Below are 45,001 nucleotides of genomic sequence, written 5' to 3' on the forward strand. Positions count from 1 at the left end.
ATTTTTTGCCATTGTCCTTCAGTTCAAAAGAACGCTACGAAGGCTTGGCCGGCTTTGCCGCGCGCTTGCTGCTGCTCGCTGGTTTGCGTTTGGCGGTCTTGCGTTGTTTTTTCCACGGGGTGGCCCCGCGCCCGGCGGGGCTTGCCGGGCCGCTGATGGTCAGGCTCAAGCCGGCACAGCGGCTGACTTGCTTGCTCATCCAGGCGGCTTGTTTGGTGACGAATTCCTCAAGGCTCATTTCTCCGCTTTGCACCATGTCCAGAGCCTGTTCCCAGATGGCTGTGGTCCCCGGATCGGCAATGGCGCGCGGCACGGCATCGATCAGGCTGAACGCTGCGGGCGTTGCGGCCAGGGCTTTGCCGTTTTTCACCAGATAACCACGGTCGAGCAGACCCTGGATGATCGAAGCACGGGTCGCTTCGGTGCCGATGCCGGTGGTGTCCTTGAGCTTTTGCTTGAGCAGTGGATCCTCCACCAGTTTGGCGACGTTCTTCATCGCCTTGATCAGATCGCCTTCGGTGAATGGCTTGGGTGGCTGAGTCCAGAGGTCCTTGAACTGCACGCCAGCCACCGCGCAATCAATGCCTTCGGCCAGGTTCGGCAGTGTTTGCGGTGTTGGCGCTTCGCGACCCTTGGCCGGTGCCAGTGCTTCAGGCAGGGCGCGTTTCCAGCCTGGTTCGATGATCTGTTTTCCCACGGCGCGCAAAGCCTCGCCAGCACAATCGAAATCGGCCTGGGTGCGGTCGTATTCGTGATTGGGCAGGAACTGTGCGAGATAGCGTGCGCGGATCAGCGTATAGACCGCACGGTGCTTGCCGGTCAGACGTTCAAGATTTTTCGCCGCGACGGTGGGGATGATGCCGTGGTGAGCGGTGACCTTGGCATCGTTCCAGGCCCGCGAGCGGCGGTGCGGCTCAAGGTGATCGTGCAAGGCGTTCAGGGCCGGATCGGCCTGACGCAGCGCTGCCAGAATCGCCGGTGCCTCGCTGTGCTGGCTGAGCGGCAGGAAGCCGCAATCGCTGCGTGGATAGGTGATGACTTTGTGGGTTTCGTAAAGCGCCTGAGCGATGTCGAGGGTTTCCTGGGCGCCGAGGCCGAGTTTTTTCGAACAGACTTCCTGAAGCGTTCCCAGGTCGAACGGCAGCGGTGCCACTTCGCGCATCCGCTCGGTGCGCAGCTTGATGACCCGGGCCGTGGAGGCGCTGCCTATGGCTGCCGCCGCTTGTTGTGCCAGGACCTGATTCAGGCAGCGGTCCTGATCGTCGCAAATCTCGGATGCCGCCCGCCATTGCGCGGTAAACGCGGTGCCGTTGTGCAGCAGCTGCACGTCGATGGCCCAATAGGCGACAGGTACGAAATCGGCGATGCTGCGGTCGCGGTCCACCACCAAACGCAAGGTCGGCGTCTGTACCCGGCCCACCGGCAACACCCCCTGATAACCGGATTGGCGCCCGAGCAGCGTGAAAAGCCGACTCATGTTCATGCCGATCAGCCAGTCAGCCCGGGATCGTCCCAGGGCCGAGTGATAGAGACTGAACGTGTCGGCCCCCGGTTTGAGCGTGGCAAGGGCCTTGCGGATCGAGGCATCGTCCAGTGCCGACAACCAGAGGCGGCGGATCGGTCCGCGGTAACGGCAATGCTCGACCAGTTCGCGGGCGATCATCTCGCCTTCGCGGTCGGCGTCGGTGGCAATGATCAGTTCGGAGGCTTCGCCGAGCAGGCGCTTGACCGCCTTGTACTGGCTGGCCGTGCGTGGCTTGACGGTCATCTTCCATTTTTCGGGAATGATCGGCAGGTCCGCCAGCACCCAGCGCTTGTAGCGTGCATCGTAGGCATCCGGCGGCGCGGTTTCCAGCAGGTGGCCGATGCACCAGGTCACCGTGACGCCCGTTCCCAGCCAGCAGCCATCACCCCGGCGCCTGGCGCCGAGTACCGCTGCAATGTCTTTGGCCTGGGAAGGTTTTTCACAGAGGTACAGCTGCATAACCACCATCGTCGATCAAGGTACGAGAGGTGCACAGAATGGCGGCTGACGCGCATCGGGGCAATCTTTATCTGTATGCATGTACAGCTTTTTGTGTCGCAGCTGACTGGAGGTCCTTGCCAGGGAAAAACCAAAAGAGTACAAATGTACTCCATGACGACTTTAACTCCCCGCCGTACCGCCATCCTGACTTTTATCCGCGAGCGCATCGCCGAACAGGGTCAATCTCCGAGCCTCGCTGAAATCAGCGAGGCGTTCGGCTTTGCCTCCCGAAGCGTGGCGCGCAAGCATGTGCTGGCGTTGACCGAGGCCGGTTTTATCGAGGTCAATCCTAATCAGGCCCGGGGCATTCGTTTACTCGGGCAACCACCGCGCCCGGAGTTGCTGGACATCCCGGTCCTCGGTCGGGTCGCGGCCGGCGCGCCGATCGGCGCCGATGCCGAGGTGCACAGCCGCTTGTTGCTCGATCCGTCGATTTTTTCGCGGGTGCCGGACTACATGCTCCGGGTCCGGGGCGATTCAATGATCGAGGACGGTATTCTCGACGGCGATCTGGTGGGCGTGCACCGCAATCCCGAGGCGCTCAACGGCCAGATCGTCGTCGCGCGGCTCGACGGTGAGGTCACCATCAAGCGTTTCGAGCGGGTGGGTGACGTTGTGCGCCTGCTGCCGCGTAACCCGGCCTACCAGCCGATCATCGTCGAAGCCGATCAGGACCTGGCCATCGAAGGGGTGTTCTGCGGTCTGGTGAGGCAAGGCTGATGGGCGCCGTCGTTGCGTTGGATACGCTGTTCAATGGCGGCCAGGTCTGGAAGGGCCGGCCTGCGCCACCGACCGTCAGCCCGCAACCCACCGGGCATGCCACGCTGGATGCGACGTTGCCCACCGGTGGCTGGCCGGAAGCGGCGCTGACCGAAATCCTCCTGACCGGGCAGGGTGTCGGCGAGTTGCAACTGGTGTGGCCAGCGCTGGCGCGGTTGGCGGCAGCGGGGGAGCGCATCGTGCTGGTCGCGCCGCCCTTCGTACCGTACCCCCAGGCGTGGCAGAACGCCGGGATCGACCTGCGCCAGTTGTCGATCATCCAGGCCAGCGAGCGCGATGCGCTGTGGGCGGCGGAACAATGCCTGCGCTCGGGCAGTTGCGGCGCCGTGCTGTGCTGGCCGCACAAGGCCGATGATCGCGCATTGCGTCGCTTGCAGGTGGCGGCGGAAACCGGCCAGACCCTGGCGTTTGCCTATCGTCCGCTCAGTGAGGCCATCAACCCGTCACCGGCGGCCCTGCGCATCGCCATCGATGCGCAACCGGCGCAATTGCGGGTGCTCAAGTGCCGGGGCGGTCTGGCCCGCTCGGCGCCGATTGCCTTCGCCGTGGGGCATTGAGGTTGCCATGCGCTGGGTTTGCATTCTCTTCCCGCAATTGGCGCTGGACGCGGTACTGCGTCAGCGTGCCGATCCTGATGAACCTCTGGTTTTGCTGACCGGCCCGGCCCAGCGTCGGGTGTTGCAGGCGGTCAATGGCCCGGCGAGGGCGTTGGGCTTGCGTCCCGGTCAGTCCATGAGCGCCGCCCAGGCTTTGAGCAAAGGTTTTGCCACGGCCGAATACGACGCCGCCGACATCGAACACTGGCAACAGTTTCTCGCCGCCTGGGCCTATGGTTTCAGCTCCCAGGTCAGCGTGCATTACCCGCGCACCGTGGTGTTTGAAATCGAGTCCAGCCTCGGGCTGTTCGGTGCCTGGCCGCAACTCGAGGCGCGCTTGCGTCGCGAACTCGGCGAACTGGGTTTTCGTCATCGCATTGTCGCCGCGCCCAACCCGGTGGCGGCGCGGGTGCTGGCCAACGCTTATGACGGTCTTGTGGTGCCTGACGATCAAGCCTTGCAGCATCATCTGGGACAATTGCCGATCGACCGGATCGGGCTGGAGGCATCGGTTGCCACGGCATTGTTACGCATGGGCTTGCGCACCTTGAGTCAAGTGCAGGCGTTACCCCGGCATAGCCTCGCCCGGCGTTTCGAGGCTCAGGTGCTCAAGTATCTGGACGCGCTGCTGGGGTTGCGTCGGCTCGCACTGGCGTTCTACCTGCCGCCGGACCGTTTCGATGTGCGCATCGAGCTCAATTTCGATGTGCAGTCCCATCAGGCCTTGCTGTTTCCATTACGCCGGCTGACCGGCGATCTGGCGGCGTTTCTTTGTGGTCGCGACAGCGGCGTACAGCGTTTTGACCTGCACCTGGAGCACGCGGGGTTGCCGGACACGCTGATCAAGGTCGGTCTGCTCAGCGCCGAGCGTGATCCGGCAATGCTCTTTGAACTGGCTCGGGGGCGACTGGAGCAAGTTCAGGTCGAGGCGCCGGTGCGCGGCTTCCGTCTGCGCGCCGAAGACCTGCCGGCGTTCGTACCCCAGCATCAGGAGCTGTTCGATGATCGTGCGCAGCAATCCTTGCCCTGGGAGCAACTGCGCGAACGCTTGCGCGCACGGCTGGGGGATGACGCGGTGCATGGCCTGCGCTTTCAGGCCGATCATCGACCCGAGTGCGCCTGGCAGGCCAAGGCCGACCATCACTCCTGCACGGGGCTTGCCGTCGTGAAGCGACCGGGTTGGCTGCTGACTGAACCGTTGGCCGTGCACCAAGGCTCGGCACGCATCCTCATGGGGCCGGAACGTATCGAGTCCGGTTGGTGGGACGGCGGCGATGTCCGCCGGGATTATTACCTGATCGAAACCCGCGCCGGCCAACAGGGCTGGGCCTACCGGGCGGTGGGTGAGGACGGCCCGTTGTGGTTGCAGGGCTGGTTCGCATGAATGTCGAATATGCCGAGCTGCACTGCCTGTCGAATTTCAGCTTCCAGCGCGGCGCGTCCAGTGCCCTCGAACTGTTTCAGCGAGCAAAAAAACAGGGCTACCAGGCGCTGGCGATCACTGATGAGTGCACCTTGTCGGGCATCGTTCGCGCCTGGCAGGCAGCGAAATCCGTGGAGCTGCCGCTGATCATCGGCAGTGAAGTGCGCATCGAAAACGGCCCGAAATTGGTGCTGCTGGTGGAGAATCTGGAGGGTTATCAGGCGTTGTGCCGATTGATCACCCGCGCTCGGCGTCGTACGCAGAAAGGCCAGTATCAAGTACTGCGCGAAGATTTCAGCGAACCGTTGCCGGGGCTATTGGCGTTGTGGGTACCGGACGCGGTCGACGCTTTTGAGCAAGGGCACTGGCTGAAACAGGTCTTCACCGAACGCCTGTGGCTGGCGGTGCAATTGCATCGTGGCCAGGACGATGCACGACGCCTGAGCGAACTGTCAGCCCTGGCCCGGGAGTTGGGAGTTCCAGCGGTGGCCAGCGGCGATGTACACATGCACGCGCGCGGCCGGCGGGCCTTGCAGGACACCATGACCGCGATCCGTCATCATCTGCCCGTAGCCGATGCCGGGTTGCGGCTGCACCCCAACGGCGAGCGGCACCTGCGCGGTCTCGATGTCCTGCAGGCGCTTTACCCGCCAGCCTTGCTGGAACAAACGCTGGTTATCGCCCGGCGCTGCACCTTCGACCTCGGTCAATTGCGTTATCAATATCCCCGAGAACTGGTGCCTGAAGGGCATAGCGCCACGTCCTGGCTGAGCGAGTTGACCGAGCGCGGTATCCGCGAGCGATGGCCGCAAGGCGCCAGCGACAAGGTGCGCGGGCTGATCGACAAGGAGCTCGGGCTGATCGCCGAGCTGGGTTACGAAAGTTATTTCCTTACGGTTCAGGACATCGTCGCCTTCGCCCGACGCGAGAAAATCCTGTGTCAGGGTCGAGGTTCGGCGGCCAACTCGGCGGTGTGTTTCGCCTTGGGCATCACCGAGATCGACCCCGACCGGATGAACATGCTGTTTGAGCGTTTTCTCTCCAAGGAGCGCAACGAGCCGCCGGATATCGATGTGGACTTCGAGCACGAACGCCGCGAGGAAGTCCTGCAGTACGTGTTCAAGCGCTATGGCCGGGGTCGTGCAGCGTTGACCGCTGTGGTCAGCACTTACCATGCGGCCGGCGCGGTGCGTGATGTGGCCAAGGCGTTGGGTTTGCCACCGGACCAGATCAATGCCCTGGCCGATTGTTGTGGCCACTGGAGTGATGAAACACCCCCCGTCGAACGCTTGCGTGAAGGCGGTTTCGATCCAGAAAGCCCGGTATTGCGCCGGGTGTTGAGCCTGACGCAGCAGTTGATCGGTTTCCCTCGACACCTGTCCCAGCACCCCGGTGGTTTTGTCATTTCCGAGCAGCCTTTGGACCATCTTGTACCGGTGGAAAACGCGGCCATGGCCGAGCGCACTATCATTCAGTGGGACAAGGACGACCTTGATGCCGTCGGCCTGCTCAAAGTCGATATCCTGGCCTTGGGCATGCTCAGCGCGATTCGTCGTTGTTTCGATTTGCTGCGTCGTCATCGCAACCGCGATTTGAGCCTGGCAACCGTGCCTTCTGAAGACTCGCAAACCTACGACATGATTGGTCGGGCCGACACCATCGGTGTGTTCCAGATCGAATCCCGGGCACAGATGTCGATGCTGCCCAGGCTCAAGCCCCGCAAGTTCTATGACCTGGTGATCGAAGTCGCCATTGTCCGTCCGGGGCCGATTCAGGGTGGCATGGTGCACCCGTACCTGCGTCGTCGAAACAAGGAAGAACTCGAAAGCTACCCCTCCGAAGAGTTGCGGGAAGTGTTGAAACGCACCCTCGGTGTGCCGCTGTTTCAGGAACAGGTGATGCAGATCGCAATCGTCGCCGCCGACTACAGCCCTGGCGAGGCCGATCAGTTGCGTCGTTCCATGGCAGCCTGGAAGCGCCACGGCGGGCTCGAGCCGCACCAGGAGCGGTTGGCTGCGGGCATGAAGAAAAAGGGCTATACCGCCGAATTCGCCGCGCAGATTTTCGAGCAGATCAAGGGCTTTGGCAGCTACGGTTTTCCCGAGTCCCACGCTGCCAGTTTCGCCTTGTTGACGTACGCCAGTTGCTGGTTGAAATGCCACGAACCGGCCGCCTTCGCCTGCGCGCTGATTAACAGTTGGCCGATGGGTTTCTACAGTCCGGACCAGATTCTGCAGGATGCGCGCCGCCATCATTTGCAGATTCGTCCGGTGGACGTGCGCGCCAGCGATTGGGATTGCAGCCTGGAGCCGGTCACCGGGGCGCAACCGGCGATTCGCATGGGCTTGCGCATGATCAAGGGCTTTCGTGAGGACGACGCCCGGCGCATTGAAACGGCCCGTCTGAACGGTGCATTTGTCGACATCGCCGACCTCGGGGAACGGGCGCGACTCGATGCCCGTGCCCAAGAGCAACTGGCCGATGCCGGTGCGTTGCGCGGGTTGGCCGGGGATCGGCACCGGGCGCGCTGGGAAGTGGCAGGCGTGCAAAAGCAGCTCGGCTTGTTCGCCGGGCTACCGAGCCAGGAGGAAGGTGCGGTGTCGCTGCCCAAACCCACGGTCGGCGAAGACCTGCTCGCCGATTACAACAGCCTGGGCACCACCCTCGGGCCGCATCCGCTGGCGCTGTTGCGCAGTGAATTGAAAGCCCGGCGCTGTCGCAGCTCAAAAGAGCTGCTTGACGTCGAGCACGGACGACTGGTCAGCGTTGCCGGCCTGGTGACAGGCAGGCAACGTCCAAGCACCGCCAGCGGTGTGACCTTCGTTACGCTGGAGGACGAGTTCGGCAACGTCAACGTGGTGGTCTGGCGCGACCTGGCCGAGCGGCAACGTCAGGTACTGGTCGGTTCGCAGTTGCTCAAGGTCGATGGGCGCTGGGAGAGAGAGGGCGAAGTCCGGCACCTGATTGCCGGGCGCTTGAGTGACTTGAGCCCGCTACTGGAGGGTATCAATGTGCGTAGCCGCGATTTCCACTAACACCGCAATCCCAGTGGGCTGAAGGAGCCTCGCGAGAATCAGCTATACCTCTATGAAACGAATGGCGTGCGACGTGCTCGAAACAAACGGGCGTAGATGACCTGGATTGAGCCAACCGATGCAATTTCTAGAGGATAGCCACGGATGTTCCGGCTGGAGCGGCGAGATGGCCGGGCGCATTCGTGCGTTCGACTGGAGCTGCACCGAACTGGGCGCACTCGACACGTGGCCCAGAAGCCTGAACAGCGCGGTGCAGTTGATGCTCGCGTCCCCCCTGCCAATGGTGATGCTTTGGGGGCCGGCCGGGTACATGATCTACAACGATGCCTACTCGCAGTTTGCCGGAGGGCGGCATCCCTATCTGCTGGGGTCGCCCGTTGAACTGGGCTGGCCGGAAGTCGCCGAGTTCAACCGGCACGTGGTCGATACCTGCCTGGCGGGTGGGACCTTGTCCTACCGCAACAAAGAATTGGTACTGCTGCGTGACGGGGTCCCGGAAGAAGTCTGGATGGACCTCTATTACAGTCCGGTCGCTGATGATACCGGGCACCCGGCCGGCGTCATGGCCATGGTGGTGGAGACCACGGAACGGGTGATTTCCGAAAGCCGTCGACAGGCAGCTGAAGACGCTTATCGTGCCGACAACGAGCGGGTACGCCTGGCGCTGAATGCCGGTGCCTTGCTGGGCTCATTCGTCTGGGACATCAAGGCCAATGTGCTGTCCGGTGATGAGCGTTTCGCCCGCACGTTTTCCTATCCGCCGGGGCAAGATCTGGGGGATCTGCCGCATGAAGTCGCCGAGGCGCGCATTCATGTCGATGACTTCGACTGGGTTCAGGAACAAGTCAGGCATTCGGTTGGAACCGGGGAGCCGTTCAACGCCGAATACCGCATCCTGCGTCCCGATGGCAGTTACCTCTGGGTACTTGCCAGTGGCTGTTGCGAGTTCAACGAGCAGGGCGAAGCGTTTCGTTTTCCGGGGGTATTGATCGACATTCACGAGCGCAAGACCGCCGAAGAGTCCTTGCTCAAGTTCACCCGCAATCTGGAGCAGCGGGTGGCCGATGAGGTCGAGGCACGGATGACGGCGGAAGAGCAGTTACGCCAGTCCCAGAAACTCGAAGCCATCGGCGGCCTCACCGGTGGCGTGGCCCATGACTTCAACAACCTGCTGCAAGTGATCGCCGGCAACCTGCACTTGCTGGCGCGTCACGAGCGCGACAATGCCAACGTGCAACGCCGGGTCGCAGCGTCGATTGCCGCCGTGGAACGTGGCGCAAAGCTGTCCTCGCAACTGCTTGCGTTCGCTCGTCGTCAACCGCTGTCGCCAGCGGTTTTTACCCTGCGGCAGATCTTCGACGGTCTGGCGGAACTGTTGCAGCGTGCACTGGGTGAAACGCTCCAGGTGCACATGAGCGCCCCCGAGGATGCCTGGAATGTCTTTGTCGATCGCAATCAACTGGAGAACGCCATCCTCAATCTGGCGATCAATGCCCGGGATGCCATGCAGGGCGAAGGCACCATCGAACTGAGCGCCGAGAACATCCGCCTCAACCGCGAGTTTTGCGTCGGAAAGGGCATTGGTGCGGGTGATTTTGTGCGGGTGTCCGTGGCCGATACCGGCATCGGCATGCCGCCGCAGGTATTGGCTCAGGCCTTCGAGCCGTTCTTCACCACCAAGGCTGACGGGCAGGGCACGGGGCTGGGGCTGAGCATGGTGTTCGGATTCGTCAAGCAAAGTGGCGGTCATATCGAGATCACCAGCGAAGTCGGGCAGGGGACACAGGTGCAGTTGTATTTCCCTCGCACTCAACGTGTGGCACTGACTGAAACGCCGAAACCTGACGTGCATCAGCGCGGCGGACATGAACGCATTCTGGTGGTCGAGGACAATGACGCGGTGCGCGCTTCGGTGGTTGAGCTACTGCGTGACGAGGGTTATCAGATCCTGACGGCCACCAACGCCGATGTGGCCATGCAAATGTTGCTGGAGGGGGCAGCGGTGGACCTGATTTTCACCGACGTGGTCATGCCCGGCCTGATCAAAAGTTCGGACCTGGCCGCTTGGGCGAGCGTGCAGGTTCCGCCGGTAGCCATACTGTTCACGTCAGGGCATACCCGCGACATCATCTCGCGCAATCACCAGCTCAGCCCCGAGACCCATCTGCTGAATAAACCGTATGGCCCTGAAGCGCTGACCCAAATGGTGCGCACCGTCCTCAACGGCTGACAAAAATTCCGGCGCGAGCAAGCTCGCTCCTACATGGGATTGTGTTGTGCGCCGGTGCAGCACACCCCAGCCATTGGGATAGCTATTTGCTGGGGTGCGCAGCCTGGAGCTTCTTGGCCATCCCCAGATGTTTTTCCAGCGATGGCAGCATTTTCTGTGCAAAACCCTTGAGCTCGGTGGCGCCTTTGGTCTTGTCATCCGTCACGGTATTGGCTTCTTTCTTGAACAGTTCGATGGTGTCTTCGTGGGCTTTGACCTGGTTGTTGGCGTAGGCCTCATCGAAGGATTCATCGCGCATATCGAGAATTTTTTCCTTGGCCTGTTTCACCAGCGTGGTGGTGTCCGGCACCTCGATATCATTCTTTTTCGCGATGGCTGCGAGCTCATCGTTGGCCTTGGAATGATCGGTGATCATCATGTTAGCAAATGTTTTCACGTCGGCAGAGGCGCTTTTTTCCAGCGCCAGGCGGCTGGTTTCGATTTCCGCGATGCTGCCGGCAGCCGCTTTGTCGACAAAATCATTGGAAGTGCCAGCGTAAGCGGTGCCCATGCTGATGCTCAGGGCTACAGCCAAGGCGAGGTGGCGCAGGTTCAATCCGTCCATTGGTCTTCTCCACACAGATTGTCATGGGCGATCAGGTGATCGTTAACGTGTGGAGGCCTGGCGAGCGGCAAAGGTTTTATCGCAATTGCGACAGGACGACGAACGGGCACCGCTGGTCTGACAGGTGGTCGACAGAACCGTCCAACCAAGGCCATTCTGATAGTTGGTGAACGCAATCGATCGCGTTTCACTGCCGATCATCAAACGGAGGTGTTCCATGCCGGTGTCCCATGACCTTTATCAGGATCTGAAATGCTCAAAGGAAGAAATCCAGCAGAAACGCTCCAAGGATCCGTTACTGGATTCGTTAATCAACAAGTATTCCCAGGCGGATGCCGAAGTGGTGAAGGCAGAGGATGCCAAATCCAGCGATGACGCGGTGACAAAGCTCAAGGCGAAGCGCTTGGAGGTCAAGGACAAGATCGTCAGGCAACTCCAGTTGTCATCCTGATCAACCGAAGCGTCACCGAGAATCGGTGACCTGAGCCGGAAGAAAATCCAGATTGAACCCGCCCTTGTAGGCGCGAGATTGCTCGCGATGACTCCAGCCTGTTCAACATCGATGTTGACTGACAGGCCCTCATCGCGAGCAAGCTCGCTCCGACACTTACTGTCAGAACGCCTTGCTCAACGGCAACCGCACCATGTTCCGCGACTTCAGCGAGCCGAAATACAACCAGTCCCCATACTCGCGCACGGTGGTGATCGGCGAATAGTTGTCTGCGCCGCTATCCTGCAGATTGGCGATGACGTTGCCCTCAACGTCCAGGCCCAGGGCGAATCCATGTTTCGCTAGCGGTTTGGGCAGGACGGTCAGGGCCCGAGCGAGCATCTGGCGCACGAATGGATAGGGCGCGGTGGAGTCAAGTACCGCATTGCGCGGTTCATACAGCGCTACCCAGAAACGGTCGTGACCGTTGAACGACAGGTTGTCCGGCAAACCGGGCAAGTTGTCGATGAACAGGTCGTGAGTGCCTGCTTTCGGCCCGCTGAGCCAGTAGCGGCTGATCCGGTAGGCGCCGGTTTCATTGACCAGCACAAACGCATCGTCCGGTCCCATGGCCACGCCATTGGCGAATTCCAGCTTGTCGAGCAACACCGTTGTCTTGCCCGTCTGAAAGTCATAACGCAGCAAACGACCGTCACCGCCATGTTCAAGCACCGCCTCACCATGGTTGCCGTACCCGAAGCGGCTGGAAGCGTCGCTGAAATAGGCGTAATGACCGGGTTTGTCGATGGTCACGTCGTCGGTAAAACCAAACGGCACGCCACCAGCCTCGGTGGTCAGCGCGACCAGCCGACCCTGGGCATCGAGCGATAACAGACCTTTGACCGCATCGGCGATCACCAGCAAACCATTGGGGTGGCGAGCCAGTCCCAATGGCCGACCACCGGTGTCGGCCAGGACTTTAGTGGTCTTGCCATCCAGGCTCGTGCGGATCAGACGGCCATCATGCAGTCCGGTAATCAGTGTGTCGTTCTCCAGCAGCAGGGCTTCCGGCCCATCGATGTCTGTTGCGCCTACGCGTTCCACATCTTTGAGGCGTTGATTGTTGGCGTAGGGGCCATCGGTAAGAGAGGGCGCCGGTTGCGGTGTCCAGGCCACCGGTTTGACCTTGGTCGGCATGAGCAGCAAGAAGGCGCCGATGGCGATAGCCACCAGCAATACGACATGACGTACCTTCACGCGCTGACTCCCGCCGACAGGTGTTGGTGAGCCTTCTCACGCAACGCCAGCATCGAGACCGCCGACTCGTGATTGATTCGACGCTTGAGCAATAACCGGTTGGCCATCCGCATTAACAGGCTGCTGAATTGGTATTCCAGTGTGCGGGTAAACCGTGTGCCGTCACCTTCGGCTCCGCATTCGTAAGTCACCACCAACGATAAGCCATTGTCCCCGCGAGCCCGCGCACTCCAACGCCGTCCGGGCAAATACTCCTGCACCTCCCAGTTCAAGTGGCCATCGCGTCCACCGGCACGAATGTCTTCCTCAAAACGCGCACCGGCATGCAAGGGGCCTTTTGGGCCGTCGATCCGCAGCGACGACGGATGCCATTGCGGCCACAGGGACACGGTGCTGGCATAGGCAAGTACTTCGATGGGACGTCCGGCAATGACGGTCTGGTGCTGCATGCGGGTCATGGGCGTTCTCGTCGGGTTGAGCGGGTCAGGTTCCGGCTCCCAGTAGAGGGTGCCGAACAGGTAGTCCATCAGCGGAAAAACGATGTTGAAATTGCGTTCCTGCATCATTTCACGGCGGTGATGCAGTTCATGCAGGCGACGCATCTGGCGAATCCACGGCAGCCGGGTGATCGGATTGTGCGGCGGCAGATGCTCGCAGGCATGAAACACCTCATAGGCCAGGTAACCGAGGACCAGGCAGCCGCCGACGATTCCGGCGACGTTGTCATTCCATTGCTTGAGCAGCCACCACAGCGGCAGGGTAATGAAAAGGGTGTGCAGCACGATCAGCCACGCCGGGAACAGAATCACCCGCCAGTCGCGAACGTCGTCGTAGGTCATGTGGCCAGGCGCGAAAAAGCTGTGATGGTCACCGGCATGCCGGGCATAAAACATTCGGGCGAAGCTTTTTTTATGATGCCCAAGGTGACGATGGGCCAGGTAGACGCCGAGATTGAACACCAGCAGTGCCACGGGCACCGCTAACCACTCTGCGGGCCGGACCTCATGCACATTGCTCCAGAAAGCGCTGATGGCCACCGTTCCGAACAGCAGGACAAACGCGCCGTGCAGCCAAGGGTTATAGAGCGGATGAACGGCGGAGCGGTAACGGCTGCGGAATGCTTCGGTGGTCTGCCTCACTGCAATCACCTGTCGTTTTTTGTCATCTCCAGCAGATTAGCCGATTCCGGCGTTTTGACAGGTCGAACCTTGAGGACACAACAGCCATGATCCGGTGAGAAACGCAGTCAGGTCAGTGGATCCCAGCGTTGTGACCAGTCTTCGTTGGAGTCGATGACTTCGCGCAACAGATCGAAAGCCCGTTGCAGGGTCGGCGAGTCGCGGTCGCGGGAGTAAACCAGGTAGGTCGGGTAATTGAATTCCGGGGCCTTGGGCACCCGCTCCATGACTCCGCTTTCCAGATAGCTCTGTACGACGCGGGTTCGGAAGTAGCCGCTGCCGCCGTTTTCAAGCAGGTACTGCAGGCCCAGTGGCCCCAGGTTAAAGCTCAATGCAGCCTTGGCTTTTTCCGGCAGGGCGGCGTCGTGCTGACGCCGGAAGTCCGGGCCCCAGTCGATATACACATAGGGATCGGGCCGATCGGCCAAGCGCACTAGAATGAGTTTTTCTTCGAGAACCTGCTCGACCTGCAGGCGCGGCCAGTATTCGGGTTGATACACCAGCGCGGCATCCAGCACCCCCAGTTCCAGTTGGTGCAGCAGGTTTTCGCCGTTACGGATTTCCATGCGCAAGGCATGACTGGGGATTTTTTCTCGAATTTCGCGGGCCCAACCGAGCATCAGCGGATTGCACAAACTGACTTCGCCGCCGATGTGCAGCACATCGTGATAACCCTCGGGCAGCGGCAAGTCCCGTCGCGCGGCTTCCCAGGTTTCCACCAGTTGGTTGGCGTAGACCACGAAGGCTTCACCGTTCGGCGTCAAGCGTGCGCCGGCGCGATTGCGCACGAACAGGGTACTGCCCAGATGGCCTTCAAGCTTTTGCACGCGGGCGGTGATTGCGGTCTGAGTGACATGCAGTTTTTCTGCTGCCGCCGCCAGGCTGCCGTGGCGGACGATTTCCAGAAAGGTGCGGGCGAGGTCGATGTCCATGGGCTGGCCGGTGTTGAAAGAGCGGACATTGTAAGAGCACCACCGAACCTGTGGCGAGCAGGTAAAAACGACGAATCCCGCCACGAGGGGCGGGATTCGCTTGAAGCCAGACGCGCTCCCGACAGTCGGGAGCGGCGTACTTAGCTTGGGAACAGCTCGGACAGTTTCATGGCCAGCATCATGTCGCCTTCAGCGCGCAGCTTGCCGCCCATGAACGCTTGCATGCCGTCGGTCGAACCGTCGACGATGCCTTCCAGGGTTTCGCCGTCCATCACCAGGGTCACCTGGGCGTCCGGGTTTTCGCCTTCCTGCAGTTCGCAGGTACTGTCCTTGACGATCAGCGAGAAGTTCTTGGTGTCGTCGATGCGGAAACCGAAGACCAGGTCCAGACCGGCAGCAGCGGCTGGGTTGAACTTGGCTTTCATTGCTTGTACGGCATCAGCTACGGAGGTCATGGTTCGATCCTTTCTTGGGTAATAAGAGCTGGGTGAATACAGCCAGGGTCACAGTAGTCCGGACTCAGCGAAACGTGATGAGTTCCGGGGTCTTCAACAGCTGCAGGTGTGCATGACTGTTGAAGGAAGCCAGCGACACTTCGCGACCACGGAACTTCAGGTGGTTGAGCGAGGTGTTGACGATTTGCCAGTTCAATTCAAAGGCCTGTTTTGCAGGCATTTGCGTAATGAGGTGGAGCAGGGCAGTGATGGTGCCACCGGACGTGAACACGGCGATTTTCTGGGTGTTGTCGGCTAGCTCGAGAATTCGGTCAAGACCGCCCTGAACCCGCTCGACAAAGCCCAGCCAGCTTTCCAGCCCCGGGGCGTCGTAGTTGCCGGTCAACCAGCGCTCAATGATCAGGGCAAAAATGCGCTGGAACTCACCGCGATTCTGCGGCGCATTGCGCAGGATGTTCAGGGCTTCGGGCTCGTCCGGCAGCATCGCTGGCAACAGGGCGCGGATCACCGCGTCAGCATCGAATTCGTTGAACGCCGCATCCGTCTCCAGGATCGGCACCGGCAGGCCCACGGCAGCGAATTGTTCCAGCGCGCTGTTGGCCGTGTGCTGCTGGCGGCGCAAATCGCCCGCGAGGCAGCGATCGAAGCTGATCCCGAGTTCCGCCAGGTGCTGGCCGAGGATTTCTGCCTGGCGAATACCGGTCGGTGACAGAACGTCGTAGTCGTCTGCACCAAAGGAGGCCTGGCCATGTCGAATCAAATAGATACTGCCCACGTCCGCGTCGTCCCGGTACGTTGAAGGTTTGGCGAGGTTATGAGGATGACGGTGAGCTGTCAATGAAAAAACATACGCTTGTTTGAAATGCCCGTTACAGGCCTGTTGCCAGAGGTTTCACGGCTGGTCGACAGGCTGGTGCATGGGTATGCTGGAGGCATCCCGCGCGTTCGAGTTGCGCATCGTTTAAGGAGTCCCTGTGGAGTTTTTCACCGAGTACGGCATTTTCCTGGCCAAAACCGTGACCCTGGTGATCGCCATTCTGGTGGTCCTCGCCAGTTTTGCGGCCCTGCGCAGCAAGGGGCGACGTAAAACGGCCGGTCAGTTGCAGGTCAGCAAGCTCAATGATTTCTACAAAGGGCTGCGTGAACGCCTTGAGCAAACCTTGCTCGACAAGGATCAACTCAAGGCGTTGCGCAAGACCCAGGCTAAAACCGACAAAAAACAGAAGAAACAACCCGAGGTCAAACCACGGGTGTTCGTGCTGGATTTCAATGGCGACATCAAGGCCTCGGCCACCGAGAGCCTGCGCCATGAGATCACCGCACTGCTGACCCTCGCCACGCCCAAGGACGAAGTGGTCTTGCGCCTGGAAAGTGGCGGCGGGATGGTTCACAGCTACGGCCTGGCGTCCTCGCAACTGGCGCGCATCCGTGACGCCGGCGTGCCGCTGACCGTGTGCATCGATAAAGTCGCCGCGAGCGGCGGCTACATGATGGCGTGCATCGGGCAGAAGATTATCAGCGCACCGTTCGCGATCCTTGGTTCGATCGGCGTGGTGGCGCAGTTGCCTAACGTCAATCGCCTGCTGAAAAAGCACGACATCGACTTCGAAGTCCTCACGGCCGGCGAATACAAACGTACCCTGACGGTGTTTGGCGAAAACACCGAGAAGGGGCGGGAGAAGTTCCAGGAAGACCTGGACATCACCCATCAGTTGTTCAAGAACTTCGTGTCCCGCTATCGCCCGCAACTGGCCATCGACGATGTCGCCACGGGTGAAATCTGGCTCGGTGTCGCGGCACTCGACAAGCAGCTGGTGGATGAACTCAAGACCAGCGACGAGTACCTGGCCGAGCGCGCCAAACAATCCGAGCTTTACCACTTGCACTACGCCGAACGCAAAAGCCTGCCGGAGCGTATCGGCATGGCTGCCAGCGGTTCGGTCGATCGTGTGTTGCTGAGCTGGTGGAGCCGGTTGACCCAGCAACGCTTCTGGTAAGTCGCGTGCCGTAGCCGTTTTGCCGGATACAAAAAGCCCTGAAGCGGATGTCCGATTCAGGGCTTTTTTATGCGCTTTTGCTTAGCGGCGACGGAACAGCGGCAGCGGTTCGTCGGTAGCAGCCTGATAAGTCACCGAGAAGTCCTTCAAACCTTCGAGGGCTTCGTACGGGTCTTTATCCGGGCGAATTGCAAAGGCATCGAAACCGCAGCGATGCAGGTAGAACAGCTGATCGCGCAGTACATCACCAATCGCCCGCAATTCGCCTTTGAAACCGTAACGGTCGCGCAGCAGGCGGGCGTTGGAGTAGTTGCGGCCGTCGGTGAAGGCCGGGAAGTTCAGGGCGATGACCTGGAACTGCGCCACGTCTTCACTGATTTCCTCGGCTTCTTCATCGGCATCCAGCCAGATGCCCAAGCCGCCGTCGCGGGCCAGGAGCATGCGGCTGTGTTCGCGCCACAGCTGCAACGGGACAATGTAGTCGTCGCAGTTGGTGATCTCGTCGATGTTGAAATCCTTCGGCAGCAAGTGCCAGGTTTCGTCGACGACTTCGTTGTTCTTAATGATTCGCTGCATAGACGCGTTCCTTGAAGAGGTCGATGCCAATACGCTGGTAGGTGTCGATGAAACGCTCGTCTTCGGTACGTTGTTCGATGTACACGTCGATGAGTTTTTCGATCACGTCAGGCATGGCTTCCTGGGCAAAGGACGGGCCGAGGATCTTGCCCAGGCTGGCGTCACGGCTGGCGCTGCCGCCGAGGGACACCTGGTAGAACTCTTCGCCTTTCTTGTCCACCCCGAGGATGCCGATGTGGCCGACGTGGTGGTGACCACAGGCGTTCATGCAACCGGAGATGTTCAGGTCCAGCTCACCGATGTCGAACAGGTAATCCAGGTCATCGAAACGACGCTGGATCGATTCGGCGATCGGGATCGACTTGGCGTTCGCCAGGGAGCAGAAGTCACCGCCCGGGCAGCAGATGATGTCGGTCAGCAGGCCGATGTTCGGCGTGGCGAAACCTTGCTCGCGCAACTCGCCCCACAGGGTGAACAGCTTGTCCTGCTCGACGTCGGCCAGAATGATGTTCTGCTCGTGGGACGTGCGCAGCTGACCATAGCTGTAACGGTCGGCCAGATCGGCCACGGCGTCGAGCTGTTTGTCGGTGATGTCGCCCGGTGCAACGCCGGTCGGCTTCAGGGACAGGGTCACGGCGACATAGCCCGGCTTCTTGTGGGCCAGGGTGTTGCGCACGCGCCAGCGGGCGAAGCCCGGGTGCTGTTGGTCGAGCTCGGCCAGGGCGGCGGACTGGTTGTCCAACGCCTTGTAGTCCGGGTCGACGAAGTGTTTGGCGACACGCTGCACTTCGGCTTCGGTCAATGTGGTCTGGCCACCGCGAAGGTGCTCCATTTCCGCGTCGACTTTTTGCGCGAAGACTTCAGGCGTCAGCGCTTTCACCAGGATCTTGATCCGCGCCTTGTACTTGTTGTCACGACGGCCATAGCGGTTGTAGACCCGCAGGATGGCGTCGAGGTAGCTCAACAGGTCTTGCCACGGCAGGAACTCATTGATGAACGCGCCTACCACCGGTGTACGGCCCAGGCCACCGCCGACCAGCACACGGAAGCCCAGTTCGCCAGCGGCGTTGTGCACCGGCTCAAGGCCGATGTCGTGGACTTCAATGGCGGCACGGTCGGAGGTCGACCCGTTGACGGCGATCTTGAACTTGCGCGGCAGGTAAGCGAATTCCGGGTGGAACGTGGTCCACTGGCGGACGATCTCGCACCATGGGCGCGGATCGATCAGCTCGTCGGCGGCGACACCGGCGAACTGGTCGGTGGTGACGTTGCGCAGGCAGTTGCCGCTGGTCTGGATCGCGTGCATCTGCACGGTCGCCAGTTCAGCGAGAATGTCCGGAATGTCTTCCACGGCAGGCCAGTTGAACTGCACGTTCTGCCGGGTACTGATGTGGGCGTAGCCCTTGTCGTAGTCGCGGGCGATCCTGGCCATCATTCGCATCTGGCGCGAAGTCAGTTGGCCATAAGGCACGGCGACCCGCAACATCGGGGCGAAACGCTGGATATAGAGGCCATTTTGCAGGCGCAGCGGGCGGAACTCTTCTTCGCTCAGCTCCCCTGCCAGATAGCGTCGGGTCTGATCACGGAACTGCTTGACGCGGTCCTCGATGATCCGCTGATCGTAATCGTCGTATACGTACATATAAGTCCTGTTCTCAGGCTTGGGTCGCTCGGATACAGCTGCGTTTTTGTGCTTGCCGGAGTCCGATAAAACCTCTGCAATTCTGCGCGCACGGCCGCGCACTCCCTACGGAGCCGGGGCAAGATACCAGTTTGCAGTTATGCGTAAAAGTGATGTTTGAGCATATGTAAAGAACCAAATCGCCTAATGAGAACCGTTGTTGCAAAGACCCTGTTTGTGGCGCGGGCAATCGTCGTCTTTACTGTGATCGAGTCTTTATGCAATCACCGATAAAACCGACAAGAGGCGATGCAATGAGCAACCCAACCAAAGCACAGAAAAGCGATAGCTCGGTCGATGCCTGGGCGATTTTGTTTTTGATCATTCTGGTCGTGGGGACGGCGGTTTTCTGGGTCAGTCACCAGTAGGCGACCCAATCCGGGCCTTGTTCTGACGGTTGTCAGACAAAAACCGGAAAAGGCGGCGTTGTACCGGAGATTCGCTGGCTATAATGCGCGGCGAATTTCCGGGGGTTGCGTCGACACATGTTGAAGGTTCTGAGGGGCGTATTGCTGGCGTTGGGTCTGATCGGGGGACCTTGCGCGCAAGCGGCGTCGGTGTTGTTCCTGAATCCGGGAACCACTCAAGAAGCGTTCTGGGTCAGTTATTCGCAGTTCATGCAAGCCGCGGCCAAAGACCTTGGGATGGATTTGCGCATCCAGTATGCCGACCGCGTTCCTGAAAACATCATCAAGCAGGCCCGTGAAGCGCTCCAGGGACACAACCGTCCCGACTACCTGGTGTTCGTCAACGAGCAATCTGTGGCGCCCGAAGTCCTGCGTCTGGCGCAAGGCAGCGGCGTAAAGCTGTTTCTGGTCAACAACGCCCTGTCAGCAGATCAGGTGAACCTGCTCAGTGCGCAACCGGACAAATACCCTGATTGGGTGGGAAGCCTGGTGCCCAATGACGAGGAGGGCGGCTATCTGATGCTCAAGGAGCTGATCCGCCAACATCCTCCGGTGCCCCCTGGACAGACAATCGAGCTGCTGGCCTTTTCCGGCTTGAAGATCACCCCGTCCGCACAACGGCGAGAAAAGGGCATGCGCCGGGCGCTGGCCGAGCATCCGCAAGTTCGGCTCCGGCAGTTGGTGTACGGCGGCTGGACGCGTCAACGCGCCTATGAGCAGGCCAGGCTGTTGTTCAAACGCTATCCCCACACTTCACTCGTTTGGGCGGCCAATGACGAGATGGCATTTGGCGTCATGCAGGCCTATGTCGAAACCGGGGGCGTTCCCGGTAATGGTGCACTGTTCGGCGCCTTCAATAACTCACCGGCCGCATTGCAGGCGCTGTTGGACAATCGCCTGAGCGTGTTGCTGGGTGGGCATTTCAGCCTCGGTGGCTGGGCGTTGGTGCAGTTGCACGACTATGACGAAGGCGTGGGCATCAGCCAGTACGGTGGTCGGGATCGGCAGATTCCGTTGCTACAATTGATTGATCGCAAGCAAGCCAAGCGATTGCTGGCGATGAGCGTTACGCAGGATTTTGGCGTGGACTTTCACAAACTGTCGGCCAAAGGGCGGCCGACGTCCTGGCGCTACCCCTTCACCCTGCAGACCTTGATGCACTGAGCCGGATCAGACACCTGCCAGGTGCAGCACCAGCTTCACGATGCCGAACAGCGTCAACGCGAACACCGCCGTGAACACTATCCCCAACACCACAAAATGACTGGGTTTGCCGTGGGTGAAATCCCGGGCACGGTTTTTCCCGCTTTGTACCCCGAACGCCGCCGCCACGACGCTGTGCAGCATTTGCCAGAAGGTCGGCGGCTTGTTGTCGGCCGGATCGTCCATAAATTCCTCGCCTGAAAATAGCTCACCCAAGCATAGTCAATCCGGCGGTTCGCGCCTTGGTTCGCCTGCAATTGAAACTGTCGACATCAGTTGTTGCCATCGCGATAACTATGTACCGCAGGGAAACAGTCCTGAACTGGTGTCCTGATGCTCCATTTATCAGGAGCGAGCCCATGTCCACGTCCCCCCCGACTTCGTCGACCGAGGCGAATCAAAAAACACCATTGCATAAAACGTCGGCTGCCGGAAAAAGCAGCATCCACGCTGCGTTTCTTGAGCAAACGTCTCCCGACTGGCTGATCAATGCGACACCCGCAAGGCGGGCAGAGCTGAAAGCAGCCTCCGCTCACCTGCCGCACTGGTATCAGGAGGCGTCGGTTGAACAAAAACAAATTCTGCAGGAAAGCTTCGCTGCCCGCTTCAAGGCACAAACCCGTCTGGATAAAACCATGTCGGCACTGCTTGACGTTGAAATATTCGCTGCCCGGCTGTTGGTGAAAGCGCTGAAGGAGCAGTTCGCAGTTGAGGTCGATGTCAACAAAACGCTGGTATGCCTGAAGCGGCCGCTCGAAATCAGCGTACTTGAAATAGAGGTCGCAACATTCGACGTGTTGAAGCTCTCTTTGCTGCAGGCGGCGCTCCATAACTTCGAGGCGTCGGAGTGCGAGCACGGGGCTTTTCACGAGGAGTCGAGTTTTATCGTAGAAACAACAACTCCGGACACCTTTCAAGTGGTCGATCTCAACATCACGATCAGGCAGTTCCTGTCCCTGTGTCGCACGTTGGATATCGGCGTGCAATATCAGGTCTATGTAAAGGCGTTCTTCCATCCTTCGGATGCCGATAAGGAAGCGACGCTCCGCCAGCAGTTTATTGCCAGTCAGAAGGCAGCACTTTTGTCCGCGGCCGCGGTGGCGTTGTTGAGGGTGGACATCGAACCAAATGATTACGAGATGATCCGTTCGCTCGTCGACGGCGAGATGGACCTTCGACTGGGCGGCAAGCAGGTATGGTTTTGTGATTTAGCCCTGATGAAGCGCAGGATGATTGGCTGCGCAGTGTTCCTTATCTCTGAAAAGTACCGCTACGGCACCGACGTCATTATTTATATTCCTGACGATCCTGTGCACCCGCTCAAGCGTTACCCGTTGAAGCAGATGAAAGCAGAACTCGAACGACGGTTCACTGCCCGGGATGCACAACCGCCCAAAGACGATGGCCCGACAAAATATCAGCGATTTTTCAGCCAGTTCGTAGCGTATTCCGATCGACCGTATTACGTCAGCCAGTTCACCAAAGTGGCTGCAGATTCTCCCACCGATTTCGTGCACTCCACCGGGTTTACGATTCTTCGCAATCTTCCGCCACTCTCGCCCTTCTTGTTCATGAACGAGCTTCCTCCCGAGCGTCAGGTCAAGCGAGTGAGGGTTGAAAATCCCTATCTCGACCCTTCATGCCGGGTGCGCAAAGGTGACGGTTTGTGGTCTCTGAATACGGACTTCTGGACTTACCTCTTCGAACAGCACCGCGATAGGGTTATCGCCGACGCCCGTAGTCAGGCTGTCCCCACCGATGACGTCGATGCCAGAGTGCGGGCAGAAAGACTCAACCACTTGCTGGAAATCGGCATGCTGGGATTGAACCTAGTCTCAATGTTCGTGCCCGTACTCGGTGAGGTCATGATGATGGTGATGGTCGACCAACTCCTGTATGAGACGTTTGAAGGTGTGATCGAGTGGAGTGAAGGGGACCGCACCGCCGCCAAGGCGCATCTGATCGATGTCGCGGAAAACCTCGCATTCATTGCCGTCATGGCCGGTGCCGGTAAAGGACTGGCCAGACTGACTGCCGTGGCGCCGGAGCCTGTGGTCGAGGGGCTGGAGCAAATTCAGGGGGGCGATGGCAAAAAACGTCTATGGAAACCAGACTTGAGTGCCTATGAGCAACAGATTGTGCTCGATGGCAACGCGGGTCCGGATGCATTGGGGCAGTATTCGCTCAACGGTAAAAGCTACATTCGGCAGGCGGGCAAGGTTTATGAAACGAGGTTTGATCCATCGCTGAAAAAGTGGCGTATCAAACATCCGGCCGACACCAGCCTTTGGCAACCGATACTCGAGCACAACGGCCACGGCGCCTGGCGTCATACGCTGGAGCGCCCGCTCGAGTGGGATCGTCTGACACTGTTGCGGCGCATTGGTCACACGACAGAATGCTTTGCCGACAAGCAGTTGCTCAAGATCGCGCAGGCCAATGGCATCGGCGACGATGCCCTGCGCAAGATGCACATGGACCATCTTCCTCCACCTCCCGATTTGATGGATGCATTGAGCTTGCCCGATCCCGATCCGCAGGTGATCGGTTTGGAGCAAGGCCCGGTCGCGATGCTGCGCCGTGTTTGTCCGGGGCTCGGTGAGACCGCTGCAAAGCGGGTGTTGATCGACGCCGATGCCGAAGAGCTCACGCGGTTTCAAACCACCCGACGAGTGCCACTGAGAATGTTGGAAGAGGCGCGCTGGTATGCGCAGCAAGGACGGGTGAGCCGCGCCTTTGTCGATCTGAATCTCGGGGAAATAATCACTGCGGACAGTCAGTCGCTGGCATTGCATTCGCTGGCAAAATTACCGGGCTGGTCCAATGACGTACGACTGGAAATCCGCGAGGGCCACGTCGACGGTCCACTGATCGATGGCATCGGCGGGGAAACAGCTGTAACCCGTAAATATCTGGTGAAAAACGGCCCGGGCTTCCAGGCTTTTGACGAGCGGGGTGAGGCACTCAACAGCGTGCCGCGGGACGGCAACAACTTCTTCGCCTCGATCATGCACGCCTTGCCCGATGAGGCTCGGCAGGCTTTAGGCGTCCCGCATACGTGGCAAAGCGGTGATTTGCAAAAGGCAATGACCGATTGCGCCAGTGAGCACCGCGCGGAGTTGGCACAACGGCTGGAACAGCGAAAGGGCAACCCTCGCAGGTTCAAGCCGCCCGTGCGTGTGAGGGAGCGTGTCATGGGCTACTACGCCAGCGGACGTGGGCAAGGCGTGAATCCTTCACTGGTTTCGCGGGTCCAGGTTATCTATCCAGCGCTCACTGACGCCCAGGCCAATGGATTTATCCTGGAGCAACTGCGGGCAGGAAAAACCGACCCGCAGATTTATGGTCTGCTGCAGGCGCGTTTGCGTGAATGGGAATTGCTGGAGTCGACACTCGACCAATGGGCCGGCGTAGCGTCGCCGGACACTGCCCTGCAATCAATGCTCGGAGGAAGGTCCTATGTCGCGCGAGCCATCAAACAATCCTGGCGCAACTCGCCACTGGCCGACTCACAGTTCATGAACAGTGCCCTCGATCTGACCTGTGATGATCCGCTTCCTGCGCTATCGGCAGATTTTTCCCATGTGCGTCACCTACAAATTCGCGGGCAATGCATCAATGACAGCAATGCCAATGCGCTTTTGCATAGCTTTCCTGGTTTGACGAGCCTGAGAATAACCGCGACCGACTATGAGTTCACCAATGTGCCCGAGGCGCTTGTCAGACTGGAAAATCTCAAAAGCTTGAGTCTGTACTCGGCGTCGCCTTTTGCAGCGGACATGCCGTCGAGGTTGAACGCACTGACCCGACTGGAGGCGTTGAGTGTCAGTGCGCCAATTTGGGGGCCAGAGGCATGGGACTTCAGTCGTTTGCGTCATCTGCGCCAGCTTCATCTCGGGGCTCCCTTGTTAGTGGAATGGCCTGCCGGGATACTTGAGCTGCCAAACCTTGAGCGCCTGAATCTCCGAGAGACCTCAATTCGAGCGCTTCCCGACGCCATCTATGAGGGGCATGAAAAACTGTGGTCGGGATTGTCGCTGGACTGGTCGAAAATCCCTCGCGAACACTTCAAGCCGGCTTACGAGTATGTCAAGAACCACCCGGATCACCTTGTCGATGTCGAGGAAATGGTCAGGGGATATTGCAAGGCGCAAGTCAGACGCCTGGCGCAGGGGATGAATGAGCCGGTCGAGGGTTTGTTCAATCAGTTCGCCGCACAATGGCTGGGAGAACAGGCAAGGTTTCAGGCAGTGGAGGCGTTAAGCGAGGAGTACAGCGTTCTCGACCGAAGTCTCAAGCGCTGGTCCCATCGTCTGTCTAACGACGGAGCACCCATGCCAACCCATGAGGCGGTGGGACGAAGCATGGCTGACATGTCCATCAGGGCCTGCTGGCGCAATGGCACATTTAAACGCTATGGCGCAATGGCCGATGCTTCGAGGCTCGATTTGTCAAATATGGGGCTGAGCGAGCTTCCAGATCTGCCGCAGGGTGTGTTCCCGCATGTAAAAACGCTGGATTTGAGAGGGATGAAAGCGCCTGTGGAGCAAGTCCGCCATTTTGTTCGAGCGTTTAGCGAGGTTGAAAAACTCGACCTCAGTGCTAACCAATTGACGGACCTGCCTATCGTACCGGGCGACTTTGCAAAACTGACGAATCTGGACCTCTCCAGTAACCAGATCGCGGTAGACACAGCCGTGCAACAACGTTTTGATGGCCTTCAAACGCTTGAATATCTGAACTTGCGCAACAACCCGCTGGACGCGTTGGACGTGTCCGCGATGACGCAGCTCAAAGCCCTGAGCCTTGAGAGTACGGGGCTGCTCGACTGGCCGATTGGGGTTCAGGACCTGCCGGAATTGACTTGGCTTGATGTGCGCAGCAGCAAAATATCTTCACTGCCCAGCGCGGGCTTGTCCGATGAAATGTTGCTCAAAACCAATCTGGCGAACGCGCCGCTGGATGCGCAAGCCAGGACAGCCCTGAACTTAGCCCGCCAGCGATTCGAGAATGCCAGGGGATTGCCGCTCGGCACGCTGGAACGCTTCGCTCAAAGGGATGCGCTTCCAGGTTTTCCTCCCGTTTTTCCACCGACAGAAAGCGGGCTCACCATCGCACTGGACCTGTTGCCCCTGCCGCAAATACCTGTCGGTGAAGGCGTCGCGAACCTTGCCAAGCGCCTGCAGCGGATAAAACCGGCACTTGCGCAAGATGAGGCCTTGCAATGGGTCGAGCAGGCGCGTGCAAGTGCGGCCACTGACGCGCAGATCAGCGACCAGATAGGCGAATGGGAGCAGTCGTTCGAAACGCTGACACGACAATTGAATGGCTGGCTGTTTACGCGGGAGATCAATGGCCGGCGCTGGAAGATTTCGTCGGCCAATCGCAGGCTGGCTTCGCTACGAATCCTTGATTGTTGGAGCGAAGGACTGATCGGCGATAGGGGTGTTGTAAACCCTGCGTTGAGTCTCGATGGCTTACAACTGGGCGATCTTCCTGAATTGCCTGCGGTGTTCGCCCATGTACAAACGTTGGATTTGACCGGTGCAAGACTCTCTGCGCAAGGCTCCGACGGGTTTCTGAAGGCCTTTGCCGAACTCAAGGCATTGGCACTCGCTGGCAATGATCTCGAGGCGATGCCTGAAGCGATCAAGAGTATGGCGCGTCTTGAACGGCTTGATCTTTCAGACAATCAATTCGATGCCCCCGAGGTTTTGTACGCTTCGCTCAATCGCCTGGAAAACCTGCAATGGTTGAATCTGGGCTACAACAATCTGGGCCATTTCAATGCTGGCACGCTTGCGCGGTTGGAGACGCTGGATATACGAAACAATCAACTGAGCGAGTGGCCGGAAGGAGTGCTCGATAGCGATCGCCTCAGAGTGCTGAATCTGAGTGGCAATGACATCACGACCATTCCTTCGGCCGCCCTGGACGGTACCCATGAGGTGCTGATATCCGGCACAGACTTGAGCGACAACTACAATTTGTCGCGTGAGAGCCTGGAGGAACTCAGGGATTACTGTGAGACGGGTTCGCACGCTACAGCGTTGGGTTTCTCACGCGCTGAACTCGATGAGATGCTCGAGGTCATTTCCAATGACGGTGCCAGTGAAACTGAAAGCATGCAGTCCGACGAAGACCTTGCCGACTCGCAGCCCGATGTCGAACAACTGTCGCCATGGCTGGCGAATGCCTCGAAAGAGGAGATGGCAACGAGAACCGAGACCTGGAATCGACTGCTGGCGGAGCCGGACAATGCCGCTTTCTTCCACCTGCTTGCAGTCTTGCCGGATACTCGTGAATTCAGAGTGGCGAATGCCGATTTGACCCGAAGGGTGTGGGCCGTCATGGAAGCTGCCGAAAGCAACACCGAGCTTCGCACGACGCTGTTCGCCAATGCCGCCACCCACGGTACTTGTGTCGACGGCCGGATTCTCAGTTTCAGTGTCCTGGAAAGCAAAGTATTCCTGCATAACGCGTTGCTCGATCTTCCTGCCGGGCTGGCGGCAAAGGGCCGGGCATTACTGAAACTGTCCAGGCAGATGTTCCGCTTGGACAGGATCGATCTGAAGGCGATAGAAATCGCCAAGAAAACCCACTTCGATCAGGCACAAGTCCGTCTGGGCTACCGAATCGGCCTGACAAGTGGCTGGAGTGACGGCCTGGAGCTACCGGGACAACCCGGCCACATGACCTATGCCTCGGGTGTTACGCCAAAAGACCTGGCTGACGTTCGTCGTGAAGTCATGGATGCCGAACGATCCGACCTGTTTTTTCAGGACCTTATCCAGCGTGACTATTGGGAGGACTATCTAAAGGAAAAGTATCCGGAGGCGTTAAGGGAATTCGATGAGGTGGAGGAGTCGGAGGAGGGTGACTTCAACCTGGAGGAGGCTCAGCATCGGTATAACGAACGTCAGTTCGCGCGCAGCTTGAGGATGATCGACCTGTCTCGGCAGGAGACCGAAGCGATTGAACATCCCAGTGTGATAGCGCCGCAGCCGGGTCCTTCACACAGCTGATTGCTACTGTCGATAACCTTTGCAGCGCCGGGTTGCCCGACGTTGCAAAGTTGTTTTATCGACTGTCTCAGTTGTCGTAACCGAGGTTCGGCGCCAGCCAACGCTCGGTCACGCTCAATTCCTGACCTTTACGCGATGTGTAGCTCTGCACCTGATCCTTGTCGACCTTGCCCACGGCGAAGTATTGCGCCTGCGGGTGAGCGAAATACCAACCGCTGACCGCCGCTGCCGGGAACATCGCGTAGTGCTCGGTGAGGAACACACCGCTGCGGCCGGCGCGCATTTCCTGGGCTTCAGGATCGAGCAGGGCGAACAGTTGGGCTTTTTCGGTGTGATCCGGGCACGCCGGGTAACCTGGAGCAGGGCGGATACCGGTGTACTGCTCTTTGATCAGCGCCTCGTTATCGAGCGTTTCGTCTTTCGCGTAGCCCCAATGTTCTTTACGCACCTGCTGGTGCAGCCACTCGGCGCACGCCTCGGCCAAGCGGTCGGCCAGGGCCTTGACCATGATCGAGTTGTAATCGTCGCCAGCGTCCTGGTAGGCCTTGGCCACTTCTTCGGCGCCGATGCCGGCGGTGGTGATGAACCCACCGACGTAGTCGGTCACTTCACTGTCCTTCGGTGCGACAAAGTCGGCCAGGGAGAAGTTTGGCTTACCGTCGGTCTTGATGATCTGCTGGCGCAAGTGATGAAGCTTGGCCATTGGCTTGCCGTCGTCGCCGTACAGCTCGATGTCGTCGTCGTGCACCTGATTGGCCGGCCAGAAACCGAACACCGCACGGGCGCTGATCAGTTTCTCGTCGATCAGTTTGGTCAGCATCTCCCGAGCGTCTTTATAGAGTGAAGTTGCGGCTTCACCGACGACTTCGTCTTCGAGGATGCGCGGGAATTTACCGGCCAGGTCCCAGGAGATGAAGAACGGCGTCCAGTCGATGTACTCGGCCAGAACGTTGAGGTCGATGTTGTCCAGCACTCGGGTACCGGTAAAGGTCGGTTTGACCGGCGTGTAGCTGGCCCAATCGAACTGCGGCTTCTTGGCGATGGCCGCGCCGTAGCTCAGGCGTTCGGTGCGGGCGCTGCGGTTGGCGGTGCGCTCGCGGACGTCGATGTATTCCAGGCGGGTTTTCTCGACGAAACCGGCCTTGAGTTCCTTGGACAGCAACTGGGTCGCGACACCCACAGCGCGTGAGGCGTCGGTGACGTAGATCACCGCGTCATTGCTGTACTTGGGTTCGATCTTCACCGCTGTGTGCGCTTTGGAGGTGGTCGCGCCACCGATCATCAACGGCAGGTGGAAGTCCTGGCGCTGCATCTCGCGGGCCACATGCACCATTTCATCCAGCGACGGAGTGATCAGGCCGGACAGGCCGATGATGTCGCACTTCTGCTCTTTGGCCACTTGCAGGATCTTTTCTGCCGGGACCATCACGCCGAGGTCGACGATGTCGTAGCCGTTGCAACCGAGCACCACGCCGACGATGTTCTTGCCGATGTCGTGCACGTCGCCTTTCACCGTGGCCATGAGAATCTTGCCCTTGGCTTCCGGCTTGTCGCCTTTTTCCAGTTCGATGAACGGGATCAGGTGCGCCACGGCCTGTTTCATTACGCGGGCGGATTTCACCACCTGGGGCAGGAACATTTTACCGGCGCCGAACAGGTCGCCGACGATGTTCATGCCGGACATCAGCGGGCCTTCGATCACTTCGATCGGACGGGCGAACGACTGACGGGACTCTTCGGTGTCTTCGACGATGTGCGTGGTGATGCCCTTGACCAGCGCATGTTCCAGACGCTTGTTGACGTTCCAGCTGCGCCACTCTTCGGTCTCGGCTTCCTTGACGCTGCCGTCGCCCTTGTACTTGTCGGCGATGGCGAGGAGGGCGTCGGTGCCTTCCGGCGTGCGGTTGAGGATCACGTCTTCCACGGCGTCGCGCAGTTCCACCGGGATCTGGTCGTAGATCTCCAGCTGACCGGCGTTGACGATGCCCATGGTCAGCCCTGAGCGGATTGCGTACAGCAGGAACACCGAGTGGATCGCTTCACGCACCGGGTTGTTGCCACGGAACGAGAACGACACGTTGGACACGCCACCCGAGGTCAGCGCATACGGCAGCTCGTCGCGGATGTAAGCGCAGGCGTTAATGAAGTCGACGGCGTAGTTGTTGTGTTCTTCGATGCCGGTGGCGACGGCGAAGATGTTCGGGTCGAAGATGATGTCTTCCGGCGGGAAGCCCACGTCGTTGACCAGAATGTCGTAGGAACGTTTGCAGATTTCTTTCTTGCGCGCTTCGGTGTCGGCCTGGCCGGCTTCGTCGAAGGCCATCACCACCACGGCGGCGCCGTAGCGCTTGCACAGTTTGGCGTGGTGAATGAACTGCTCGACGCCTTCTTTCATGCTGATCGAGTTGACGATGCCCTTGCCCTGGATGCACTTGAGGCCGGCTTCAATCACTTCCCACTTGGAGGAGTCGATCATGATCGGTACGCGGGAGATGTCCGGTTCACCGGCAATCAGATTGAGGAAGGTCACCATGGCCTTCTTCGAATCGAGCATCCCTTCGTCCATGTTGATGTCGATCACTTGGGCACCGGCCTCGACCTGTTGCAGGGCGACTTCCAGGGCTTCGGTGTAGTTGTCTTCGCGAATCAGACGGGCGAACTTGGCGGAACCGGTGATGTTGGTCCGCTCGCCGACGTTGACGAACAGCGAGTTGCGATCGATCGTGAACGGCTCCAGGCCCGAGAGGCGGCAAGCCTTCGGGATGTCCGGAATCTGGCGCGGTGCGTAACCGGCCACGGCGTTGGCGATGGCTTCGATGTGGCCCGGCGTGGTGCCGCAGCAGCCGCCGACGATGTTCAGGAAGCCGCTTTGGGCGAACTCTTCGATGACCTTGGCGGTTTGCGACGGCAGTTCGTCGTACTCACCGAACTCGTTCGGCAGGCCGGCGTTGGGGTGCGCGGAAACGTGGGTGTTGGCCTTGTTCGACAGTTCTTCGAGGTACGGGCGCAGTTCGCTGGCGCCGAGGGCGCAGTTCAGGCCGACCGAGATCGGCTTGGCGTGGGCCACGGAGTTCCAGAACGCTTCGGTGGTCTGGCCCGACAGCGTGCGGCCCGAGGCATCGGTGATGGTGCCGGAAATCATGATCGGCAACTCGATGCCCAATTCTTCGAACACGCCTTGCACGGCGAAGATCGCTGCCTTGGCGTTCAGGGTATCGAAGATGGTTTCGATCAGGATCAGGTCGGCGCCGCCCTCGATCAGGCCTTTGGTGGACTCGGTGTAGTTTTCCACCAGCTCATCGAAGGTCACGTTGCGATAGCCGGGGTTGTTCACGTCCGGGGACAGCGAGCAGGTACGGCTGGTCGGGCCAAGCACGCCGGCGACGAAGCGTGGTTTATCCGGGGTTTCGAGGGTCTTGGCGTCGGCCACTTTGCGGGCCAGGCGTGCGCCTTCTACGTTTAACTCATACGCCAGGCCCTGCATGCCGTAGTCGGCCAGGGAAATCTGGGTGGCGTTGAAGGTGTTGGTTTCCAGAATGTCCGCGCCGGCATCCAGGTAGGCTTTTTCGATGCCGCCAATCACGTCCGGGCGCGTCAGCACCAACAGGTCGTTGTTGCCTTTGACATCGCTTGGCCAGTCGGCGAAGCGTTTGCCACGGTAATCCTGTTCCTCGAGCTTGTAGCTCTGGATCATCGTGCCCATGCCGCCATCGAGAATCAGGATGCGCTCTTTGAGGGCGTGCTTGAGAGCTTGAAGGCGAACACTGCGATCGGACATTTGGACTACTCGGAAAGACCATTACGAAGGGCCGGGATCATAACAAACTTGTGCGCTTTTAGAGCATGGACGGGTTTAGCATGAATATCGCTCATGTTGAGAGGTGCGTCAGCGCTGTAGAATCGCGGCGTTTTTTAAAGGATCGGGATCAGGGACATGTCGTATCGCTTCGTCATCAGCGCTGTGCTGTTGTTTTCAAGCTGGGGCGCTGCGGCGCAGGGATCGGCGATTTCCTACAGTCGCGACATCCAACCGATCTTCACTGAAAAGTGCGTGGCCTGCCACGCCTGCAATGATGCGGCCTGCCAGCTCAATCTCGGTAGTGGCGAAGGCACAGCGCGCGGTGCGACGAAAATCCCGGTCTATGATGGTGACCGCAGCAAAGCGCAGGCACCGACACGGCTGTTTCTGGACGCCTCCGGAAAAACCGCCTGGCAGCAAAAAGGCTTCTATTCGGTGCTCGACGCGCAGGGCAGTCAGGCGGCACTGATGGCGCGCATGCTTGAACTGGGCCACAGAACCCCTTTGCAGCCCAACGCCAAACTGCCGCAAGACATCGTCCTGGGCCTGAACCGGGAAAACATGTGCGCCATGCCGGCGGAATTTGACGGTTATGCCCAAAAACATCCCAAAGAAGGTATGCCACTGGCGGTGACCGGCCTGACCCTTCAGCAATACCAGACGCTGCAACGCTGGCTGGCCTCCGGTGCACCCATCGATGAGCAGGGCCTGGTCCCCAGCGCCAAAGAAGCGTTGCAAGTGGTGCAGTGGGAAAAACTGCTGAACTCGCCCGGCGCCAAGGAGAGTCTGGTGGGGCGCTGGCTGTACGAGCACTGGTTCCTTGCGCATCTCTATTTCAAGGATGGCGAGCCCGGGCATTTCTTCCAGTGGGTGCGTTCGCGCACACCGACCGGCCAGCCGATCGACCTGATCAACAGCCGTCGCCCGAACGACGATCCGGGTACCGAGTTTTACTACCGTTTGTGGCCGGTGCAGGGCGTGATTGTGCACAAGACCCACATCAGTTATCCGCTGAGTGCGGCGCAAATGGCCCGGGTTAAAAGCCTGTTCTACAACGGCAGCTGGCAGGTCAACGCTTTACCGGGTTATGGGCCGCAGAGCCGGGCCAATCCGTTTGCCACATTTGAGGCGATCCCGGCCCAGGCGCGTTATCAGTTCATGCTCGATAACGCCGAATACTTCGTTCGGACCTTTATTCGCGGGCCGGTGTGCCGCGGCCAGATCGCCACGGACGTGATCCGCGACAACTTCTGGGCGCTGTTCCAGGCGCCGGAGCACGACCTTTATGTCACCGATCCGAATTACCGCGGCCAGGCTACGCCACTGCTGGCGATGCCGGGGCAGAACGATGACGTCGGCAGTGTCCTGAGCCTGTGGCACGACTACCGGGACAAGCGAAACGAATACGAGGCCTTGCGCCGCGACAGTTATGCCGATGAGCCAGCGCCGAGCTGGTCGACGCTGTGGGCCGGCAACGACAACGCGCTGCTGAGCATTTTCCGTCATTTCGACAGCGCCTCGGTGACCAAAGGCCTGATTGGCGAACTACCGCAAACGATGTGGCTGTTCGACTATCCGCTTCTGGAGCGCACCTACTACCAGTTGGCCGTTAATTTCGATGTGTTCGGCAACGTTTCCCATCAAGCCCAGACGCGCCTGTATTTCGACCTGATCCGCAACGGTGCGGAGCAGAACTTCCTGCGTTTGATGCCTGCTGATTCTCGCGATGGTTACCTTAATGACTGGTATCAGAACAGCGGCCAACTGAAGTTGTGGATGGACTACGAGTCCATCGACAACGACAAGCCGACCGCACTGAAGCTTGACGAGGCAGATCCCAAGCGCGATTTCGCCAGGCAATTGCTGGCCCGTTATGGCGACCTTAATGCGCAGCCCGATCCCATCAACCGCTGCGAGGGGGCCTATTGCTCCCGACCAAACATCGATCCGGAATTGCAGGGCGCTGAGCAAGCCTTCAGCCGCTTGGCATCGCGCCCGGCAGCCGGGTTGAAAGTCATTGATCAGTTGCCCGAAGCCACAATGCTGCGCGTCGAGACGGCGAGCGGTAAACGTGTGGTCTACAGCCTGTTGCGCAACCGCGCGCACAGCAACGTGGCGTTCATGATGGGCGAATCGAGGCGCTATCAACCGGGGCTCGATACCTTGACCATTTTCCCGGGTGTGCTCAGCAGCTATCCGAACTTCATGTTCAACATTCCGGCCGATCAAGTGCCTGAGTTTGTGGACGCGATGGAAGGCGCAAAAGACGCTGCCAGTTTCGAGAAAATCGTCGAACGTTGGGGCATTCGTCGCAGTCATCCGCAATTCTGGCAGTATTTTCATGATTCCAGCCGCTATATCCACGAGACCGATCCGGTGGAAGAGGGCGTGCTGGACATGAATCGCTACGAGAACCTTTGATCCACCACAATCCCCGTAGGAGCTGGCTTGCCAGCGATGAGGGCAAGACATTCAATATAAATGTCAACTGACCTGACGCCTTCGCCGGCAAGCCAGCTCCTACAGGGTATGAAAAGATCTTTTCCTGACAAAAATACTAGGACTTTGTCCGGCGCGTTGATTGGCGTAAACTGCGCGCAAGCCTGCGAGGAGTTTCCATGACCGCTATTACCATCACTGACGCCGCCCACGATTACCTGGCTGATCTGCTCTCCAAGCAGAACACCCCGGGCATCGGCATCCGCGTCTTCATTACCCAGCCCGGCACCCAGTACGCCGAAACCTGCATTGCCTATTGCAAGCCGGGCGAAGAAAAACCCGAAGACACCGCGCTGGGGCTAAAAAGCTTCACCGCCTACATCGATTCGTTCAGCGAAGCTTTCCTGGATGACGCGGTCGTCGATTACGCCACCGACCGCATGGGCGGCCAGTTGACCATCAAGGCGCCAAACGCCAAAGTCCCGATGGTCAACGCCGACAGCCCGGTCAACGAGCGCATCAATTATTACCTGCAAACCGAGATCAACCCGGGGCTGGCCAGCCACGGCGGTCAGGTCAGCCTGATCGATGTGGTCGAGGACGGCATCGCCGTTCTGCAGTTCGGCGGCGGTTGCCAGGGCTGCGGCCAGGCCGACGTGACGCTGAAGGAAGGCATCGAGCGCACCTTGCTCGAGCGTATCCCGGAGCTCAAAGGTGTTCGGGACGTGACCGACCACACGCAGAAAGAAAACGCCTACTACTAAGTAAGGTGTTCGCTGCGGCATAAAAAAAACGGCGCTGTGGCGAGGGAGCTTGCTCCCGCTCGACTGCGAAGCAGTCGCAAGACAGTCAGTGCATTTTCCCGTGATGAATGTATTGACTGATGTTGGGACCGCTTCGCGGTCCAGCGGGAGCAAGCTCCCTCGCCACAGGTGCTTTCAGGGCCTGTAGAGATGCGCATGCCCCGCACGATACAGCGATGACTCGCTGAAGTGATCACTGCCCAACACCCGTCCAACCAGAATCAACGCCGTACGCCGAAACCCCTTCGCTTCGACCTTCTCGACAATATCTGCCAGCGTCCCAACCACCCAATCCTGATCCGGCCAACTCGCTCGGTGCACCACCGCAATCGGGCAATCCGCGCCGTAATGCGGCACGAGTTCCTCGACAATCTTTGTCAGATGATTAACCCCCAAATGAATCGCCATGGTCGCGCCATGCTGCGCCAGGCTGGAGAACTCTTCGCCCGGTGGCATGGCGGTCTTGTCGGCGTAGCGGGTCAGGATCACGCTTTGTGACACGTCCGGCAGGGTCAACTCCGCGCCCAGGAGTGCCGCGCAGGCGGCTGTTGCGGTGACGCCGGGCACGATTTCAAAAGGAATGTCGAGCTCACGCAAGTAGCGAATCTGCTCGCCAATCGCGCCATACAGGCTCGGATCGCCGGAGTGCACGCGTGCCACATCCTGACCGTTGGCATCGGCAGCTTTAATCAGCTCGATGATCTGTTCCAAGTGGAGTTCGGCGCTGTTGACCACCTGTTCGGCACAATGACCTTCCAGCACCGCAGCGGGCACCAGTGAACCGGCGTAGATGATCACCGGGCAGCTGCGAATCAGTCGTTGGCCTTTGACGGTGATCAGTTCGGGGTCGCCGGGACCAGCGCCAATAAAGTAGACGGTCATCGTCGGTTCCTGTGGGGAAAAGGGGCTGAACAGGGCTTCAGATGAAGAATGTTCATGATCGAGAGCGGGGATTATCGGTGTTTTCAGGCCGCGCCGGCCAATGCCAGGGTTGCCTGGGCATACTTTTGTCGCGGGATCAGCAGTTTTGCCGGGCCTTGGGCCAGTTGTTCAGCCAGAGCCAGCGCGGCGCTTTCCGCCACCCCGTAGCAACCGGTGCGTTCAAAGGCAATTTGCGATTGATGACTGAGTTGCGGTTCATAAGCGGCCAGCTGTTCACTGCTGAAATACTTTAATTCCAGGCCAAGCTGCTGTGCCAGCTCAATCAACGCAGGTTCGTCGCGCTTCAAATCGATGCTGGCCAGCGCCTTGATTTGATGACGTGCAATCTGGTGCGCCGCCAACGCTTGGTCGAGCAGCGCCAGCAACGTGCTGACGGGGCAGCCGCGCTGGCAACCCAGGCCGACTACAAACGTCGGCGCTGCGCTGTTTTCAGTCATGCGTGGTATTGACCATCGCTTTTGCGGCGGAACAACCAGGCGCTGATCAGGCCCAGGGCCAGCCAGAACGCAACGTTGGTCAACTGCGAAGCGATGTTGAACTGGGCTGCCAGCGCCTCTGGCGCAAGCATCGAATGCACTTCCGGTTGCGGTGCGCCAATCACATGGGGAACGGCGAGAATCGCCACACCCAGGACTTTCATCAGCCAGTGACGGCCGAAGACGATGAGGGCGATACCGACAGCCGTAGAAGCCGCAGTGCCGATCCACCACATCTGCCGTTGCGCCAGATCAGCCGCCGCTGTACCCGGCAGTTCCGGCGGCAGGCCGAGCGTCGGGGCAAGCACGAAGGTGGCATAACCGGCCAGGCCCCAGAGCAGGCCCTGAGATGTTTTGGTCGGTGCGCGCAAGGTGTACAGGCCGGCCAGCATCAGGGCGAAACCGACAGCTACCACCAGGTTGCCGCCGGTGGTCGACAGCACGCGCTGCCAGCCGTCTTCGGGTTCCCACGCTTCGGCATTGTGAGTGTGCGCGGCGACGGCGCCCTCGGTGTGCGCATGTTCGTGGACTTCAACAGCGACCGGTTCGGATTTTTCGTAGGTCTCGGCCTGCTGAATCAGCGGTGAGACCCAGAAGCTTTGCAGCAGGGTCAGCAGCAGGGCCGCCAGCAGACCGGTGAAACCTGCGGTTTGGGCAATACGCTTGATCATGTCGGCAGGTCTCAATGGCACGGGAACGCGGCGCTGTGGCGGGTATCGTGCGCGGCATTGTGGACCGCTTCGATGTGCGAGAAACCGGCGAAATACACAAGGCAGGCACCGAGGATCGACGCGCAGATGGCTGCGGTCAGACGTTGGGTCAGGGTTGAAGTGCTGCTCGCGCTGGTGTGTTCGGCACTGCTGATGATCGACATGGCATTTCCCTCTAGTCTGTCAGCGGGGAATAAGGGCGCATGCAAAACCCCGCACGAACGGGCGCGCAGGGTTCAAACAGCGCCCGCCCACCGCGGGTTTGTTGTTCAGTGGCCGTACTGGTCACTTTGTGTTGCGGGCCGGTCTCCGGGCTCACGAGGGGCGCAAGGCATTTGCCTGAACCTGCAAGCATCACCTTCCCATGCCACATTGGCACAGTGGATCTGACGCTTCGCTCGCTTACCGTTGCGGGGGCAGCACCGGACTGACATGGCTTTGGAGTAAAGCACATGATTCACCGGTTTCCCGTTTCACCCTGTGAAGGGCACCCGTAACAAGGCGTGTAGGAGAGCATGGGCGAGGCGTTGGCGTCAATTGGCAGCGGTTCTTGTTTGGGCTTTGCACAAAACCCTGTGGCGAGGGGGCTTGCCCCCGTCGGGCTGCGAAGCGACCCCTTACATTTTTACAGACACACCTCTACTCAGAATCTGCGACGGCTTCGCCGCCGAACGGGGGCAAGCCCCCTCGCCACAGGGATCGCAAGCATTGACCCGCCCCAATACGATGCGTAGCCTTGCGCATTCGAGGTTCTTCGGCATTTGTCGAAGCTAAGAAGGGAACGCGGTCAATGCCGCGGCTGCCCCCGCAACTGTGAACGGTGATGTTCGCTGCCACGCCACTGCAGGCTCAACCTTGAGCCCGCGGGAAGGCGCAGCGAATGCCTGGCCCCAAGGCCGGCACACCGTCAGCCAGGAGACCTGCCTCGATACAGATTCTCACTACAACCGGGCGGGGTGATCCGGTGGCGAACGCTTCCGGCGCGTGTGCGCGTGGCCGGTTCTCGTCCCGTATGCCCGCCACCAAAGCCAAAGGGCATCCGATGAAAACACTGGCCAAACTTCCCGTCACCATCGTCACCGGTTTCCTCGGCTCGGGCAAAACCACCTTGCTGCGGCACATGCTCGACAACGCTCAGGGTCGCCGCATCGCGGTGATCGTCAACGAGTTCGGCGAGTTGGGTATCGACGGCGAAATCCTCAAACAGTGCTCCATCGGTTGCACCGAAGAAGAAGCCAACGGCCGCGTCTACGAATTGGCCAACGGCTGCCTGTGCTGCACCGTCCAGGAAGAATTCTTCCCGGTGATGCGCGAACTGGTCGCCCGTCGCGGCGATCTTGATCACATCCTCATCGAAACCTCGGGCCTGGCCCTGCCAAAACCGCTGGTGCAAGCCTTCCAGTGGCCGGAAATCCGCAGCGCCTGCACCGTCGACGCGGTGATCACCGTGGTCGATAGCCCGGCCGTCGCGGCTGGCACGTTCGCCGCGTTCCCGGATCAGGTCGACGCCCAGCGCAAACTCGATCCGAACCTGGACCACGAATCGCCGCTGCACGAACTGTTTGCAGACCAATTGGCCAGCGCCGACCTGGTGATCCTCAACAAAGCCGACCTGATCAACCCGCAAGACCTGGCCCGCGTGCGCGCGGAAGTCGCCGAAGAGCTGCCGCCCGCAGTGAAAATCATCGAAGCCAGCAGCGGTCGTTTGCCGCTGGACGTGCTGATCGGCCTCGGCGCCGGTTCCGAAGAACACATCGACAGCCGTCACAGCCACCACGATCACCATCACGACGGCGATGATCATGACGACCACGATCACGACGCCTTCGATTCGATCTCCATCGAACTGCCGCAAGCGGACGAAAGCCTGCTGATGGATGCGCTGACCCAACTGGTGGTTCAGCACGGCATCTTGCGCGTCAAAGGTTTCGCTGCGATCCCGAACAAACCGATGCGCCTGCTGATCCAGGGCGTGGGCACGCGTTTCGACAAGCACTTCGATCGCCAGTGGGGCGCCGACGAGGCTCGCACCACGCGCTTGGTGCTGATCGGTCAGGCGCTGGATGCTGCGACTCTCGAAGCGCAATTGCGCGCCGCGCTCAGCGTGTAACCCATGCACCTGCTCAGGACCCAGCCCGGCGGTTTTGTGTCGGAAGACAACATTGCCGACCTCGGACAAACCCCCGCCGAACTGGTGATCCTGTGCAGCGGTGACTCCAGCCTGGCGCTGCTCGCCGAAGCGGCGCAGCAGTTGCCCGATGACTACCCAAGCGTGCGCCTGGCCAACCCGATGCAGGTGCAGAATCATGCCTCGGTGGATCTGTACGTCGATGAAGTGCTGCGTCACGCCAAGGTGATTCTGATTTCATTGCACGGCGGCATTGCCTACTGGCGATACGGTATCGAGCGTTTGGTTGAATTGTCGCAGCGCGGCGTGCAGTTGATTCTGGTACCGGGCGATGATCGGCCGGATCCGGAACTCAGTGACCTGAGCACCGTGACCCCTGAAGACCGCGACCGGCTCTGGCATTTCCTGCGCCAGGGCGGCATGGCCAATGCGCTGGAGCTGTTTCGCTGCCTGGCCAGTCGCTGGCTGGGTCGCGATTACCCTTGGTCCGAACCGCAGACGCTGCCGCGCACAGCGATCTATCACCCGAAAAAAAGCCCGGCCACTCTGAGCGATTGGCATGCCGACTGGCAGCCTGATCAACCGGTGGCGGCGGTGCTGTTTTATCGCTCGCATTTACAGGCGGCGAACACCGGTTTCATCGATGTTTTCTGCCAGCGCTTGCAGGCCGCGGGGTTGAACCCGTTGCCGATTGCGCTGGCCAGTTTGAAAGAGCCCGGTTGCCTCTCGGTGGTCGAGGACTGGCTGGATGAAGTCGAGGCCGGGGTGATTTTGAACACCACCGGTTTCGCCCAATCCAGCCCTGAAGCGCCGCACCTGCGGCCGTTTCGCCGCAATATCCCGGTGATCCAGGCGATTTGCGCCCAGGACAATGAACCGGGCTGGCGCGCCAGCGAACAAGGCCTTGGCCCGCGGGATCTGGCGATGCACATTGCGTTGCCGGAACTGGACGGGCGCATCATCAGTCGGCCGATCAGCTTCAAGGATCTGGCGTGGCGCAGCGAGCGCAGCCAATCGGATGTGGTCTGCTATCGGCCTGCACCCGAGCGCATGGATTTCGTCGCCGAACTGGCGCGGCGCTGGATCGATCTGGCGCGGGTGCCGAACAGTGAGAAACGCATCGCGCTGATTCTGGCCAATTACCCGACTCGCGACGGTCGCATCGGTAACGGCGTGGGGCTCGATACCCCGGCCGCTGCGCTGAACATCCTGCGCGCCCTGCACACCAACGGTTATCCGCTACCGTCCGAACTGCCGGACAGCGGCACTGCGCTGATCCAGCAATTGCTCGGCGGTGTCAGCAACGACCTGGACACCCTCGACCAGCGCCCATGCCAGCAAAGCCTGGCGATGGATGATTACTGGCAGATGTTCAACGCGCTGCCGCAGGCCAATCGTCAGGCAGTGCTGGAGCGTTGGGGTACACCCGATACCGACCCGATGTGCCGCAACGGCCGGATGATGATCGCGGGTCTGCGTTTCGGCCTGACCTTCGTCGGCATTCAACCGGCGCGGGGCTATCAAGTCGATCCGAGCGCGGTGTATCACGACCCGGATCTGGTGCCGCCCCACGCTTACCTGGCGTTCTACTTCTGGCTGCGCAATACCTACGGCGCTCACGGCGTGATCCATGTCGGCAAGCACGGCAACCTCGAATGGCTGCCGGGCAAAGGTGTGGGACTGTCGGAAAACTGCTGGCCGGATGCGTTACTCGGACCGATGCCGAACATCTATCCTTTTATCGTCAACGATCCGGGCGAGGGTGCCCAGGCCAAACGTCGCACCCAAGCGGTGATCATCGATCACCTGATGCCGCCACTGACCCGCGCCGAAACCTATGGCCCGCTGCGCAATCTTGAGTTGCTGGCCGACGAATATTACGAAGCGCAACTGCTCGACCCACGACGCGCCCGTGAGTTGCAACGGGACATTCTGCAACTGGTGCGCGACACCCACATCGACCGTGAATTGCAGTTGGATGAAAAACTCGACAGCGATGCCGATGCGGCCATCTGGTTGCCGCGACTGGACACCTATCTGTGTGACTTGAAGGAATCGCAGATTCGCGACGGACTGCATGTGTTCGGCGAGTCGCCGACCGGTCGATTGCGCATCGATACGTTGCTGGCGCTGCTGCGCATCCCAAGGGGCGATGGCCGTGGCGCGCAATCGAGTCTGCTGCGGGCGCTGGCCAAGGCATTTGGACTGGGGTTCGATCCGCTTGATTGTGCCTTGGCCGAGCCGTGGATCGGGGCGCGGCCGATTGAATTGAAAACGGTTTGTGAAGAAACCTGGCGCACGGCGGGCGATACCCGCGAACGCCTGGAGTTATTCGCCACACAGTTGATTTCGGACGCATTGAATAGCCCCTGTGGGAGCGAGCCTGCTCGCGATGGTGTGTCAGTCGACACTAGTTCCTCTGATACACCATCGCGAGCAGGCTCGCTCCTACAAGGGGAGGCGTGGAGCGAGGTGCGAGCCATTCTCGACGGTTTGCGTGACGTCATCGCCCCGCGTCTGGACGCCTGCGGTCCCGCAGAAATGCGCGGCCTGCTCGACGCCCTGAGTGGTCGCTTCGTTCCGGCCGGCCCCAGCGGCGCACCGAGTCGCGGTCGGCTGGACGTGCTGCCCACCGGGCGCAATTTCTATTCGGTGGACGTGCGCAACCTGCCGACCACCACCGCGTGGCGCATCGGCTTCCAGTCGGCCAACCTGATTCTTGAACGTCATCTGCAAGATCACGGCGATCATTTGCGTCAGCTCGGTTTGTCGGTCTGGGGCACGGCGACCATGCGTACCGGCGGCGACGACATCGCCCAGGCCATGGCGCTGATGGGCGTGCGCCCGGTGTGGGCCACCGGCAGCCAGCGGGTCGACGATTTCGAGATTCTGCCGCTGAGCCTGCTGGACCGTCCTCGGGTCGACGTGACGCTGCGGGTTTCAGGTTTTTTTCGTGACGCCTTCGCCAACCTGATCCGCCTGTTCGACGCGGCTGTGCAAGCGGTCGCGGAACTGGACGAGCCGGACGATCTCAACCCGTTGGCCGCCAAAGTGCGCGCCGAACGAGCATCGCTGTTGCACGCGGGGCTGGACGAAGAAGCGGCGCGGCGTCAGGCCGGTTGGCGTATTTTCGGTGCCAAGCCGGGGGCCTACGGCGCAGGCGTGCAGGGCGCGATTGACGGGCGTCTGTGGCAAAGCCGCGAGGATCTGGCCGAGGTTTATTTGAACTGGGGCGGCTACGCTTACGGCGGTTCCGACGAAGGCACTGCCGCCCGCGATCAGTTCGCCCAACGGCTCGGCCAGGTTCAAGCGGTGCTGCAAAACCAGGACAACCGCGAACACGATTTGCTCGATTCCAACGATTACTACCAGTTCCAGGGCGGCATGCTCGCGGCGGTCGAAAGCCTTAGCGGCGCCGCGGCGGCCAGCTATCATGGCGATCACAGTCAACCGGACCTGCCGAAAATCCGCACCTTGAAGGAAGAGCTGAACCGGGTGATCCGTTCCCGGGCGGCGAACCCGAAGTGGCTCGACGGCGTCAAGCGTCACGGCTACAAAGGTGCGTTTGAGATGGCGGCGACGGTCGATAACCTGTTCGCTTTCGATGCGACCACGCAATTGATCGACGATCACCAGTACGCGTTGTTGGCCGATGCGTATCTGCTTGATCCGGCAACCCGGGATTTCGTTCGCGAACACAACCCTCATGCCTTGCGCGACATGACCGAGCGGATGCTCGAAGCGCAGCAACGCGGGATGTGGAAGGAAGCCGGCGACTACCGTGAGGCACTGGAAAACCTGCTGCTGGATATAGAAGAAGATGGTTGACGCATAGACTTGGATAAACGCAACCCTGTGGCGAGGGAGCTTGCTCGCGTTGGGTCGCGCAGCGGCCCCGGTTTTTTGCAGTCACATCAAAAAGACTGTATTGCGACTGCTGCGCAGCCGAACGGGAGCAAGCTCCCTCGCCACAGACATTGAGTGTGTTCTTGAGATTGTTTTTCGCTCCCCGACCATGACCGAGTAATGAAAATGACCGACACCCCGCACTTTCCGCTCTCCGCCGTGGTCGGCGCCGACGATTTGAAGCTCGCGCTGTGCCTCACCGCCATCGACCCGAAAATCGGCGGCGTGCTGATTGAAGGCCCGCGTGGGATGGCCAAATCGACCCTGGCCCGTGGCCTCGCAGACCTGCTGGCCAGCGGTCAGTTTGTTACCTTGCCCCTGGGCGCGACCGAAGAACGGCTGGTGGGCACCCTCGACCTCGACGCCGCGTTGAGCGAAGGTCGCGCACAGTTTTCTCCCGGTGTTCTGGCCAAGGCTGACGGCGGCGTGCTCTATGTTGACGAGGTCAATCTGTTGCCCGATCACCTCGTTGATCTGCTACTCGATGTGGCGGCCAGCGGCACCAACCTGATCGAGCGCGATGGCATCTCCCATCGGCATTCGGCGAAGTTTGTGCTGATCGGCACCATGAACCCGGAAGAGGGTGAATTGCGTCCGCAGTTGCTTGACCGCTTCGGATTGAACGTGGCGCTCGCCGGTCACACCGCACCGACCGAGCGGGGGCAGATCATCCGGCGGCGTCTGGATTTCGACAGCGATCCCCAAGGTTTCTGCGCCGCATGGGAAGTCCAGCAAGCGACGCTGCGTGAACGTTGCCAAATGGCACGCAGCGCATTAGCGAATATTCCCCTCGACGATGCCGCGTTGGGACAGATCACCGAACGCTGCTTTGCCGCGGGGGTCGATGGCTTGCGCGCTGATCTGGTCTGGCTGCGCGCCGCTCGCGCCCATGCGGCCTGGCGCGGAGCAGACGCGATCACCGAGGACGATATCGATGCGGTCGCCGAGTTCGCCTTGCGCCATCGTCGTCGCGAGCATTCAGCGTCTGCACCGCAAAACGCTCATACCCCACAGTCGTCCGCGCCAGACACCCACACGAACGAAGGGCAGGGCCAATGGGGTGAAATGCCCGCTCAATCATTACCGGTCGGCCCCCGGCGTAAAGTGCCGAGCTGGCCAAAAAAGCCCTAGGCATTCGCCCTCGTTCTGACGCGGGGGCGAATGCCAGACCTCGCGCCGGACGGCTGGACCACGGCAAACAAGGCAAGCGTCACGCCGCTCGAAGTGGCTCGGTCAATTGGCCGGGTACTTTGCTCAACGGCCGGCCACGTCAGCGCGATGAGCTGTTGTTCCATCTGCGTACCCGTTCACCCCATGAGCTGTGGCTGGTGATTGTCGACGCCTCGGCCTCGACCCGTCGCCATCAGGCATTGAGTGACGCCAAAGGTTTGCTGGCGCAATTGCTCGATGACGCCTATCGCCAACGTGCGCGCCTGGCACTGCTGACCGCCAGCGGTGCCACGCCAAAGTGGCAGGTGCAGGGTTTGAAAGCATCGACGAGTTTGCGCGGTTGGCTTGATGGGTTGGGTGCGGGTGGCGGGACGCCGTTATTGGCCGCGTTGGGTGAGGCGGGGCACTGGCTGGCAGCGCGGCAGAAGCGCTTTCCGGCGGAACAGCAACGGTTGTTGCTGGTGACGGATGGGCGATTGAAGGACTGGCCGATTCTGTCGGAGCTGGCGTGTCCGGGGTTGTTGATTGATATCGAGCGTGGGCCAATTCGGCTGGGGCGCAGCAAGGTGTTGGCGGCGCAGTTGCAGGCTGAATACCGGCATATCGATGAGCTGCTTCAGGGCTGAGTTGGAGGTTGCCTGCACCGGCCTCATCGCGAGCAAGCTTGCTCCTATGTATGGACTCGCCCCCACTGTCTACCTGCTTTTTAAACACTGCTACCCGGTTGCATCTATGTATAAGGCCTATTCGAGGAAGCCATCTTTGGCTTCTGGCCAACATTGGTTGAGCTCAC

At 60.1% G+C, this 45,001-nt stretch carries 30 protein-coding genes and 2 riboswitches; of the genes, 15 read left to right on the forward strand and 15 right to left on the reverse strand.

Going from position 1 to position 45,001, the window contains the following annotated elements:
- Positions 1-34 precede the first annotated feature (34 nt).
- A complete protein-coding gene (locus tag CKW19_RS15050) occupies positions 35-1,984 on the reverse strand; it encodes a DNA topoisomerase III (protein WP_095058573.1) in 1,950 nt (649 codons plus the stop codon).
- A gap of 144 nt (positions 1,985-2,128) precedes the next feature.
- Here CKW19_RS15050 and lexA point away from each other — a divergent pair, with 144 nt between their 5' ends.
- From lexA to CKW19_RS15075, 5 genes are all read left to right on the forward strand, one after another.
- A complete protein-coding gene (gene lexA / locus CKW19_RS15055) occupies positions 2,129-2,746 on the forward strand; it encodes a transcriptional repressor LexA (protein ID WP_095058546.1) in 618 nt (205 codons plus the stop codon).
- Positions 2,746-3,363, forward strand: coding sequence for a translesion DNA synthesis-associated protein ImuA (gene imuA, locus CKW19_RS15060; protein WP_095058547.1), 618 nt, complete (start codon positions 2,746-2,748; stop codon positions 3,361-3,363). The genes lexA and imuA overlap by 1 nt, the downstream gene beginning before the upstream one ends.
- Positions 3,364-3,370: 7 nt before the next feature.
- Positions 3,371-4,786, forward strand: coding sequence for a DNA polymerase Y family protein (locus tag CKW19_RS15065; protein ID WP_095058548.1), 1,416 nt, complete (start codon positions 3,371-3,373; stop codon positions 4,784-4,786).
- Positions 4,762-7,860, forward strand: a complete 3,099-nt coding sequence (locus CKW19_RS15070; protein WP_218232095.1) for an error-prone DNA polymerase — start codon at positions 4,762-4,764, stop codon at positions 7,858-7,860. The genes CKW19_RS15065 and CKW19_RS15070 overlap by 25 nt, the downstream gene beginning before the upstream one ends.
- A 118-nt stretch (positions 7,861-7,978) precedes the next feature.
- Positions 7,979-10,090 carry a PAS domain-containing sensor histidine kinase gene (locus CKW19_RS15075; protein WP_095058550.1) on the forward strand — a complete coding sequence of 704 codons (2,112 nt, stop codon included), beginning with the start codon at positions 7,979-7,981 and terminating at the stop codon, positions 10,088-10,090.
- Between the two features lie 82 nt (positions 10,091-10,172).
- Here CKW19_RS15075 and CKW19_RS15080 read toward each other — a convergent pair whose 3' ends face one another.
- Complete coding sequence (locus CKW19_RS15080) at positions 10,173-10,694, reverse strand: DUF4142 domain-containing protein (protein ID WP_095058551.1); 522 nt, start codon at positions 10,692-10,694, stop codon at positions 10,173-10,175.
- 217 nt (positions 10,695-10,911) lie between these two features.
- Between CKW19_RS15080 and CKW19_RS15085 the strand changes: the two genes are divergently transcribed.
- Positions 10,912-11,145 carry a DUF465 domain-containing protein gene (locus tag CKW19_RS15085; RefSeq protein ID WP_095058552.1) on the forward strand — a complete coding sequence of 78 codons (234 nt, stop codon included), beginning with the start codon at positions 10,912-10,914 and terminating at the stop codon, positions 11,143-11,145.
- A 162-nt stretch (positions 11,146-11,307) separates the two neighbouring features.
- Here CKW19_RS15085 and CKW19_RS15090 read toward each other — a convergent pair whose 3' ends face one another.
- From CKW19_RS15090 to CKW19_RS15110, 5 genes are all read right to left on the reverse strand, one after another.
- Positions 11,308-12,381: an SMP-30/gluconolactonase/LRE family protein gene (locus tag CKW19_RS15090; protein ID WP_367316919.1), complete on the reverse strand. Its 1,074-nt coding sequence runs from the start codon at positions 12,379-12,381 to the stop codon at positions 11,308-11,310.
- The gene (locus CKW19_RS15095; protein WP_095058575.1) at positions 12,378-13,520 is read right to left on the reverse strand and encodes an SRPBCC family protein; all 1,143 of its coding nucleotides are present in this window, start codon (positions 13,518-13,520) and stop codon (positions 12,378-12,380) included. The genes CKW19_RS15090 and CKW19_RS15095 overlap by 4 nt, the downstream gene beginning before the upstream one ends.
- Positions 13,521-13,627: 107 nt before the next feature.
- Entirely contained in the window at positions 13,628-14,491 is an 864-nt protein-coding gene (locus CKW19_RS15100; RefSeq protein WP_095058553.1) for a LysR family transcriptional regulator, read from the reverse strand.
- A 140-nt stretch (positions 14,492-14,631) separates the two neighbouring features.
- Complete coding sequence (locus tag CKW19_RS15105) at positions 14,632-14,946, reverse strand: SCP2 sterol-binding domain-containing protein (RefSeq protein WP_008015934.1); 315 nt, start codon at positions 14,944-14,946, stop codon at positions 14,632-14,634.
- Between the two features lie 64 nt (positions 14,947-15,010).
- Positions 15,011-15,721, reverse strand: a complete 711-nt coding sequence (locus CKW19_RS15110) for a histidine phosphatase family protein (RefSeq protein ID WP_095058554.1) — start codon at positions 15,719-15,721, stop codon at positions 15,011-15,013.
- 199 nt (positions 15,722-15,920) lie between these two features.
- On the opposite strand from CKW19_RS15110, the gene sohB reads away from it, so the two are divergent.
- The gene (gene sohB, locus CKW19_RS15115; RefSeq protein ID WP_095058555.1) at positions 15,921-16,943 is read left to right on the forward strand and encodes a protease SohB; all 1,023 of its coding nucleotides are present in this window, start codon (positions 15,921-15,923) and stop codon (positions 16,941-16,943) included.
- A gap of 81 nt (positions 16,944-17,024) precedes the next feature.
- On the opposite strand, the gene CKW19_RS15120 is transcribed toward sohB, so the two are convergent.
- Together CKW19_RS15120 and CKW19_RS15125 are read right to left on the reverse strand one after the other, a co-directional pair.
- Entirely contained in the window at positions 17,025-17,519 is a 495-nt protein-coding gene (locus CKW19_RS15120) for a DUF934 domain-containing protein (protein ID WP_053160900.1), read from the reverse strand.
- A complete protein-coding gene (locus tag CKW19_RS15125; protein ID WP_095058556.1) occupies positions 17,503-19,161 on the reverse strand; it encodes a nitrite/sulfite reductase in 1,659 nt (552 codons plus the stop codon). Before CKW19_RS15125 ends, CKW19_RS15120 begins: the two co-directional genes overlap by 17 nt.
- Before the next feature lie 524 nt (positions 19,162-19,685).
- On the opposite strand from CKW19_RS15125, the gene CKW19_RS15130 reads away from it, so the two are divergent.
- Complete coding sequence (locus CKW19_RS15130; RefSeq protein ID WP_095058557.1) at positions 19,686-20,771, forward strand: ABC transporter substrate-binding protein; 1,086 nt, start codon at positions 19,686-19,688, stop codon at positions 20,769-20,771.
- Between the two features lie 6 nt (positions 20,772-20,777).
- Here CKW19_RS15130 and CKW19_RS15135 read toward each other — a convergent pair whose 3' ends face one another.
- Entirely contained in the window at positions 20,778-20,996 is a 219-nt protein-coding gene (locus CKW19_RS15135; protein WP_095058558.1) for a DUF2970 domain-containing protein, read from the reverse strand.
- Positions 20,997-21,169: 173 nt separating this feature from the next.
- On the opposite strand from CKW19_RS15135, the gene CKW19_RS15140 reads away from it, so the two are divergent.
- A complete protein-coding gene (locus tag CKW19_RS15140; protein ID WP_095058559.1) occupies positions 21,170-27,835 on the forward strand; it encodes an NEL-type E3 ubiquitin ligase domain-containing protein in 6,666 nt (2,221 codons plus the stop codon).
- 67 nt (positions 27,836-27,902) lie between these two features.
- Here the strand turns inward: CKW19_RS15140 and metH are convergent, their stop codons facing one another.
- Positions 27,903-31,613 (reverse strand): methionine synthase, encoded by a 3,711-nt coding sequence (gene metH / locus CKW19_RS15145; protein WP_095058560.1) that lies wholly within the window; start codon positions 31,611-31,613, stop codon positions 27,903-27,905.
- Positions 31,614-31,769: 156 nt separating this feature from the next.
- On the opposite strand from metH, the gene CKW19_RS15150 reads away from it, so the two are divergent.
- Together CKW19_RS15150 and nfuA are read left to right on the forward strand one after the other, a co-directional pair.
- Positions 31,770-34,055, forward strand: a complete 2,286-nt coding sequence (locus tag CKW19_RS15150; RefSeq protein WP_095058561.1) for a fatty acid cis/trans isomerase — start codon at positions 31,770-31,772, stop codon at positions 34,053-34,055.
- Between the two features lie 197 nt (positions 34,056-34,252).
- On the forward strand, positions 34,253-34,837 hold the full coding sequence (gene nfuA / locus CKW19_RS15155; RefSeq protein WP_003225494.1) for a Fe-S biogenesis protein NfuA: 585 nt from the start codon (positions 34,253-34,255) through the stop codon (positions 34,835-34,837).
- A gap of 174 nt (positions 34,838-35,011) precedes the next feature.
- Here the strand turns inward: nfuA and cobM are convergent, their stop codons facing one another.
- The 4 genes from cobM to CKW19_RS15175 form a co-directional block, all read right to left on the reverse strand.
- Positions 35,012-35,758 carry a precorrin-4 C(11)-methyltransferase gene (gene cobM, locus CKW19_RS15160; RefSeq protein WP_095058562.1) on the reverse strand — a complete coding sequence of 249 codons (747 nt, stop codon included), beginning with the start codon at positions 35,756-35,758 and terminating at the stop codon, positions 35,012-35,014.
- 83 nt (positions 35,759-35,841) lie between these two features.
- On the reverse strand, positions 35,842-36,255 hold the full coding sequence (locus tag CKW19_RS15165; protein WP_095058563.1) for a cobalamin biosynthesis protein: 414 nt from the start codon (positions 36,253-36,255) through the stop codon (positions 35,842-35,844).
- The gene (locus tag CKW19_RS15170) at positions 36,252-36,965 is read right to left on the reverse strand and encodes a CbtA family protein (RefSeq protein WP_095058564.1); all 714 of its coding nucleotides are present in this window, start codon (positions 36,963-36,965) and stop codon (positions 36,252-36,254) included. The genes CKW19_RS15165 and CKW19_RS15170 overlap by 4 nt, the downstream gene beginning before the upstream one ends.
- A gap of 11 nt (positions 36,966-36,976) precedes the next feature.
- Positions 36,977-37,168, reverse strand: a complete 192-nt coding sequence (locus CKW19_RS15175; protein WP_095058565.1) for a CbtB-domain containing protein — start codon at positions 37,166-37,168, stop codon at positions 36,977-36,979.
- A 118-nt stretch (positions 37,169-37,286) separates the two neighbouring features.
- Positions 37,287-37,514, reverse strand: a riboswitch (cobalamin riboswitch).
- A gap of 220 nt (positions 37,515-37,734) precedes the next feature.
- A riboswitch (cobalamin riboswitch) is annotated at positions 37,735-37,947 on the forward strand.
- Between the two features lie 99 nt (positions 37,948-38,046).
- Between CKW19_RS15175 and cobW the strand changes: the two genes are divergently transcribed.
- The 4 genes from cobW (at position 38,047) to CKW19_RS15195 (ending at position 44,834) form a co-directional block, all read left to right on the forward strand.
- Positions 38,047-39,114, forward strand: a complete 1,068-nt coding sequence (gene cobW / locus CKW19_RS15180) for a cobalamin biosynthesis protein CobW (RefSeq protein ID WP_095058576.1) — start codon at positions 38,047-38,049, stop codon at positions 39,112-39,114.
- A gap of 3 nt (positions 39,115-39,117) precedes the next feature.
- A complete protein-coding gene (gene cobN / locus CKW19_RS15185; protein WP_095058566.1) occupies positions 39,118-42,960 on the forward strand; it encodes a cobaltochelatase subunit CobN in 3,843 nt (1,280 codons plus the stop codon).
- A gap of 204 nt (positions 42,961-43,164) precedes the next feature.
- Positions 43,165-44,169, forward strand: a complete 1,005-nt coding sequence (locus tag CKW19_RS15190; RefSeq protein ID WP_095058577.1) for an ATP-binding protein — start codon at positions 43,165-43,167, stop codon at positions 44,167-44,169.
- A gap of 119 nt (positions 44,170-44,288) precedes the next feature.
- Positions 44,289-44,834, forward strand: coding sequence for a VWA domain-containing protein (locus tag CKW19_RS15195; RefSeq protein WP_177408815.1), 546 nt, complete (start codon positions 44,289-44,291; stop codon positions 44,832-44,834).
- Positions 44,835-45,001: the final 167 nt, after the last annotated feature.

This window comes from Pseudomonas sp. Irchel s3f7 (genome assembly GCF_900187615.1).
In the GTDB taxonomy this organism is placed as follows: domain Bacteria; phylum Pseudomonadota; class Gammaproteobacteria; order Pseudomonadales; family Pseudomonadaceae; genus Aquipseudomonas.

What these genes read in the sequence shown, in the direction of transcription:
- CKW19_RS15050 (WP_095058573.1), bottom strand. Translation starts at nt 1,984, where the DNA reads ATGCAGCTGTACCTCTGTGAAAAACCTTCCCAGGCCAAAGACATTGCA.
- lexA (WP_095058546.1), top strand. Translation starts at nt 2,129, where the DNA reads ATGTACTCCATGACGACTTTAACTCCCCGCCGTACCGCCATCCTGACT.
- imuA (WP_095058547.1), top strand. Translation starts at nt 2,746, where the DNA reads ATGGGCGCCGTCGTTGCGTTGGATACGCTGTTCAATGGCGGCCAGGTC.
- CKW19_RS15065 (WP_095058548.1), top strand. Translation starts at nt 3,371, where the DNA reads ATGCGCTGGGTTTGCATTCTCTTCCCGCAATTGGCGCTGGACGCGGTA.
- CKW19_RS15075 (WP_095058550.1), top strand. Translation starts at nt 7,979, where the DNA reads ATGCAATTTCTAGAGGATAGCCACGGATGTTCCGGCTGGAGCGGCGAG.
- CKW19_RS15080 (WP_095058551.1), bottom strand. Translation starts at nt 10,694, where the DNA reads ATGGACGGATTGAACCTGCGCCACCTCGCCTTGGCTGTAGCCCTGAGC.
- CKW19_RS15085 (WP_095058552.1), top strand. Translation starts at nt 10,912, where the DNA reads ATGCCGGTGTCCCATGACCTTTATCAGGATCTGAAATGCTCAAAGGAA.
- CKW19_RS15100 (WP_095058553.1), bottom strand. Translation starts at nt 14,491, where the DNA reads ATGGACATCGACCTCGCCCGCACCTTTCTGGAAATCGTCCGCCACGGC.
- CKW19_RS15105 (WP_008015934.1), bottom strand. Translation starts at nt 14,946, where the DNA reads ATGACCTCCGTAGCTGATGCCGTACAAGCAATGAAAGCCAAGTTCAAC.
- CKW19_RS15120 (WP_053160900.1), bottom strand. Translation starts at nt 17,519, where the DNA reads ATGCAGCGAATCATTAAGAACAACGAAGTCGTCGACGAAACCTGGCAC.
- CKW19_RS15125 (WP_095058556.1), bottom strand. Translation starts at nt 19,161, where the DNA reads ATGTACGTATACGACGATTACGATCAGCGGATCATCGAGGACCGCGTC.
- CKW19_RS15130 (WP_095058557.1), top strand. Translation starts at nt 19,686, where the DNA reads ATGTTGAAGGTTCTGAGGGGCGTATTGCTGGCGTTGGGTCTGATCGGG.
- CKW19_RS15135 (WP_095058558.1), bottom strand. Translation starts at nt 20,996, where the DNA reads ATGGACGATCCGGCCGACAACAAGCCGCCGACCTTCTGGCAAATGCTG.
- CKW19_RS15140 (WP_095058559.1), top strand. Translation starts at nt 21,170, where the DNA reads ATGTCCACGTCCCCCCCGACTTCGTCGACCGAGGCGAATCAAAAAACA.
- metH (WP_095058560.1), bottom strand. Translation starts at nt 31,613, where the DNA reads ATGTCCGATCGCAGTGTTCGCCTTCAAGCTCTCAAGCACGCCCTCAAA.
- CKW19_RS15150 (WP_095058561.1), top strand. Translation starts at nt 31,770, where the DNA reads ATGTCGTATCGCTTCGTCATCAGCGCTGTGCTGTTGTTTTCAAGCTGG.
- nfuA (WP_003225494.1), top strand. Translation starts at nt 34,253, where the DNA reads ATGACCGCTATTACCATCACTGACGCCGCCCACGATTACCTGGCTGAT.
- cobM (WP_095058562.1), bottom strand. Translation starts at nt 35,758, where the DNA reads ATGACCGTCTACTTTATTGGCGCTGGTCCCGGCGACCCCGAACTGATC.
- CKW19_RS15165 (WP_095058563.1), bottom strand. Translation starts at nt 36,255, where the DNA reads ATGACTGAAAACAGCGCAGCGCCGACGTTTGTAGTCGGCCTGGGTTGC.
- CKW19_RS15170 (WP_095058564.1), bottom strand. Translation starts at nt 36,965, where the DNA reads ATGATCAAGCGTATTGCCCAAACCGCAGGTTTCACCGGTCTGCTGGCG.
- CKW19_RS15175 (WP_095058565.1), bottom strand. Translation starts at nt 37,168, where the DNA reads ATGTCGATCATCAGCAGTGCCGAACACACCAGCGCGAGCAGCACTTCA.
- cobW (WP_095058576.1), top strand. Translation starts at nt 38,047, where the DNA reads ATGAAAACACTGGCCAAACTTCCCGTCACCATCGTCACCGGTTTCCTC.
- cobN (WP_095058566.1), top strand. Translation starts at nt 39,118, where the DNA reads ATGCACCTGCTCAGGACCCAGCCCGGCGGTTTTGTGTCGGAAGACAAC.
- CKW19_RS15190 (WP_095058577.1), top strand. Translation starts at nt 43,165, where the DNA reads ATGACCGACACCCCGCACTTTCCGCTCTCCGCCGTGGTCGGCGCCGAC.